A 53503-nucleotide genomic window follows, 5' to 3' on the forward strand; every position below is an offset into this window, starting at 1 on the left:
CCAGGCGACGGGCGAGGCTCTCCTTCGCGTTCTTCAGGGCGTGTTCGACCAGCATCCGCTTCTCGCCCCGCTGGGGGACCGAGACGCGCACGCCCTTGCCGCGGCGGGTGGTCAGCGCCTCCATCAGCAGCTCGGGGTCGTCCACGGGATCGGAGAGGAGCACGCGCTTGGGCGGCTCCTTGGTGGAGTAGAACTGGACGAGGAAGCTCTCCAGGATCTCGGCCGGCTCGGCGCCGGAGCCGGTGCGGGGGTAGTAGGCGCGGTTGCCCCAGTTCTGGTGGGCGCGGAAGAAGAACACCTGAACGCAGGCCTGGCCGCCCTCCATGTGGAGCGCCACCACGTCGGCCTCGTCGACGGTCTCGGGGTTGATGCCCTGGACGGCCTGCACCTGGGTCAGGGCGCGGATGCGGTCGCGGAGCGCCGCCGCGCGCTCGAACGCCATCTCGGCGCTGGCGGCGGCCATCTCGGCGGCGAGGGTCTTCTGCACGTCGGTGCTCTCGCCCTTCAGGAAGCGCGAGGCGTCGGCGACGGTCTGGGCGTAGTCCTCCTCCGAGATGCGGCCCACGCAGGGGGCCGAGCAGCGCTTGATCTGGAACAGGAGGCAGGGGCGGGTGCGGCCCTCGAACACCGAGTCCGTGCAGGTGCGCAGCTGGAAGGCCTTCTGCAGCTGGTTGAGCGTGCGGTTGACGGCGCCGGCGGAGGCGAAGGGGCCGAAATACTTGCCCGGCTCGCGCCGCGCGCCGCGGTGCTTGCCGATCCTGGGGAACGGGTGCGCGTCGCCGATCAGCACGTTGGGGAACGACTTGTCGTCGCGCAGCAGCACGTTGAAGCGGGGCTTGAGCTGCTTGATCAGGTTCTGCTCGAGCAGCAGCGCCTCGGTCTCGGAGCTCGTGGTCAGGAACATCATCGAGGCCGTGGCCTGGATCATCCTCGCGATCCGGGCGGTGTGGCCGGTTGGGCGGGCGTAGCTCGCCACCCGCTTCTTCAGGCTGCGCGCCTTGCCGACGTAGAGCACGTTCTGCGCGGCATCGAGCATCCGGTAGACCCCGGGCGCATCGGGCAGGTGGCGCAGTTCCGCGCGGATCACCTCGGCGCCGGTTCTGGGGGCGCCTGATTTCTGGGCGCCCGGGGTTCCGGCGGCAGGAGGGGACCCCTCCGCCGGGTCGATCCCGTCGGGTTCCGTGGCGTCCCGTCCGGATTCCGGAGACGGGGCGGCGTCAGAGGGCGGCTTGTTCATGAGTCGCGTCCGGGGCTAGTCCAGCCATCTGCGGGGTGCAAGGACGAATGAATTCACCGTTCCTGTGGATAAGTGTGTGGGCATCCCTGAATGACTCTTGCTTCCCGTTGGCCGCAAAGGGTTTTTCCCTCCTGAGCCAAATTTTGGGCACATTTTCAAAGCCCTGAAAACAAAGGAGAAAAAACTTCGCCCCGGCAAATTCATGATTTTGTTTACGAATTCGTGACGATGGGGAGAGCGGCCGGGCGCGGGGTGGACAACTGTTGCGTTGCGTCAGGTTCAGGTTGCGCCCCGCCCCGTCATGGCGCGGCGGAAACGCAACCGGGAGTTGCTCGGGGCGCGGCGTCATGGCATTTTCATTCACGACCGATGACGTCCGGGGTGCGCCAGCCCAGGTGCTGGCCCGCGTCCACGGCGATCATCTGCCCGGTCACCGCGTCGGCGGAGATCAGGTAGCGCAGGGCGGCGCAGATCTCGGCCGGCGAGCCGCCGCGCTGCAGGATCGTGCCGCGGCGCTGGGCGTCGAAATGCTCCTGCGTCTGGCGGTCGCCGCGCAGGGTGGGGCCGGGGCCGATGGCGTTGACCCGGATCGCGGGGGCCAGCGCCTGGGCGGCGCTGCGGGTCAGCGCCCACAGGCCGTGCTTGGCGAGCGAGTAGGTCATGAAGGCGGGCGTCGGCTTCCACACCCGCTGGTCGGCCATGTTGACCACCAGGGCGCGGGCGACCGGCCAGCCCTCGGGGTCGGTCCCGGCGGCGGGGGCCTGGGCGGCGAAGGCCTGGGTCAGGAACAGCGGCGCGCGCAGGTTGGAGCCGAGGTGACGCTCCCAGCTCTCCGCCGTCACCGAGCCGATGGCGTCCGGCTCGAAGATCGAGGCGTTGTTGATCAGCAGCGTCAGGGGGCGGCCCAGCGCCTCGGCCGCGCGGGGGACGAGGGCGTCGACCTGGGCTGCGTCGAGCAGGTCGGCGGGCAGCACCGCGGCGCGGCGGCCGGCGGCCTCGACCGCGGCGGCGGCCTCGTCGGCGCCCGCGCGCGAGGACATGCAGTGCAGGGCCACGTCCCAGCCCATCTCGCCCAGGCTCCGCGCCATGGCGGCGCCCAGCCGGCGGCCGGCGCCGGTGATCAGCGCGGCCCCGGGCGCGAGGCCTGCGGTCGTCTCCTGCGTCATCTCTTTCCCCCTGTCCGAAGGGGCGGCGCCGGACCCCATGGGGATCAGATCGCGACGGTCAGCGCCACCCATGCGTAGAGGACATAGAGCGCGGTCATCCCCGCGCCCATCCACCGCGCGATGGGAAACCATCCCGCGACGAAGGGGGCCAGCAGGGCGGCGGCGGCGATCATCACCCACAGGTCGATGGTCAGGATCGCCTGGGGCACTTCCAGCGGGCCGAAGAAGCTCGCCACGCCCATGATCGCGAGAATGTTGAAGATGTTCGAGCCGATCACGTTTCCGAGCGCGACGTCCGCCTGGCGGCGCAGCGCGGCCATGATCGTGGTGGCGAGCTCGGGCAGCGAGGTGCCCAGCGCCACCAGCGTCAGGCCGATCGCGGCCTCGGAGACGCCGGCGGCCAGCGCCACGCCCCGCGCGCCCTCGATCAGCAGGTGAGCGCCCAGCGGCAGGCCGGCGAGGCCCAGCGCCAGGAACAGGGCGATCTTCCAGACCGCCATGTGGGGGTCCGCCTCGGCGATCTCCTCGGGCAGGTCGTCCTCGACGATCTCGCCGGCGGCGGCGGCCTCGCGCCGGTGGTCGCGGGCGGTGCGCCAGGCGTCCCACAGCACCGCCGACAGCAGCGCCAGCAGCAGGATCCCCTGCGGCCAGTCCAGCGGCCCCATCCACAGCAGGGCGGCGAACAGCAGCGTGGCCGCGCCCATCATCATGTAGTTGCGCCGCGTGTCGCAGTCGCGCGCGTCGATGGGCTTGAGCATCGCCGGCAGGCCCAGCACCAGCATCACGTTGGCGATGTTGGACCCGACGACGTTGCCGAAGGCGATGCCCGGCGCGTCGTCCAGCGCCGCCTGGATCGAGATCAGCAGCTCGGGCGCCGAGGTCCCGAAGGCCACGATGGTCAGCGACACCAGCAGGGCCGGGATTCCCAGCCTCAGCGCCAGCGCCACCGCGCCCCGCACCAGCGCGTCGCCCGCCCCCAGGAGGATGGCGAGCCCGACGACCGCGATGACGAGGTCCATGAACTTCCTTTCGCGCTGGCTGCGGCTGGCGGCCCCTCCATATGGGGGCGGCCCGGGCGAATTGAACGGGGCGGGGGCTGGGTCGTGGCGGCAGGTCGCGGCCCGCGGGAGGGCGGGCGCCGCTCAGTCGCGCCGGTCCGGCGGCCGGGGCCGCCGCCCGAACAGCCGCCTGCGGCCCGCGCCGTCGCCCGCGCGCGGGCGGCCGAAGATCAGCACGATCGCGGCCATGATCACGAGGAAGAGAAGCGCGAGTTTCGCGAGCATCCGGCCTAGATCCCCAGCCGCGCCCACATGGCCTGGGTCTCGAGCTGGGCGGCCGCGGCGGCGGCGGCGTCGGCCGCCACGCCGTTGGGGCCGTTGACCAGTCCCAGGCGCTGGCCCAGCGCGCGGCGGGGCCCGTATTCCTTGAACTTCACCTTCTCGCCCAGCTTGTCGCGCATCACCGAGGGCAGGTGGCCGATGCCGTCGGCAAGGCCCAGCTCGGTGGCGCGCGCGCCGGTCCAGAACTCGCCCGTGAACAGGTCGATGTCGGCCAGCCGCGCGCCGCGACGCTCGCGCACATGGGTCTGGAACAGGGTGTGGATCTGGTCCTGCATCTCGCGCAGGGTCGCCACGTCCTCCTCCCGCTCCGGCTGGAACGGGTCGAGGATCGCCTTGCGGGCGCCGGCGGTGTGCACCCGCCGCTCGACCCCCACCTTGGCGATCGCCTGGTGGAAGCCGAAGCCGGCCGAGATCACCCCGATCGAGCCGATGATCGAGGCGCCGTCGACCCAGATCTCGTCCGCCGCGCAGGCCAGCCAGTAGCCGCCCGAGGCGGCCGCGTCCTCGCAGAAGGCGTAGACGGGAACCTTGGTCTCGTCCGCCAGGCGCCGGATGCGGCTGGCGATCAGCCCCGACTGCACCGCCGAGCCGCCGGGCGAGTTCACCGCCAGCGCCACCGCCGCGGGCTTGGTTCCGAAGGCGGATTCGAGCGCGGGGCCGATGAACTCGTCGCTCAGCGACGAGGCCATGCGCCCCGGCATTCCGATCGGGCCATAGAGGCGAACCACGGAAACGCGGGGCGGGCGGCGCATCAGGCGCGAGAGGTTGGTTCGCAGGGTCATTGCGATCTACTTAGATTGGCGCCGGTTCCCCGGCAACCACGCCGCGCGCGCCGTCGCGGGCGAAGTCGTCGCGGGCTGCAACCGACGCGGGTCCCGCAAGCGGCCCGATGCGCGGTCTTGTCGGCATTCCGGGGCCGCTCATATTCCGCTTCCCTTGTCTGGCGCGGCCGCATGGCTAGAATGCGCGGGTCCGCGGCGCGGCCTTCCCGCGCGCGCCGCCGGCTGCGGAGCGCCGATGACCCATCTGATGAGCCGCGAGGAGCTGCTGACCCACGAACTCGAGCGCCTGCGCGCCGAGCACGGGGATCTCGACGCCGCCATCGAGGCGATGCAGGGCAACCCCCTGTCAGACCAGCTCGCGATGCGGCGGCTGAAGAAGCGCAAGCTGGCGCTGAAGGACCAGATCACGCGGATCGAGGACGAACTGTTCCCCGACATCATCGCCTGACGCCCCGCGGGCGTCAGGCCCGCCGCCTGCCGGACCGCCTGGCCCCCGACGCTGCGCCCGCACCCTGTCACGCGGACGTCACGCCGCCTGTGCGAATCCCTGTCCTGCCGGCGGGGACGGGCCCCGGACGGCGGTACGGGAGACAGGGACATGGCCTTCGACGCCTCCGACTTCGACCGCTTCGACTTCGCCGCCGCCGAGACCGCGGACGAGCCCTTCGAGTCCTCCGAGCGTTTCGCGCCCCAGAGCGAGGCGCCCATCGAGTGGGACGCCGCCGGCGGCGTCTCGATCGCCTTCTGATCCCGCTTCTTCCGCTCGCCTGCGCCCCCGCGCCGGCGTGACAGACGCCGCCCCGTCCGCTATGCGGCCTCAAGGCGGCCCCGGCGCCGTCTCCGCCCCGCAAAGAGGTGACGCATGGCGCAGGACCCCGACCAGACCGATCTCGACCCCGACGTCGATACGGACGAGACCCTGGAGACCCTCGAGGAGGAGGCCACGCTGGCCGCCGAGGAGGTCCCGCCCCTGGTCGGCGTGGTGATGGGCTCGCAGAGCGACTGGCCCACGATGTCCGCGGCCCGCGACGTGCTGGTCGCCATGGGCGTGCCGCACGAGATCCGCATCGTCTCCGCCCACCGCACCCCCGACCGCCTGTTCGCCTATGCCGAGGCCGCGGCCGACCGCGGGTTGCGCGCGATCATCGCCGGCGCCGGCGGGGCCGCGCACCTGCCCGGCATGCTGGCCGCCAAGACCCGGGTGCCGGTGCTGGGCGTGCCGGTGCGCTCGAAGGCGCTGTCGGGCCTCGACAGCCTGCTCTCCATCGTCCAGATGCCCCGCGGCGTGCCGGTCGGCACGCTCGCCATCGGCGAGGCGGGGGCCGCCAACGCCGCCCTGCTGGCGGTGGCGATGCTGGCGACCACCGACCCCGAGCTCGCCGAGCGGCTGGAGATCCTGCGCGAGGCGCAGACCGAGGGCGTGGCCGAGGAACCCCATGACGACTGAGCCGACCGCCGAGCCCATCGCTCCGGGCGGCACCCTGGGCATTCTCGGCGGCGGCCAGCTCGCCCGGATGCTGTCGATGGCGGCCGCGCGCCTGGGCATCCGCTGCGTGATCCTCGCGCCCGAGGCCGAGCCCTGCGCCGGCGACGTCGCCCACCGGGTGATCCGCGCCGACTACGCCGACCCCGAGGCCCACAGGGAGCTCGCCGCCGCCTGCGCCGCGGTGACCTACGAATTCGAGAATGTCCCCGTCGACGCCGCCCGCGCCCTGCAGGCGCTGGTCCCCGTGCGCCCCGGGCCGAAGGCGCTGGAGATCGCCCAGGACCGCGTTCCGGAGAAGGATTTTCTCAACGGCATCGGGCTTTCGACGGCGCCCTATCGGGCGGTGGATTCAGAGGCGGAGCTGGCTGCGGCCTTCGCCGACCTCGGCGGCCCGGCGATCCTGAAGACCCGCCGACTGGGCTACGACGGCAAGGGCCAGGCCCGGCTGAACGGGCCCGCGGACGTCCCCGCCGCCTGGGCCGCCGTCGCCGGGGCGCCGAGCGTGCTGGAGGGCTTCGTCCCCTTCCGCCGCGAGGTCTCGGTGATCGCCGCCCGCAGCCTGACCGGCGAGGTGGTGGCCTTCGACCCGGCCGAGAACGTGCATGCCGAGGGCATCCTGCGCACCTCGATTGTCCCCTCGGGCCTGACCGCCATGCGCCGCACCGATGCGGTGCTGGCGGCCGGCAAGATCCTGCAGGCGCTCGATTACGTGGGCGTGATCGGGGTGGAGTTCTTCGAGACCGCCCAGGGCCTCGTGGTCAACGAGATCGCGCCGCGGGTGCACAACACCGGGCACTGGACTCTGGACGCCTGCCTCGTCGACCAGTTCGAGCAGCACGTGCGCGCCGTCTGCGGCTGGCCGCTGGGCGACGGCGCCCGGCACTCGGACGCGGTGATGAGCAACCTGATCGGCGACGACGCCTCCGACTGGAGGGCGCTCGCCGCCGATCCGGGGGGACGCCTGCATCTCTACGGCAAGGGCGAGGCCCGCCCCGGCCGCAAGATGGGGCACGTCACGCGGCTCACGCCCCGAAGCTGAGGCGCAGCAGGCGCCGGCCGAACGGCGACGCCGGGCGGCGGGCGCGCGCCGCGTCGTCCCGGTAGGCCGCCGCCTCCCGGGCGCGCGCCTTCAGCTCGGCCCGGGCGCGGGCCTTGGCCTGCCGACGCGCCTCCTCCTGCTCGAGCGCCCGCGCCGCGTGGGCCAGCGCGTCCGCCTGCCGGCGGGCCATCGCCGCCCGCTCGCTGGCGGAGGGGATGGATTCGTAGGCGTCCCGAAAGGTCGCGACGCGGATCGTCTCGTTCAGGATCTGAAACATCTGCTGCTCCATCGCGGGGGGGGCGTCGAGCGTCGGCGCCGGGTTTCGATACGTGACAGATGCGGCTGCGGGCGTGAGAATGCGACTCAGGAAAAAACGCGACCTGTAAGCTGGGGTTTCAGATGAGCCGGCCCGCCCCGCTCCCCTCCCTGACCGCGCTGCGCGCCTTCGAGGCGGCGGCGAGGACGCTGAGCTTCTCCGAGGCGGGGCGGGAGATGAACGTCTCCCACGCCGCGGTGGCGCAGAGCGTGCGCAAGCTGGAGGCGGAGCTGGGCCGGCCGCTGCTGCGCCGCGCCGGCCGCGGGCTGGCGCTGACCGCCGACGGGGCGCTGCTGGCGCGCGGGGTGACGGAGGGCTTCGACCGCATCCGCGCCACGCTGGAGGCCTTCGAGGAGGAGGACGCCGCCCGCCCGGTGCGCGTCACCCTGACCCCGAATTTCGCGGTGGGCTTCCTGATCCCCCGCCTCGGCGGCTTCCGCCGGGCGCATCCGGAGGTGCAGCTCGACATCGACCCCTCGGCCCGGGTGGTGGACCTGGCGGAGGAACGCATGGACCTCGCCATCCGCTACGGCGCCGGCGGCTGGCCGGGGGTGGAGAGCCGGCTGCTGGTGCCCAGCCCGCGGATCATCACCGCCGCGCCCTCGCTGATCGCGGGGCGCGAGGTGCGCCGCTACGAGGATCTGGCCGCCTTCCCCTGGCTGCAGGAGCAGGGGACGGAGGAGATGACCCGCTGGCTGGCCGAGAAGGGCGTGACCGGGCTTCACGGGGTCGGGGGGGCCTACCTGCCGGGCTACATGATCCACCCGGCGCTGCTCGACGGCCAGGGGGTGGCGCTCTCGGGCAAGGTCTTCGTGCAGGCGGATCTCGACGCCGGGCGGCTGGTGAAGCTGTTCGAGGACGAGGATCCCGACGGCCGCCTCGGCTACCACATCGTGCGTCGCCCGGGGCCGGAGCGGCCGGGCGTGCAGGCCTTCACCCGCTGGCTGCGGCGCGAGGCGGCCCGGCCCGGCGGCGCGGGGACCATGGCGCTGTCCGGGCGGACCTGAGCGCCGGGCCCATGGGCGCCCGGACGTGCGGACGCCCCAGAGCGGGGCCCGGGGCGTTCGGCAAGCGCGCGGCGGAGTTGCGCCCGGCCGGCGCCCGGCTCAGTTCCCGGCGCGGCGGCGCGGGGCGGCCTTCAGCCCGCGGGAGATCGCCTCGACGCCCGAGCTCGCCGCCCGGCCCAGCGGATTGGCGCGCATCCGGGCCTTGGCCTTCTCGATCTTCATCACGTCCGAGATGCGCCGGTCGAGGTAGCCCCAGGTGTCGGCATGATCCTCGGAGTCGTCGGCCAGCCAGTAGAGCACGGTCGAGGAGATCACCGCCGACAGGGTGGCGCGCTTGGAATACCAGTTGAAGTCGTCGCTCTCGTCGCCGAGCGCGGTCCAGATCGCGTCCGCCGTGCCCCAGACCAGGCGCGCCCCGCGGGCGGCGTTGGTGGGCAGCGCGAACAGCGAGGCGGCGCGGCGCACGGCCTCCTTCTCGGTGGGGCCGGAGACCGATTCCAGCCGCAGCCGGATCGCCAGCGTGATGCGCGCGGTCATGCCCATGGCGCTCAGCGGCTCGCGCGCCAGCGCCTCCAGCATCCGGCGGTCGCCGAGCTGGTGGAAGGCGGCGGCGGCGTCGACGCCCGCGGGAAAGGCCATGCGGGCCACGTCCTCGGGCACGTCGGCGTCCACCGCGGCCATGTCGATGGCGGCGCGGGACCAGCCGTCGAACTCCACGTGTTCGGGCAGTCTTTCCAGCAGCTTGGCGCGCACCGCGTCGAGGCCGGAGGGCTCCTGCGCGGGCGCGCTCGGGGCGCCCGCGGGGGCGGCGCCGGCGCCGGCGGGGGCGTCGTGTTCGGGCAGGGACATGGTCGCTCCTCTCTGTCGACGCCCCATCAGATACGCCGTCGGGCCGCCGCGGCAAGGGCTGTGGACAGGTCCGGGAGGCGTTGATATAAGGCGCGCTCCTGCGGCCAGACAGCTATGAAAGGTGGTGAGTACCCGTGCAGGTTATGGTCCGCGACAACAATGTCGACCAGGCGCTCCGCGCGCTGAAGAAGAAGATGCAGCGCGAAGGCGTGTTTCGTGAGATGAAGCTTCGTCAGCACTATGAGAAGCCGTCCGTGAAGCGTGCCCGCGAGCAGGCCGAAGCGATCCGTCGCGCCCGCAAGCTCGCGCGCAAGAAGGCGCAGCGCGAAGGACTGCTGTAAGGCTCACGCCTGAATTCGGAGAGCGTCGCGCCACAGGCGCGCGCCCCCGGGGGAGCTGCGCCGACGGCGCACGCCCCGCCTGAAAACTGGAACCCCCGGGCCCGGCCCGGGGGTTTTTCATTGCGCGCCCGCCAGGCGGCTTGCGTTTCCACGGGCCGGAGCTCTCTCTATCGTGAGCGGGCCCGCGCGGCGGAGAGCGCCCGCGCGGGCGTGGCAGGGCCGACGGCGCGCGGCTTCACGACCTCGCCTCCCGGGCGTCCAGTTTTCGCCCTTCCGCGACTGGAAGCTCCGCGCTGAAACGGACAGGAGGACCCCCATGAACGCCCCGCGCCTGATTCTCAGCGCCTTCGTGGCCTTCGGCCTCGCGTCCTGCGGAACCCCGCAGGGCGGCGGCGCCCCCGGGCCGCGGCCCGCCTCGGCCCAGCAGGCCGAGCGCCAGCAGTCGCAGCAGATCCTCGCCGAGCTGCAGCAGAAGAACATGCTGATCGGCGGCGACCGGGTGAACGGCTACGTCGACCAGATCACCGCGCGCATCGACGCCGCCCGGCCCCGCAACGCCAGCCGGCTGCGCACCTACATCATCAAGGACGCCGCGGCGAACGCCTTCACCTCGGGCGCGGGCTACGTGTTCATCCACGCCGGCCTGCTGGCCACGATGGAGAACGAGGCGCAGCTCGCCATGGTGCTCGCCCACGAGATCGCCCACGAGGACCTGGGCCATGTCTCCGCCGGCATGGCGCAGCGCCAGAACGTGGCCATCGGCCAGGCGCTGGCCGGCATCGGCGGCGCCCTGCTGGGCGTGCCGGGCGAGCTGACCAACCTGGTGGCGGGCGTCGGCGGCCAGGCCTACTACGCCGACTTCTCGCGCGAGCAGGAGCGCGCGGCCGACGAGCTCGGGATGAAGTACCTGGTCGCGGCCGGCTACGACGGCATCGCCGGCGCCAAGAGCTTCCAGGTCATGCGCCGGATGTACGGGGACAACACCAGCTTCCTGTCGACCCACCCCGGGACCACCGACCGCCAGCGCACGCTCGAGGCGGAGGCCCGCCAGCTCGGCGGCGCCAAGGGCCGCGTGGCGCAGGACGAATACCTCAGGAAGACCAACCCCGTGCGCAAGATGGCCATCAAGGTCTACGAGCAGAACAACCGCAACGCCGAGCTGCAGCAGGCCCGCAGCAACCTGCGCGCCGCCCGCTGAGCCGGCCCCCCTCCGGAAACCCGACCGCCGGCCGCCCCTCGCGGCCGGCGGTCCGCGTTCAGGCGCGGGGCGCGCCCGCCGGGTCGACCGGCGCGAACGGCCCCTGCGCCCGCTCCAGCGCCGCGCCGGCGGCGAGCAGCAGCGGCTCGCCGAAGCGGGCCGAGAGGAGCTGCACCCCGGTCGGCAGCCCCTCCTCGATCCCCATCGGCACCGAGAGGCCCGGCAGCCCGATGATCGGCGGCGCGGCGGCGGGGACCTGGCTGCGGAAGAACGCCTCGTAGTCCGTCTGCGGGTCGACGTCGGCGCCCGCGGGATGCGGCCGCGCCCAGGAGGTCGCGGTCAGCAGCAAGGGGGCCTTCTCGAAGAAGGCCTGCCACTCGCGCAGCAGGGTCGAGCGGCGGCCGAGCAGCGCGAGGAACCCGCCCGGATCGGTCGGCATGAGGTCGCGCAGCACGCCGTGGGCGCGCTCGGTCTGGATGCGGATGGCGGCGTCGCCGTGTGTCTCGACCACCGGCCAGAGGGTGGCGTAGAGCTCGGCCCCCAGCATCAGCCGCCAGTAGTCGCCCAGCTCCAGCAGGGAGGGCGGGGGGACGTCGACGATCTCGTATCCGGCCTCGGCGAGGATGCGCGCGGCGCGGCGGATGGCGTGGGTGACCGAGGGGTGGGTGGCGCAGCCCTCGCCCGATTCCAGCACCGCCACCCGGCAGGGCCGGCGGGCGTCGGAGCCGCGCAGCCGCGGCGCCGCCACCTGCCAGACGTCGCGCGCATCGGGCAGGCAGAGCGCGCGCAGCGCCAGGGCCGCGTCCTCGACCGAGCGGGTCAGCGGCCCCTGGACCGAGGCCATCTGGCTCACGATCGGCCGCTCCGCCGCCTGGGAGGGGTTGAAGGCGCCGGTCAGCCCCGAGGTCGGCCGCAGCCCCACCAGCCCGCAGCAATAGGCCGGGTAGCGGATCGAGCCGCCGAGGTCGTTGCCGTGCCCCACCGCCCCGATCCCCGCCGCCGTCGCCGCGGCCGCCCCGCCGGAGGAGCCGCCGGGCGTCAGCGCCGGGTCGTAGGGGTTGAGCGTGGCGCCGTGCAGGTCGTTGTCGGTGAACCAGCGCATCGAGAAGCAGGGCGTGTTGGTGCGCCCCACGATCACCGCCCCCGCCGCCTTCAGCGCCCGCACCACCGAGCCGTCTGCCGGGGCGGTCAGGTCCCGGAAGGCCACGACCCCGTTGGTCGTGGGCCGCCCGCCGTAGTCGACGTTGATCTTCACCGTCACCGGCACGCCGTGCAGCGGCCCCACGGCGTCGCCCCGGCGCAGGGCCTTCTCGGCGGCCTCGGCGGCGGCGAGGGCCTCCTCGTGCAGGGGATCGACCACGGCGTTGATCGCGGGGTTCGCGGCGTCGAGCCGGGCCAGCGCGCTGCGCGTCGCCTCCACCGCCCCGATGCGCCCGGCGGCGATCCCGCGCGCTAGGTCCCCCGCGGTCCAGGTCCAGAGGTCGTCGGTCATCGCGGGGCTCCTGTTCGGCGGGGGCTCCGCCATGGGTTCCACCCCGGGCGCGCGGTTTCAAGCGGGACGCGACGTCGGTCGCGGCGGCGCGGGGCGCCGGCCGGGCGTCCGAAACGAAAAGGACCGACGCCGGCGCCGTGGGGCGGCCCGCGTCGGTCCCTGTCGATGTCGCGCCGGGTCCCGCGAGGGGCCCGGGGGCGGCGTCAGCTGTTCACCAGCGCCATGAAGATCAGGATGATCGCCACCAGCACGGCGACGATGTTGATCGTCTTGAGGAACAGGCCGAAGGTCTTCTCCTGCTCGGTGATGTTCATCTTGCCGGGCTCGTAGTCGGCCATGTGGGTCGCTCCCCTTGGTCGGCGCCGGGCGGGCGCACGTCGATGGTCTCTCCCGCCTCCTATCCGCGCGGGCGCGCGGGGATCAAGGCGGAAATGGTCGCAATCGGCCGCGCAGGCGGCCGGCCGGCCGCGCTCAGCGCGCCAGGCGCCACAGCCAGGCGCCGTCCTCGCGCGCCTCGCGCACCGCCTCGCCCGAGCGGCGCATGTGGTTGAGGTGGCCCAGCGCCTCGTTCAGCGCCAGGCGGTAGACGGCGGGCGGGATCTCGCGCCCGAAGAGGGGCACGAAGCACTCGGAGGCGGTGCGCGGCTCCGCCAGGTGGGCGCGCAGGCGCTTGATGGCGCCGTGGTGGTTGGCGATCAGCTGGCGGAACCGCGTCGGCAGGCCGGTGTAGACGCCCTTGTGGCCCGGCAGCGCCAGGTGATCCTCGCGCGCGTGGGCCAGCAGCTTCTCGCAACTCTCCAGCCATTCGCCGACCGGGTCGGCGTCGGGCTCGGTCGGGTAGACGCCGAGGTTGGAGGAGATGCCGGGAATCGCCTGGTCGCCGACCACCACCAGATTGTCGTCCAGCGACCAGAAGGTGGCGTGCTCGGGCGCATGGCCGTCGCCCATGCGCACCGTCCAGCGACGGCCGCCCATGGCGATCTCCTCGCCCTCCACGATCCGGCGGTAGCCCAGCGGCAGCCGCCAGGTGGCGGCGGAGGTGTTGAAGGGCCCGTCGGCCACGAACTTCTCCACCAGCTCCGCCGGCACGCCGCCGCGGGTCCAGTGGGCCAGCATCTCGGGCGGGTGCGTCTCCTGGTGGTCGAGCTGCAGCATCCGCGCGTTCAGCCAGGCGGTGCGGGTGGTCCAGAACTCGGCCCCGTGCTCCTTGATGAACTTGCCCACCAGCCCGACGTGGTCGGAGTGGTGGTGCGTGGCGATCACGCGGGCCACGCCCTTCCCCCTCAGCGGCCCCTCTTCCAGCTTCGCCCAGGCCTCTAGGCAGAGCTTGTGGCGCAGGCCGGTGTCGACCACCGTCCAGGCGTCCCCCTCGTCGAAGAGGTAGACGTTGACGTGGTCGAGCCGGCTGGGCAGGCCGATGCGGGTCCACAGGACCCCCTCGGCGATCTCGACGGTCTCGCCGCGCTCGGGCTCGGGGAAGGGGTGACGGACGCCGGTGCGGGTCTCCTCCCCGCTCACGAGGCCAGCTCCTCCGCGCTCAGCGCATAGAGGGGGGCGGCGCCGTCCATCGCGGCCTCGCACAGCGCGTCGAGGGCCGGGAACTCCCGTCCGAAGAAGTAGCGGGCGAGCGCGGTGCGCCGGTCGGCGTCGGCGCCCGTGGCGGCCGCGGCGCCCTTGAGCAGGTAGGAGCCGCCCAGCGCCAGCGCCCAGGCGCGCAGATAGTCGACCGAGCCGGCGTTGCGGTCGTTGGGCTCGGCCGCCAGCATCCACTGGGTCGCGGCCTCCAGCGCGTCGGCGCCGACGGCGAGCTGGCCGCCCATCTCGGCGAGGTCCCCCGCGGCGGCGTGCGCGACGTCCCGGATCTCCCGGAGCAGCCCGTCGGCGGCGGTCCCGCCGTCGGCGAGCTTGCGGCCGACCAGGTCGGCGGCCTGCACGCCGTTGGTGCCCTCGTAGATCGCGGTGACGCGGACGTCGCGGTAGAACTGGGCGGCGCCCGTCTCCTCGATGAAGCCCATGCCGCCGTGGACCTGGATGCCGAGCTCGGCCACCTCCATGCCCGCGTCGGTGCCGAAGGCCTTGGCGATCGGGGTCAGGAAGGCGCCGCGGGCGAACCAGGCCTTGGCGTCGGCCTTTGGCGCCGCCTTGGCCATGTCGAGCGAGAGCGCGGTGTCGAGGCAGATGGCGCGCGCCACCTCGGTCAGCGCCTTCATGCGCATCAGCATCCGGCGCACGTCGGCGTGGCCGATGATGGTCTTGGAGCCGTCCGCGGTGCGGCCCTGGACGCGGTCGACGGCGTATTCCAGCGCCTTCTGGTAGGCGGCCTCGGCGATGCCCAGGCCCTCGACGCCCACGCCCAGGCGGGCGTTGTTCATCATGGTGAACATGCAGGCGATGCCGCCGCCCTCGGGGCCGACGACCCAGCCCTTCGCGCCCTCGTAGCTCATCACCGCGGTCGGCGAGCCGTGGATGCCCATCTTGTGCTCGAGGCTCACGACGCGCAGCGCGTTCGCCTCGCCGGGGTTTCCGTCCGCGTCGGGAATGTACTTGGGGACCAGGAACAGCGACAGGCCGCGGGTGCCGGCGGGGGCGTCGGGCAGGCGGGCGAGCACCAGGTGGCAGACGTTCTCGGCCACGTCATGGTCGCCCCAGGAGATGTAGATCTTCTGGCCGGTGATCGCATAGCTGCCGTCGTCGTTGCGCTCGGCCTTCGTGGTGGCGGCGCCTACGTCCGAGCCCGCCTGCGGCTCGGTCAGGTTCATCGTGCCGGTCCACTCGCCCGAGGTCAGCTTCGGCAGGTAGAGGGCCTGCATCTCGGGGGAGGCATGGGCCTCCAGCGCCTCGATCTGGCCCTGCGACAGCAGCGGGCAGAGGGAGAGCGCGAGGTTGGCGGAGGCGAACATCTCCCCCATCGCGGTGGCGAGCGTCAGGGGCAGGCCCATGCCGCCATGCTCGGGGTCGGCGGCGATGCCGACCCAGCCGCCCTCGGCGATCTGGCGGTAGGCGTCGGCGAAGCCCGGCGAGGTGCGCACCACCCCGTTCTCGAGCTTCGCGGGATGCAGGTCGCCGTTGCGGTTGATCGGGGCCAGCACCCCCGAGGCGAGCTTGCCGGCCTCGTCGAGGATGGCGCTCCGGGTCTCGGCGGTCGCCTCGGCGAAGCGCTCGGTGGCGGCGAGCTGGTCGGCGCCGACGACATGGTCGAGGCAGAAGGCCAGGTCGCGGATCGGGGCCTGGTAGGGCATGGGCGTCTCTCCCGTCGGGCCGGACGTCGCGCGTCGGAGGCGGGCCTCCGCGGCGCCGTCGCGGGCGGTTTTGCTTCGCGCCGGGGGGACGGCCGACGCCCGGGGAGGCCGAACGCCGCCGCGGACGCGCCACGCCCCGAGCGCGGTCGCGCGGACGCTACGCGCCGGGCGCGGGCCTGTCCAGCGCGCACGGCCGGGGAAGGGGCGCGCGGATTGACGCGAACGGCAGCCGCGCCCTGCCCCGCCCCCCGCGGCGCCCTCGCCCCCGCCCCGATCGCCGTTCGCGCCGCCCTCGCCCCTGCCTGGTCGCCCTTCGCGCAGCCTCCGCGGCGCCCTCCCGCTCCGCCTCCCGCCGCCCGGCGCCGATCTCCGTCGCAACCGGCGTAGCCCCCGCATCCCGTCTGGCCTCGCCCCCGCCCGGCGGACTATCGTGGCCGCCGACCGCAGCCCATCCGAACCTGTCGGAGCGTGCATGACCCTGCCCGTCCTCTTCCCGTCGCCCGCATGCTGAAGGGCCGTCCCGCGCGCCCCGGCCGCCCGGCGGCGCCGCCGGCGCTGCCGGCGTGGACCCGGCCCTCGCCGCGGCTCTCGCCCGCGGACCGCGAGCGCTATGCGCGGCTCTTCGCCGGGCTCGCCGCCCTGATCGCCCGCCCGCGGGAGAAGGTGGTCACCGCCCTGCTGCAGGAGGCCTCGGCCCGCGTGCTGGTGGACCTGACCGCCGAGGCGGTGCGCCAGGGCGTGCCGTGGAAGCGCTTCTCGACCGCGGTCATGGAGGGGGCGCCGGCCTCGGCCCTGGGGGAGGAGGACCTGCCGGCCCTGCTCGGCCGCCTCGCGGGGACCGCGCCCGCCCTGCCCGGCCCCCTGCAGGCGCTGGAGGGACGGGTGCAGGAGCGGCGCGACGCCTGGGCCTGCGGCGCCGGCTGCTGGATGTGCTGCGCGATCAACGCCCGCGTCACCGCCCTGCCCGCCGAGGTCCGCGCCGCCTGGGAGATCCTCAAGGACCTGCCGCAGGAGACCGCCCCCCACCCCCGCGCCTGCCCGGCGCTGGGGGCGGACGGCCTGTGCCGGGTCTACGCGGCGCGCCCCGCGGTCTGCGGCCGGCTCGGCTCCACCGACGTGGCGGCCTGCGAGGCGGCGCTCGCGCGATACGACGCCACCGGCGAGGTGGGGCCCTTCATGCAGTCGGCGGCCTCCGCCCTCGACCCCTGGGCCTTCGCGAGCCTGCTGGCCGAGCTCGCCGACGAGCCGCGCCGGCAGGTCGACCTCGTCACCTGCCTGCACCGCCTGCGGGCGGGCGCGAAGATGGCCGACGCGCTGGGCGCCGGCCGCGCCGCCCACCTCGCCGCCAACCCCGGCGAGCGCAACCGCCTCGACCCCGCCCCCCGCGGGCGCTGAGCGCGCGGGACCGGGCCGCGCGCCCCCTGCGACACGGCCCTGCGGCGAGGATTCCCCGCGGGCGCCCTCGTTTCCCGCCGCCAAACCGTCTAAGGAGGGGGCCGAGGGCAGATGGACGCGCAGGCCGGAACGGCCGCGCGCAAGAGGAGCGCGACGCGCAGGCATGGCGGGCGGCTTCGGACGCGGCGGATCGGCGGGCAGGACCGCGCTTTCCAGATATGCGCTCCTGGAATCCACGGGCGTCTATCGCGACGGCGTCTCCCAGCGCCCGCAGGAGGTGGTGGTCCGCTTCGGCGAGGCCTCGCTGATCCTGATGAGCTTCGACGACATGCCCGTGGCCCACTGGGCGCTGGCCAGCCTGCGCCGGGTGCGCGCGCCGGGCGCCGGCGGCGAGGCGCTGTCCCTGACGCCCGAGCCCGACGACGCCTGGGGCGACGCCGACGGCGACGAGAGCCTGCTGATCGCCGATCCCGAGATGATCCGCGCCATCGAGGAGGTCTGCGCCGACCTCGACCGGCGCCCCTCGCGCCTGCCGGGCCTTTTGCGCCTGTTCGGCTGGTTCGCCGCCGCCGTGGCGCTGGGCGCGGCGCTGGTGGTCTGGGGCCTGCCCTACGCCACCCAGCGGCTCGCCGACCTGGTGCCCCCCGCGCAGGAGCGCAAGCTGGGCGACGCGGTGATGGCCAGCCAGATCGAGGCGACCGGCGTGGGCGAGGACCCGATCTGCACCACCCCCGAGGGCGAGCAGGCGCTGCGCCGCCTCTCCGACCGGCTGCTGGCCGGGGTGCGCCTGCACGTGCCGGTGACGCTGGAGGTCGTGCGCTCGCCCCAGGTCAACGCCTTCGCGGCGCCCGGCGGGCGGGTCGCGATCCTCTCGGGCCTGCTCGAGACCGCCTCCGGCCCCGACGAGGTGGCCGCGGTGCTGGCGCACGAGCTGGGCCATGTCGCCCATCGCGACGGGCTGCGCGCGCTGCTGCGCCAGGCCGGGACGCAGGGGCTGATGACGCTGTTCCTGGGGGACCTCGCCGGCGGCTCGCTGGCCGGGCTGACGCAGATGGCGCTCGCCGCCTCCTACTCGCGCGAGATGGAGACCGAGGCCGACGCCTTCGCCCACCGGATGCTGGTCGACGCGGGGCTGCCGACGGGAGCGCTGGCCGACTTCTTCCGCGGCCTGCAGCAGATGTCGGGCGAGCGGAGCGAGGGCCTCGCGCGCCACTTCGCCTCCCACCCCGACCTCGACGCAAGGGTGGAGGCCGCCGAGGCCGCCGACCACCTGCAGGGCGGCGCCTGGCGCCCGGCGCTGGAAGACGCCGACTGGATCGCGCTGAAGGAGATCTGCGCGGGCTGAGCTCGCGGCAGGGCCCGGCCCGCGGGCGCCGGGGCGCCTCCCGCCTCCGCTTCCGCCTGCGCCGGTTCGTCAGGCGGCGGCTTCGGCCTCCTGCCGCTCGGCCCAGGCGGACAGGCGCTCGCGCAGGGCGGAGACCTCGGCGTTGAGCGCGACCAGGCGCTCGACCGGCAGGCCGGTCGCCTCGACCAGCGCCTCCTGCAGGCCCTCGGTCCTGGCGCGCAGGGCGCGGCCCTCGTCGGTCAGGGTCACGCGCACGGCCCGGGCGTCGCCCCGGTCGCGGCTGCGCGCGATCAGGCCCGTCGCCTCCAGCCGTTTCAGCACCGGGGTCAGGGTCGAGGTGGCCAGCCGCAGCTCGGCGCAGAGCTCCCCCACCAGCCGCCCGTCGCGCGCCCACAGCGCCGTCATCGCCAGGAACTGCGGATAGGTCAGGCCCATCCGGTCCAGCCAGGGACGGTAGACGCGGTGCATCGCGTGGCTCGCCGAATAGAGCGCGAAGCACAGCATCATGTCGGTGGGCCGCGTCTCGCGAGGGGCGGACGGGCCGGGGTCGGCGCCGGCGCGGGTCATGGAGCCTCCTGTAGCGCCCCGGGGACCGCGGCCCCCGGGGGATGTGGGCGGGGCGCATCGCCCCGGAAGACGTCCCCGGACCCGAGGCCCGGACGGACCGGGCCCGGACGGGGCCCGGGGTCATCCTACCAACAATATCGCGCCCGATATAGTCGTTCGCGATTGACTTCGGGAGGGCGGCGCCCCAGATAGGTCTCACGCGATAGATCGCGCACGACACATTCGGAACGACGCAAAGGAGACCCCCATGTCCGTCGACGTCAAGTACACCACCAAGGCCCGCGCCACCGGCGGCCGCGACGGCGCCGCCGAAACGCTGGACGGCTCGCTGAAGGTGAAGCTGGCGCCGCCGAAGGAGATGGGCGGCTCCGGCGACGGCAACAACCCCGAGCAGCTGTTCGCCGCCGGCTACGCGGCCTGCTTCCTGGGCGCGATGAAGGCGGTGGCCCGCGGCGAGGGCTTCCCCAAGGTGCCCAACGACGCGACGGTGACGGCGACCGTGGGCATCGGCCCGCGCTCGGAAGGCGGCTTCGGGATCACCGCGGCGCTGGAGATCTCGCTCCCCGGCGTCGACAAGGCCGAGGCGGAGAAGCTGGTCGAGGCCGCCCACCAGGTCTGCCCCTACTCCAACGCCACCCGCGGCAACGTGGACGTGGGCCTGACCGTCGCCTGATCGCGACGCGGCCGCCCGGGGGCGGCCTGACGACCCTGCGGCCGCCCCCGGGCGGCCGCGCCGCCGCGGGCGGGCCCGAGGGCCGCGCCCGCGGACGACGGCCCGCAGCGTCTTCCGCACGCCGGCGGGCCGATGCCCGCGCGGCCGGGCCCCGTGCGGGCCGACGGCGCGCATCCGGCCGGCCGGCGGTCTCATGACCCTCGGGGGGAACCCGCCCGGAGCCCGCCTCAGGCGCGGTGGTAGGGGGAGCCTGCGAGGATGGTGGCGGCGCGGTAGATCTGCTCGGCCGCCATGGCGCGGGCCAGCATGTGCGGCCAGACCATCTTTCCGAAGCTGAGCATCAGGTCGGCGCGCGCGCGCACGGCGTCGGAGTGGCCGTCGGCCCCGCCGATCGCCAGCACCGCGTCGCGGCGGCCCTGGTCGCGCCAGTCCGCCAGGCGGCCGGCGAAGTCGGGGGAGGTCAGGGTCCGGCCGCGCTCGTCCAGCACGATCAGGGCGGCGCCGTCGGGGAGGGCGGCGAGGATCAGCTCGCCCTCGGCCTCCGCGCCGCGGCCCTTCCTGTCCTCGACCTCCAGCAGGCGCGCAGGGCCGAGGCCCAGCGGCCGCGCCGTCCGGTCGAAGCGCGTCAGCCAGTCGTCGACGAGCGCCGCCTCGGGCCCGCCGCGGGCGCGGCCCACGGCGACCAGGTGCACTCTCACGCCGGACCCGGGGTGCGGGTCAGGCGTAGGAGGGCGAGGTCGAGGCGCGTTTCGCCGCGTCCTCGGCCGGAAGCCACATCTTCTCGAGCTGGTAGAACTCGCGCACCTCGGGCCGGAACACGTGGACGATCACGTCGCCCGCGTCGATCAGCACCCAGTCGCCCGCGTCCTTGCCCTCGGCCCGGGCGAGGACCCGGGCGTCGGCCTTGAGGCGTTCGATGAGCTTCTCCGAGATGGCGGCCACCTGGCGGGACGAACGGCCGGAGGCGATCACCATGAAGTCGGCGATGTCCGACTTGCCGCGCAGGTCCACCTGCACGATGTCCTCGGCCTTGTCGTCCTCGAGCGAGTTCAGAACGAGCCGGAGCAGGTCTTCGCCACCCATTCGCTCCGTGTTCTCCGACGGGGTCGCCCCCGTGCTTTCGAGTCCGGTCAGTTCGATTTCCTCCACGTCGCGCGCCGGAAATCCTCTTCGCGCCCCGGCGCCGGGCGGAGTCTCAACATAGTCCAAAGGGGGGCATCGCTCAACCAGTGGGCGCCCGGCGCCCGGAAAAACGGCGGATAGAGCGGCTTGGCCGCCGGTGCAAGCCGATTCGCACGGGACCGGGCGGCGGCGGCCCTCACCGCAGGTCGATCCGCCCGGTGGCGTAGCCCAGCGGCCAGGAGACCTGCAGGCGCACCGGGGTCGGCCGGCCGTCCATCTGCGCGATCCACAGCAGGCGCGAGAAGTCGGTCTCCTCGGTCTCGCGCTCGTCGTCGACGGGGAAGCCGCCGATGCGCTCGATCCCCAGGCGGCAGCGACGGGCGGGGCCGGCGTAGGTCCAGTCGCGGTCGGCCTCGATCTCGTCGAGCCCCTCGTCGCGCACGCTCAGCGCCATCATCCGCACGCCGTCGTAGATCGCCCATTCCCCGGCGCAGCCCTCGCCCGCCTCGATCTGGTCGAGCACCGCGAGCACCGCCGCCGCCGGGTCGACCGAGCGGGGCAGCAGGCCCTGCGGCACCGGCGTCAGCTCCTCCTCCGGGGCGCCGGCGCGGTGGGTGACCTCGGGCGCCTGGCCGGGATCCCAGTCGACCAGCCGGTCGTAATCCTCGTCGCCGAATTCGCCGGTGATGGTGAACAGGCGGCCGCCGTCGGCCTCGCGCCGGGTGGCCTCGGTCAGGGTGAAGTCGAAGAGCATCGAGGCGAGCCCCTTCGAGCGCGCCTCGATGGTCAGCGCGCCGGCCTCCCCGGGTTCGTGGCGCACCCGGAACTCGCCCAGCGCCACCGGGCCCCAGTCGAGGTGGTAGAGCAGGTCGCGCGCGTCCCCCTCCGCCCCGGCGGGCTGGGTCGAGGCGTGGGCGGGCCCCTGCGCGGACGCCGGAAGGGCGGGCAGCGCGAGGGCGAGGGCGAGGGCGGCGGATCGGCGCATCCCGGGACTCCATTCATCTCGGAAACGTCACCGAAGCGTTAAATGCGGCGCCGCAACGTGCAAGCGAAATTCGCGTGAGGCGGGCGTGGGCGGGCCGCGCCCGGCGCGGGGCTCAGTCCTGGAAGCCCAGGGGAAACCACAGCCCGGGCCGCTGGGGATCCCCCATCATCTCCTGCACGTCCTCGGGGTCCAGGGTCGAGACGTCCACATCCTCGACCATCCGGCTCACCGGCGGCAGAGCCCGGCCATGGAAGACGCGCGAGGCGATCAGGTCCAGCGCGGCGGCGGGATCCTCGGCGGTGACGCCGAAGCGGGCGAGGCCGAACATCCTCGCGCCGGCGCCGCGCTCGAACTCGATCCAGTAGCGTCTGGGCATGTCGTTCCCTTCGCAGCGGCGCGGCCGGTCGCACGATATTCGGATGCCCTTCCGCCACGTCGCGCGCAAGCCGTCCGGGCGCGCCTCCCGGCGCAGAGCTCGGCCTGCGACGGCATTCCGGTCGGGCGCGCGCCGACCGGCCCCCGCCCGAGCCCGCCCGCAGGGCGCTTCCGGCCCGGGCGGACCGAGCGCCGCAAATGCGAGGGGGCCGGAGGCTTGCGCCCCCGGCCCCGCGATCCTGCGCCGGCGCGGCGGTCAGCGGTTGCCGCGGACCAGGCGCTCGTACTCGTTGGCGATGCCGACGGCCATCGGGCCGACGTCGAAGCTGTAGTCGCCGATCTTGCCCACGGGCGTGACCTCGGCGGCGGTGCCGGTCAGCCAGCACTGCTCGAAGCTCTCCAGCTCGTCGGGCATGATGTGGCGCTCGATCACCTCGACGTCCTTCTGCTTCAGGAGGTCGATCACCGTCTGGCGGGTCAGGCCGTTCAGGAAGCAGTCGGGCGTCGGCGTGTGCACCTTGCCGTCCTTGGTGAAGAAGATGTTGGCGCCCGTCGCCTCGGCCACGTAGCCGCGGTAGTCGAACATCAGCGCGTCCGAGCAGCCCTTGGCCTGCGCCGCATGCTTGGACATGGTGCAGATCATGTAGAGACCGGCCGCCTTGGCGTGGCAGGGGATGGTCTCGGGGCTCGGCCGCTTCCACTTCGAGATGTCGAGCTTGGCTCCTTGCGTCTTGGCGTCGCCGTAGTAGGCGCCCCACTCCCAGACCGCGACCGCGAGGTGCACGGGGTTCAGCAGGGCCGCGACGCCCATGTCTTCGCCCGAGCCGCGCCACATGATCGGGCGCACGTAGCAGTCCTTCAGCCCGTTGGCGGCCATCGCGGTGGCCTTGGCCTGCTCGATGTCGTCGACCGTCCAGCGCGAGGGGATGTCCATCGCCTTGGCCGAGTCCAGCAGGCGCTGGGAGTGCTCGCGGCTCTTGAAGATCTGGCCGCCGTAGGCGCGCTCGCCCTCGAAGACCGAGGAGGCGTAGTGGAGCGCGTGGGTCAGTACGTGCACCTTGGCCTCGCGCCAGGGCACCAGCGCCCCGTCCATCCAGATGACGCCGTCGCGATCGTCGTAGGCTCCACCGGCCATGGCCACGTTCCCGTATCCTCGCCGGGGCTCCCCTTGCGGAGCCTCCGGCCCGTTTCGTCGGCGACCCTCCGGCGTTCCGGAAATGTCGCTGCTGCACCGCCGCGAGAAATAATGTTGCTTTCAGGGGCGTGGCGGCGATATAGCAACGCGAACTTGGACAGTCAACAAGGCTGACGTAAAATCCCGCCATGAGCTCAGCAGACACTCCCAGCCGCGCCCGCGGCGCCTCGCCCGGCCCCCAGGGCGCCCGGCCCCCCGCCGCCCGCATGCGCGGCTCGGGCCTGAATCGCGGCGATCAGCTCCTGTTCCTGACGGACGCCCAGCTCCGCCAGGGGGTGGAGCTGATGTTCTTCGCCTATCGCGACATGATCGCCGACGCGGATCGCGTGCTCGAGACAAGGGGCTACGGCCGCGCCCACCACCGCTGCCTGCATTTCGTGTGGCGGCGGCCGGGAATGTCGGTCTCCGAGCTGCTGGACACGCTGAAGGTGACCAAGCAGTCGCTGAACCGGGTGCTGCGGCAGCTGGTCGAGGACGGGATGATCGACTCGAAGGTCGGCCCCTCGGACCGCCGCCAGCGCCTGCTGACGGCGACGCCCGAGGGCGAGGCGCTTGTCCGCAGCCTGTCGGACGCGCAGAATGCCCGCATGCGGCGCGTCTTCATGGAGGCGGGCGCCGAGGCGGTGCAGGGATTCAAGACGGTGCTCGCGGACATGATCGACGAGGACAGCCGCGAATCGGTGCTGGCGCTGGTCAACGACCAGCCCGGCGCCTGAGCGGGGCCCCCATGAACGACGAGACGACGGGCCTTGCGGAGGCCGCCGCCGCGGCGACCGAGCCTCCCGACGCCCATATCCTGGTGATCGACGACGACGAGCGGATCCGGACGCTGCTCAAGCGCTACCTGGCGCGCTCGGGCTTCTACGTGACCGCGGCGCGGGACGCGGCCCATGCGCGGCGGCTGCTGGAGGGGCTGGAGTTCGACCTGCTGGTGGTCGACGTGATGATGCCGGGCGAGGACGGGATCAGCTTCGCGCGAGCCGTCCGCCCGACCCTGCGCGCCCCGATCCTGCTGCTGACCGCCCGCGGCGAGGCCGAGGACCGGATCGCGGGGCTGGAGGCCGGCGCCGACGACTACCTCGCGAAACCCTTCGAGCCGCGGGAGCTGCTGCTGCGCATCGGCGCGATCCTGCGCCGCACCCAGCCGGTGGGTCCGAAGCCCGAGGCCCCGCGCACGCTGCAGCTGGGCCCGGTGCGCTACGACGTGGCCCGCGGCGAGCTGTGGCGGGGCGAGGAGCAGGTGCGCCTGACCACGACCGAGAGCGCGCTGATGAAGATCTTCGCGCGCACCCCGCACGAGCCGGTGGACCGCCAGACGCTGCTCGCCGAGATGGACGACGCCCAGGAGCGCGCCGTCGACGTCCAGGTCACCCGCCTGCGCCGCAAGATCGAGGCCGACCCCAAGGCGCCGCGCTACCTGCAGACGGTCCGCGGCTCGGGCTACATGCTGGCGCCGGACTGAGGGCCGGGCTCCCCGGCCCATAGGCGCCCTGCGGGCGGGCTTGGGTCTGCGGCAGGCGGCGGGCGCGCGCTCGCCCGCGCCGCGCTCCGAGCCGCGCCGTCGGCAGAGGCCCCGGGTCAAGCCCGGGGCGCCCTGTGCACCGTCGGTTGCGCGGAGAGGCGAGTCGGGCCGCGGGTCAAGGCTCGCGCAGCGACCCGGCGAAGCCGGGCCTGGCCTTGAGGCGCGGCCCGACTCGTCGCACGCTCGCCGGAGGCCGGCCCTGCCGGCCGTCTCAGCAGATGGCGACGGCTCCGCCCCCAGCCGAACGCCGGTTGTTCCCCCCCGACGCCCGCCACAGGAAACGGCGCCCAAAGGCCCCGACGCCTGCAACGCGCCGCGAGCCGAACGCTCCCCCCGGAGCCCAGCAGCCGTCGCGGCGCCGCCCGGGCGGCCGTCAGGCCGCCCGCTCGATGGCTATGCGGCCGTCAGGCCGCCTGGGCCACCGCGGGGGGCGCCTCGGGCAGGCCCAGCTCGGGGGCCATGCGGCGGATGGCGGACCACATCCCGGCGCGGAACTGCTCGGGGCCGAAGGACTGGGCGTGGGCGGCGACCCGCTCGGGGTCGAGGCCGGGCTCCATCTCCGTCTCGAAGCGGCGCATGGCCTCGGCCAGGCTCTCGGCGGTCTGGGCGTCGAAGAGCAGGCCCGAGACGCCTTCCTTCACCGTGTCCAGCGCGCCCCCGCGGCCATAGGCCAGCACCGGGCGGCCGCAGGCCATGGCCTCCAGCGGGACAATTCCAAAGTCCTCGACGCCCGGGAACAGAAGGGCGCGGCAGGAGTGGTAGAGGGCCCGCATCTCGCCGTCCGGCACGCGGCCGAGGAACTCGACGCCCGGGCCGGCCAGCTTCTTCAGCCGCTCCATTTCCGAACCCGAGCCCACGATCTTCAGCCGTCGGCCCAGCAGCTTGCAGGCCTCGATGGCGAGGTCGGCGCGCTTGTAGGGGACCAGCTCCGACAGGAACAGGTAGGGCGCGTCGGGCCCGGGAGCAGGGGCCGGCCGGTAGGCCTCGAGGTCCACGGGCGGGTGCACCACGTCGGACTCGCGCCCCCAGCAGCGCATCACGCGGCGCGCGACGAAGGAGGAGTTCGCCACGTAGCGGTCCACCCGGTTCGCGGCCGCCACGTCCCAGATCCGCAGCTTGTGGCTGACCACGGTCCACAGCATCCGCATCGGCCAGTTCAGCCCCGCGCGGTAGGCGTGGTACTGGTCCCAGATATACCGCATGGGCGAATGCGTGTAGCACAGGTGCGGCGTGTCGGGGTTGCAGATCACGCCCTTGGCCGGGCCGCTCTCAGAACTCAGCACCAGGTCGTAAGAAGACAGATCCAACTGCTCGAGCGCGTAGGGCATCAGCGGCAGATATTTCTGGTAATGCTTCCTGGCGCCCGGCAGCCGCGCGATGAAGGTCTCGCGGATCGTGTGGCGCCGCAGCAAGGGGCTCAGCTTCTCGCGATCGCAGACATGGGTGTAGATGTCGGCGTCGGGGAACATCAGGCAGAGCTGCTCGAGCACGCGCTCCCCGCCCCGCATCCCGACCAGCCAGTAATGGATGATGGCGACGCGCATCCGCGGCCTTCCTCGGTCATGGAAATGAAAACGCCGGAGCCGATGGCTCCGGCGGACGGGCCTCGCCGCGGGGTCGCGGCTGCGCCGAGGGGCGATCAGCGGCCGGTGGGCCGCACGATCACGAGCGCGGTGCGCAGCATCACCCACAGGTCGAAGCCCGGGGCCATGCGGCGCAGGTACTCGATGTCCAGCGACACGCGCTGGGCGTAGCTGACGTCGTTGCGCCCCGAGACCTGCCACAGGCCGGTGATCCCCGGCTTCATGGCGCAGTAGACGGAGCGCGCGGGACCGTAGAGCTCGGTCAGCTCGTCGTCGGGCACCGGCCGCGGACCGACGAAGGACATGTCGCCCTTCAGCACGTTCCACAGCTGCGGCAGCTCGTCGAGCGAGGTCTTGCGCAGAAAGGCGCCGACCGCGGTGATCCGGGGATCCTCGGTCAGTTTGCGGGTCGCGGCCCATTCCGCCGCGGCCTCGGGGTTCTCGTCCAGGTGGCGGGCCAGCCGCTCCTGCGCGTCACGCACCATGGTGCGGATCTTCCAGCACCGGAACGGCTTGCCGTTCCGGCCGGTCCGGACATGCCCGAAGAACGGCGCCCCACCGTCCCGGGCCCAGACCATCGCCGCGAGCGCAAGCACCACCGGCGCCACGATCGGAACGAGAGCCAGGGCGATCACCACATCCAGCAGGCGCTTGCCGCCCGCCTCGTACGCGCCGCGGACGGACGCGAACGATCTGCGGGGCGACAACGCATCCGCAGCATAGAAGTGATCGTCCGCATTCACATGCTTCATCACATCCCCACTCATACCGGAATTCGAATACGAATTCCGCCGGCACTTCGCCCGGAGACTTGGATTCCGAGCCATCCCTCACACACGGCTTAGTATGGGCGTTCGCAGCGTGAACTCAATGGAAAATTTTCTGTTAACGCTGCCTTAACCGTGCGGCCGGATTGCCGCAGGACGCAGAAGCGCACGTTTTGACTTAGGATTACGCCTTAACGCCAAGCGGATGCGATGGTAACACCTGATCGCGGCCGAGGGGCGCCATGTGTTGCGGCGCAGCAAAAAGAAGAGGGCTCGCCCATGAGAGTTTCCGCCGTTCTCGCGGTTCTGGCGCTGGGAGGCTGCGGTCTCATCTACACCGCGCCGAACGTCTACGAAGAGGGGGACGGGCGCGGTTTCGCCTCCGATTCCACCTCGGACGTGCAGGTGATTCCGATGACCTTCGAGACGGCGCTGGAGGCGAATCTGACCGCCTACGTGCCGCAGCGTCTGCCGGAGGCCTTCCGTCCCCAGCCGAACCCCTCGCCGGGGCGGGTCGGGGCCGGCGACGTCAGCATGCCGAACCTGCCGGAGATCGACGCGGTCTCGACCGGCTCCGGCCCGGAGTTCGAGCTGCCGCCGACCGCCACCGCGCTGCAGCCCCCCGCGGGCGACGTGCCGGTGAACCTGCCCGACCCGATCGAGCAGACGCCCTACCGCATCGGCGTCTCGGACGTGGTGCTGCTGTCCACCAACACCTCGGGCGCCACGCTCGAGGACGTGCCCTCCCTCCTCAACGCCCAGTCCTCGCGGCAGGGCTACGTGGTGCAGGACGACGGCGCCATCGCCATCCCCGACGTGGGCCGCGTGCGCATCTCGGGCATGACCATCGAGGAGGCGGAGGCCGAGATCTTCCAGGCCCTCGTCGCCCAGCGCCTCGACCCGTCCTTCAGCCTCGAGATCGCCGAGTTCAACTCGCAGCGCGTCTCGGTGGGCGGCGCGGTGCGCTCGCCCCGGGTGCAGCCGATCTCGCTCAAGCCGCTGAGCCTGACCGAGGCGCTGCAGCTCGCCGGCGGCGTCGAGTCCGAAGATCTCGACTACGCCGTGGTGCGCCTGTTCCGCGACGGGCAGGTCTACCAGGCCCCGGTGCGCGCGCTCTACGGCACGGACGCGCTGACCGACGTGCAGCTCCAGGACGGCGACGCGATCTTCGTGGACGCCGACTACGACCTGAGCCAGGCCCGCGCCTACTTCGAGGAGCAGCTGCGCCTGCGGCAGTTCCAGCTGCAGGAGCGGGAGTTCGTGTTCCAGCAGCGCCGGGCCGAGATCGACGACGCCCAGTACGCGGTGACGCTCGCGGACTTCGAGCTGCGCAAGGCCCAGCTTCGCCAGCAGCTCAACCAGATGCGGGTGCAGATCGGCCAGTACGACCTGGCCCGCAACACCGACGCCCGCAGCGAGGCGCAGGCCCAGCGCCAGGCCTTCCAGGACCGGGTGTCGATGGGCGCGGTGCGTCGCGACTACGTCTACACCGCGGGCGAGCTGCGCAGCCTGACCCGCACGCCGCTGCCGTTCGAATCGCGCTCGAACCTGGCGGACATCCTGCTGGGCGTCGGCTCGCCGAACATCCAGTACGCGGACTACGAGGAGATTTACGTGATCCGCATGAACCTGACGCCGGCGGCGCCGGGTTCGGTGACGGCCTATCGCCTGGACGCCTCCAACGCCGCCAGCCTGTCGACGGCGACGGTGTTCGAGATGCGGCCCAACGACATCGTGTTCGTGGCCGAGCAGCCGATCACCTCCTGGGGCCGCACGATCAACCAGCTGGTTCCCAACCTGATCGGCCAGGCCGCCACGCTGGCCAACGCCACCAACTGACCCCGGCGCGGCCGAGCCCCGCTCGGCCCGCCCCCGAAACGCCGAAGGCCGCGCCCCCCGGGCGCGGCCTTCTTCATTCCGGCGCGTCCGATCCGGCCGCCGCCTCCCCCGGAAGCCCCGGTGCGCGCCCTTCGGCCCCGCGCCGCGCGCGCGTCCCCGGCCCCGGGCGCGAGGCCCCACGCGGCGCCTCCGACGCCTGCGCTGCGTGCCCTGCGATCCCGGCGGGCGCGACGCCGCCCCCGTCGCCCGCGGCCTCCCCCACGCGCCGCGCCCGCCGTGCGCCGCGGGCGGAACCCGGCGGCGGGCGCGACGCCGGACGCGGCGCTCCCGCCGTCCGCGCAACGGACGGCGGGCGCCTCAGCGCAGTTTCGGGGGGCGGGACGGGTCCATGCCGGGCGCGGCGCCGGGGACGGCGGGGGCCTCCGGCTCGGGGATCTCGAAGCCGAGGCCGGCGCGACGGGCCGCGGCCAGCGCCGGGCCCCCGGCGGGGGCGAAGAAGATCTCGACCGGGCAGTCGGGCGCGGCGAGGCGCGCGCTTTCCGAGATCGCGAGGACCACCGCGCGGCGGCGGGCCTCGGCGGCGGCCTCCAGGGCGCGGCCGGCCGCGGGGGCGCCGCTCTCGCGCTCGGCCAGCGCCAGGGCCAGGCGGTCGCCCTCGGGCGTCTGCGCCGAGACCAGCCAGGCCTCCGCCAGCCAGGCCCCCAGCGCCGCCAGCTTCGCGTCCAGCGCCGAGATCAGCGCCGGCTCCGCCCCGCGCGGCGCCGACAGGGCGCTGATCCGGCCCTCGGCGTCCCGCGCCTCGGCGGCGGAGACCTGCGCCATCCACTCCAGCGCCTCGGCCGCGTGGAACATCTCCGAGGGCGCGACGCCCGGGTTCACAGCCAGGTTCACCCCCCGCCCCGTCAGCATCCCGATCAGCGCCCGGCCGGGCGCCTCGGCATAGTCCTCGCCGCCCCCGAAGGCCGCCAGCCGCGTCTCGTCGTCGAAGGCCAGCGCCGTCGGCCCCGCCTCCAGCTCCAGCAGCAGGGGCGAGAGCGCCCCGTCCGGCCCCGGCGGCGCCTTCAGCAGCAGGCACAGGCGGGCGTTGAGCAGCGCGTCGATCACCCGACCGTCCGCGACGTCCCCCCCGGCGAGGCGCATGGCGCGGTCGAGCGGGGTCTCGGGGGCGTCGGTCATCGCGAAAGTCTCCGGGCAGCGGCGGTCGGCGTCCGTGTCGGCCCTGCGGGCGCGGCAGTCAATGGGTCGCACGGCGCCCCGCGGGCGCGCCGGCGGGGGTCTCTTCGCGCCGGGGGCCGCGAGGGGCCGCCGGCCCGCGGCGCCCGCCGGGCGCTCAGTCGGCCGGCGTCGCGGACGCCGTCGGGGGCAGGCCGCGCGCCAGGATCCAGTCGCCGACCAGACGGTGCACCGTCCTGGCCTCCAGGTCGCGCAGCAGCATGTGCCAGCCGGTGGAGACGTAGGCGAACTCCTTGGGCCCCGGCAGCCGCTCGAAGGCCGCGCGGACCGAGCGCTCGGGCACCACCTGGTCGTGGGCGCCGTGCACCACCAGCGTGTCGATGCGGTCCTGCGGCGCCGCCGCCCAGGCGCGGTCCATCAGCCGGATCAGGCCCAGGAACTCCCGCGACGAGGGGTTGGCATAGTGCAGCGGATCGGCCGAGAGGGCGCGCAGCATCTCGATGTTGTCCGAGGGGTAGATCGTCACCGGGCTCGCGCGGGCCGAGAATCGCTGGTCCGGCACGATCTGCGCCGCCGTCCAGGCCGAGGCGCGGAACAGCGGGTTCATCGTCTCGCCCCCCCAGACCGCCGGCGCCAACAGCACCACCCCGGCGACGCCGGGCAGGCGGCCCTCGCCGGCCGCCGCCAGCGCCACGCCGCCGCCCATCGAGTGGCCGGCCACGAACAGCGGCAGGTCCGGGTGGCGCGCCTGCACGTCGCGCGCGGCGGCCTCCAGGTCCTCGATCAGCGCCTCCGGCCCCGGCCAGCGGCGGTTGGAGGCGTTGCGCCCGAAGCCGCGCTGGTCGTAGGCGTAGACCTCGATCCCCCGCGCCGCCCATTCCGAGGCCGCCGCGCCGTAGGTCGAGGGGCCGTAGTCCCCGTAGCCGTGCAGCGCCAGCAGCACCGCGCGGGGCCGCTCGGCGGGCCAGCGCGACAGGGCCAGCGGCCCGCGGGGGGTGACGATCGCCTGCCCGTCCTCGGCCCCGGTCAGCAGGCCGTCGAGGACGCTCGGCGCGCCCGGCCCCGGCGCGCAGGCCGCGGCCAGCAGGGCGAGCGAGAGCGCCGCGGCGCTCAGAGCAGGTCGGAGACGCGGGCGCGCAGCCATGGGACCAGCTCCTCCTCGAACCAGGGGTTGCGACGCAGCCAGGCGGTATTGCGCCAGCTGGGATGGGGAAGGGGAATAGGACCGGGCAGGTGGTCGCGCCAGTCCCTGACCCGCTCCGTGAGATTGCGTTTCCCGCCCAGCGCCCAGGCCTGGGCATGGGCGCCGACCAGCAGGGTCAGCTCGACCTGCGGCATGGCCGCCAGCGCCCGCTCCCGCCACAGCTGCGCGCAGAGCGGCGGCGGCGGCAGGTCCGAGCCGCGGGCGTCGTAGCCCGGAAAGCAGAAGGCCATGGGCAGGATCGCGACGCGGGATCGGTCGTAGAACGTCTCCCGGTCCACCCCCAGCCAGTCCCGCAGCCGGTCGCCGGAGCGGTCGTCGAACGGCAGGCCCGAGGCATGCACCCGCGCCCCCGGCGCCTGCCCCGCGATCAGCAGCCGCGCGGTCGAAGAGATCCGCGTCACCGGCCGCGGCGCATGGGCGGTGCGGGTGGCCGCGAAGCGCCCGGCGCAGGCCCGGCAGGCCGCGATCTCCGCCTCCAGCGCCGCGATGCGCGCGGCCGCGGGGTCGGGCGTCGGCGCCGCGACGCGGCCGGGGGCGCGGGCGCTCATGGCAGCCGCCCCGCGGTGATCCGGCGCTTGACGCAGCGGCGTCGCCGCCGCTCGACCGTGAAGCCCGCGGGCGCCGGCGCGGCGGCGGAGAAGGCGGCGCAGGTCCCGCCCCTGCGGGTGCGCCGAGCCGCGGCGAGCCGCGCGGGCGTCCGCATCTCCGGGTTGCGCGCCGGCGCGAAGCCGTCGGCATGGCGGCGCGAGCGCGGCCGCGCCCCGCGCCGCTCGATGTCGCCCTCGCCCGGGGGATCCGGGACCGGCGGCGCCGCGATGCTGTCGAGTTCCATGAACGGAGAATGGCGACGACGCCGGGGCCTGCGCAAGCCCTCGCGACGGCGCCGCGCGCGCCGCGCCCGCCGCTCCGCCCGCCGCCCCTCGATCCCTGCCCGCGCCTCCCGCAGCAGCCGTGCCCGGGCGCGAGCCGCAATCGCGCTGCGCCGGCGGATCGGGCGGAGCGCAAGCCCCCTCTCCCCGAAGCCCCCGCCTCCCTCCCCACCCGGGCCCGGCCGTCGCGCCGCCCGCGCCGGCGCGCCGGGGTGGGCGGGCGGGAGGCGTGCCGGCGCGGGCGGCGCGGCGGTCGGGCGGGACGTCTGCGCGCCGGGCGCAGCGGCGCCCCTTGCCCCTCTCCGCCCCGCGTGGTCACGTCCGCGCCATGACGAGCGGGACAGGCATCGACGTGCTGGTGGCGGGGGGCGGCGCCTTCGGGCTGTGGACCGCGCTCGCCTGCCTGAAGCGCGGGATGCGCGTCGCCGTGGCCGACGCCGGGCGCATCGGGGCGGCGGGCGCCTCGGCGACCCCGACCGGCGCCCTCGCCCCCCACCAGCCGGGCCGCCCGACGCCCCTCAAGAGGCTCCAGGCCCAGGCGCTCGCGGGCCTGCCCGAGGCGCTGGCGGCGCTGGAGGCGGAGACCGGCCTCGGCGTCGGCTACGCCCGACCCGGACGGCTCTCGATCCTGCCCGACGCCGCCGCCCGCGAGCGGGCCGAGACCCGCTTGCCCGCCCTGCGCGAGGCCCAGGGCGAGGCCTGCGCGATCCGCGTCCCCGGCGCCTGGCCCGAGGGCTGGCTGGAGGCGGAGGCGGCGCTCTTCGATCCGGCCACGGCCCGGCTCGACGGCGCCCGCCTGCTCGCGGCCCTTCGCGCGGCCTGCGAGGCGCGGGGCGCCCGGATGCTGGACGGGGCGGTGCTGCTCGACCCCGCCCCGCGGGCGGAGGGCTTCGCGCTGTCCACCGGGCCGCTGCGGGCGGGCCGGCTGGCGCTCGCCACCGGCGCCGCCGCCTTCGCCGCCGCGGGCCTCGCCGGCGGGCCGGAGCACGGGCAGGCCGCGCGCCTGGGGCTGGCCGCGCCCGAGGGCGCGCCGGTGATCATGGGCCGCGGCCTGTGGATCGTGCCCCATGCCGACGGGACCGTCGGCGTCGGCGCCACGGCCGAGAAGGGGCGCGCCGACCTGCGGACGGACGCCCAGCTCGACGCCGTGGTGGCGCGGGCGCGCGCCCTCTGCCCGCTGCTGCGCGACGCCCCGGTGCTGGCGCGCTGGGCGGGGCTGCGGCCGCGGGCGACCTCGCGCGATCCGGTGGTCGGCCCCCTGCCCGACCGCCCGCAGGTGGTCGTCGCCGGCGGCGGCCAGCGCATCGGCCTCGCGCTCGCCCCGCTCTGCGCCGAGGCGGCCGCGGGGTTCCTCGCGGGCGACCCGCCCCCCGACTGGCCCGCCGGCTTCCTGCCCGCCGCCCATCTCCCCGCCTGAGCCCGGAGCCCCCATGCCGATCCTCGTCCCCACCGACTTCACCGCCGAGATCGTCTACCTCGGCATCGTCCCCGACCGGGAGGCCGGCCTGGTCTCGACCCCGCTCGAGACCGTCGCGGTCGACTGGACCGGCTTCGCGGGCGAGTGCCACGGCGGGCTGACCCGCCCCTCCTGCTCCCGCGTCACCTCGCAGTATCCGAAGAAGGGCGTCGAGATCCGCAACGTGCGCCAGCTCTCCGTCCTCTCGGCCGAGGAGCTCGAGGCGATCGCCGCGAAGATCGGGCTGGAGCGGCTGCCGCCGGAGTGGGTGGGCGCCAACCTGGTGCTGCGCGGGATCGAGGGGTTCACCGACGTGCCCCCCTCCTCCCGCCTGATCTCGGACGGCGGCGTGGCGCTGACCGTGGACATGGAGAACGCGCCCTGCCAGCTCCCCGCCCGGGTGATCGAGGACCTCGCCCCCGGCCACGGCAAGGCGTTCAAGTCCGCCGCGAAGGGCAAGCGCGGCGTCACCGCCTGGGTGGAGCGGCCGGGCGCCCTGAGCCTGGGCGAGCGGATGCGCCTGCACGTCCCGCCGCCGGTGAAGCGCCGCTGGATCTGAGGGCGGGGTCCGTCCTCGGCCCCCGCCCGTCTTCGCCCGCCCGTCTTCGCCCGCCCGTCGGCCGCCCCGCGGGGGGCCGGCGTAGAGGCCCCGGGTCAGGCCCGGGGCGCGGGCCGCGTCCGCGCGGCTGCGCCCGGAGGGTCCCCGACGCGGCGCCTCAGTCGCGCAGGGCGGCGAGCGTCGCGGGGCAGCGCTCGCCCCCGAAGAACCGCTCCAGGGCCGCGTCGAAGGGCGCGGGGTCGTCGGCGGCCGCGGCGAAGAGCGTGAGGCAGGAGCGCAGCTTCAGGTCGTCCGGCGCGCCGAAGAGGCGGCGCGGCGAGGGTTCGCCCGACTCCATCGCCGCCGCCACCCCTTCCAGCAGCCGGGGGCGGAGCACGGGGTGGGCGAGATAGGCCCGCGCCTCCGCCAGGCCCGAGATCGCGTAGCGCTGCGTCATGGCGCTGCGCCCGAGCCCCTCGAGCTGGGGGAACACGAACCACATCCAGTGGCTGCGCTTGGCCCCGGCGCGCAGCTCGGCGAAGGCGCGCGCGACCGCGCCCTCCTGCGCGGCGACGAAGCGGGCGAGGTCGAACAGGTCGGCCTCGCCGGAGGTCGCGCGCCCGCTCACGGGGTCAGCAGCACGCGGCCGATGGCGTCGCGGCCGGTGACCAGCTTCATGCCCTCGCGGAACTCGGCCAGCGGCATGGTCGCGTAGACCTCGGGCCGGATCTTGCCCGCCGCCCACCAGTCCATCAGCGCCTCGACCCCGCGGCGATAGTCGTTGGCCCAGCGCTCGCGCTCGTCCTTCACGCCCCAGCCGACGTGCTGGCCCATGTTGAAGCCGGCCACGTGAATGTTCTTCAGAAGCAGGATGTTGGCGGGGACCGAGGGGATGCCGCCCCCCACGAAGCCGATCACGATGTGCCGCCCGCCCACGTCGAGGCAGCGCAGCGAATCGTGGAACACCTTCTCGCCGACCGTGTCGTAGACGACGTTGACGCCGAGGCCCCCGGTCGCCTCCGCCACGTAGTCGCGGAAACCGGTCCGGGTGGAGTCGATCACGTGCTCCACGCCCCGCTCGCGCAGGAAGGCGGCCTTGGTCTCGCCGCGGACCACGGCGAAGGGCTCGGCCCCCATGGCCCGCGCGATGTCGACGGCCGGCAGGCCGACGCCGCCGCAGGCGCCGTGGACCAGCGCCTTCTCGCCCGGCTGCAGCTTCGCGCGCCAGACCAGCCCGCCGTAGGCCGTCATCCAGGAGATCGGCACGCCGGTCGCCGCGCCCGCGTCCAGCCCCTCGGGGATCTTGTAGACATGGCGCGAGTGCACCACGACCTGCCCCGCGTAGCCGCCCCAGTCGAGCGCCGCGCAGACCCGGTCGCCGACCTCGAAGGGCGCGTCGAGCGGGCCCTCGCCGACCTCTAGCACCGTGCCCGAGACCTCGGCGCCGGGCGAGAACGGCAGCGTCGGCTTGCGCTGGTACTTGCCCTCGACGACCAGGGTGGTGGCCCAGCTCACCGCGGCGTGGGAGACGCCGATGCGCACCTCGCCGGGGGCGAGGGGGCCGGGGACGGGAACCTCCTTCAGCTCCATCTCGTCGTAGGGCCGCCAGCTTTCGCAGATCACGGCGGGCATCGTCTCGCCCATTCGGCGTTCCTCCTGAGGGTCTTTCCGCGGGGCCGGCTCCCGGCCGGCCGGTCGGGAGGGACTGTCGCGGCGCCGCCCGGCAGGGTCAACGCCGGGGGCGCTGCGACGATGCCGCGGGGCGGGAGGGCGCCGCAGGGCGGGATGCGTCGGCGGATCGGACCGCGGCCCGGCCAGGCGGCGGAACGCGGCTGCGGGACGAGTCTGGGGGACGAGCCGGGGGGACGAGCGGGGGGACGAGCCGGGGGGACGAGACTGCGGGACGGGCCCAAGGGCGGGACAGGGCGGCCGAACGGCGTGCGGCCGGCGCGCGGCGGGGCGCAGGGCGGGCGCCGCTCCCCCTCCGTTCCGGGCGATCGCGCAGGCGGCCTGCGCGCCGCCCCCCGGGCGCGTCGGGGGTGGGCGGGCGGGCCGCGCGCCCGGGGGGCGGGGCGCAGGTCGCCGGGCCGCGCCGCGGGGTCGGATTCGGCCTCGCGCCCGCCGCCGGCCCGTCGCAGGCTCCCCCCGCCGTCCTCCGGCGCGTCCGCGGCTTTCCGCGGCGGCCCGACCGGCGTAGAAAGACGCCGCCCGCCGACGCCCGTTGCGACAGCCCCCGCGCCCCGGAGACCGCAGATGATCCGACGTCCCGCCTTCGCCGCCCCCGCCGCCGTCCTTCTCGCCGCCGCCCTCGTCGGCCTCTGCCCGGTCGCCTCGGCCGCCGCCGACTCGCAGGAGGGCTACTACTACCCGCCGGTCACCTCCGAGGAGGAGTTCGACCGCGAGATGATCGCCGGCCCCGCCTCGGACCCGCTGACGCGCGAGACCTTCGTGACCATGGTCACCACCGCCCAGCTCGCGGCGCCCGCCAACCCGCGCTTCGCGATCTTCGCCAAGGGCGAGGGCTCGCGCCGGCTGATCATGGTCGGGCTCGACGACGACGGCTTCAAGACGCTCTACCGCGCCCGGGCGATCCTGGCGCAGATGACCTACAGCTTGCGCAACTCGCCCTTCTTCAAGGACCAGGGGATCGAGGCGACGGCCACCCTCTTCGACGTCCTGCAGCTGATGGACTTCGAGTCGCTGACCATCACCGACGGCGAGACCTGGTCCCACCGCGTCTACTTCAAGTAAGCCCGCCGGAGGCCCCGGATGCCCGAGCTGAGCGAGATCACCACCCTGGGCCGCACGGTCGAGACCCCCGCCTCCCCCGAGGCGGCGGTGATCGACGTGGTGCCCAACCCCCAGCAGGGGACGCTGTTCGCCGCGCGCTTCGTCGCGCCCGAGTTCACCTCGCTGTGCCCGGTCACCGGCCAGCCGGACTTCGGCCACCTGGTGATCGACTACGCCCCGGACGCGAGCCTGATCGAGTCGAAGTCCCTGAAGCTGTTCCTGACCAGCTTCCGCAACCACGGCGCCTTCCACGAGGACTGCACCGTGGGCATCGGGCGGCGACTGGCCGAAGCGGCGAAGCCCCTCTGGCTTCGCATCGGCGGCTACTGGTATCCCCGCGGCGGCATCCCCATCGACGTGTTCTGGCAGACCGGCGCCCCGCCCGAGGGGCTGTGGCTGCCCGACCAGGGCGTGCCCCCCTACCGCGGCCGCGGCTGACCCGCCGGCCCGCGCCCTCCTTCCCGCTCCCGATCTCCCGAGGAGAGCTTCATGGACCAACCGACCTCCGTCCCCGCCTCGTCCACGGCCCGGATCATCGACGGCAAGGCCTTCGCCGCCGGCCTGCGCGCGCGCATCGCGGGCCACGTGACCGCGCTGAAGGCGCAGGGCGTGACCCCGGGCCTGGCGGTGGTGCTGGTGGGCGAGGACCCGGCCTCCGAGGTCTACGTGCGCAACAAGGGGATCGCCACGGCCGAGGCCGGGATGCAGGGCTTCGAGCACAAGCTGCCCGCCGACGCCTCGCAGGAGACGCTGCTGGAGCTGATCGCGCGCCTGAACGCGGACCCCGCGGTGCACGGGATCCTGGTGCAGCTGCCGCTGCCCGGGGGGCTGGACGCCGACAAGGTGATCGACGCGATCGCGCCGGAGAAGGACGTCGACGGCTTCCACGTGCAGAACGTCGGGCGGCTCGCGACGGGGATGGACGCGATGGTCTCCTGCACGCCGCTGGGCTGCCTGATGATGCTGCGCGACCAGCTCGGCGACCTGTCGGGCCTGGAGGCGGTGGTGGTCGGGCGCTCCAACATCGTCGGCAAGCCGATGGCCCAGCTGCTGCTGCGCGAGAACTGCACGGTGACCATCGCCCATTCGCGAACCAGGGACCTGGCCGGGGTCTGCCGGCGGGCCGACATCGTGGTGGCGGCGGTGGGCCGGCCGCGGATGGTGCAGGGCGACTGGATCAAGCCGGGCGCGACGGTGATCGACGTGGGCATCAACCGCATCCCCGCGCCCGAGCGCGGCGAGGGCCGGGTGCGCCTGGTCGGCGACGTCGACTTCGACTCCGCCGTGCAGGTCGCCGGCGCGATCACGCCCGTTCCCGGCGGCGTCGGGCCGATGACCATCGCCTGCCTGCTCGCCAACACCGTGATCGCGGCGAGCCGCCTGAACGGCATCGCCCCCCCCGCCGACCTCGCCTACTGAGGCGCGCGCAGGCGCCGCGCCGCGGTCCCGCCCCTCGCCGGCGCCGCGCCCGCGGCGCGGTCCCGGCGGGGCGCCCCGGGGCGCCCCCGGGCCGGGCGGCGCGCCCGACCGCGACCCGCGCCCGACCGCGACCCGCGCGACGACCGCCGGCCGCGGCGGGCGACCGCGCGGGGCGACCGCCCGCCGCCGGCGTCGCAACGCCCCCGGCCCGCCCCGGGCGCCCTCCGGCAGGCCCGCGCGCCTGCCCTCCGCCGCCGGGCCGGCCCGCCCCGCGGCGCCGCGCCCGCCCCAGCGCCGCGGGCGCGCGGCGAGCCACGCGCGGGCGCGGGACGCGGCGCCCCCGCTCGGCCCCACAGAATCCCGCGCCGGCGCATCGGCGTTCGGTCGGCGAGGGCAAGCGGGGCGCGGGGCAGGGGCGGCTCCGCCTCGGCGATGCGCGGCCGGGAGGGAGAGATGCGGCGCGGGCCGGCGGGAACGGGCGGCGTCCAGGGCCGCGGAGGGACCGTGCGGACGCGAAAAAGGCCGGTCGCTGGCGACCGGCCTTTTCGTTCACCGTCTCTTCCCGAAGGAGGAGAATTTGGAGCGGGCGATGAGATTCGAACTCACGACCCCAACCTTGGCAAGGTTGTGCTCTACCCCTGAGCTACGCCCGCGTCCGTCGGTGAGCGGTGATCTACAGAGATTCGCAGGGGGGTGCAAGAGGGGTCTGACGACGGCGTGGCGTCATCTTCGCGCCGCGGGTTGCGACAGGCGGGCGCAGGGGCCAGAACGCTGCAATGCAACGAAAAACGCCGCCGGGCGGAGCTCGGCGGCGTCGGAAAACCGGGGGCTTGGGGCGCGGTCAGCGGCCGGTGCGCTCCAGCACCACGCGGGCGGTGCGCAGCAGGATGCCCAGGTCCAGCCACAGCGAGACGCGGCGGGCGTAGGTGCTGTCGTGGATGGCGCGGGTGGCGAAGCTCGCGTCGTTGCGCGCGCCGACCTGCCAGGAGCCGGTGAGGCCCGGGCGCAGGGCGTAGTAGCTCATCCCGTTGTAGATGTCGGTCTGCACCGGGGTGAACGGGCGCGGGCCGACGAACGACATGTCGCCGACGAAGATGTTCCAAAGCTGCGGCAGCTCGTCGAGCGAGGTGGTGCGCAGGAAGGCCCCGAAGGTGGTGATGCGGGGGTCGTTGCGCAGCTTCTGGGCCACCTCCCACTCGCGCTTCGCCTCGGGGTTCGCGGCCAGGTAGGCGTCCAGCCGGTCGTCGGCGTCGACGACCATAGTGCGGACCTTCCAGCACTTGAACAGCTTGCCGCCGCGGCCGACGCGGGCCTGGCCGTAGAAGCCCGGGCCGCCGTCCAGCCGCGCCAGCAGCGCGAAGGCCAGGATCAGCGGACCGGCGACCGGCAGCGTCAGAAGACAGAGAAGAAGATCGAGCGCGCGCTTCCCGCGGCGCACGTAGAACCCTTCGCGGGTTCCGGCGGTCATCAGGTCACGTGCGGACACGGAGCCGGACTCGCCTGTCTGATGAAATGCGGCGTGATGCAACACCGATCGCTACCCCCAGATACCCCACACTCGTCGGCCAGCAATACCCTTGCATCGCCAGTCGCCCCAGATCGGAGCGACCGCCGCATCCCCATGCGCGACGACGTTAGATGAACGTATCCATAAAACGTCGGCGCGCACAACGACTATTCACCTCGTTAATGTTGGATTCACGACGAACCCGCCGGATTCCGGGTCCGATCGCCGCCATTGGCGCCCGGATGGCGACGCCTGCGCCGCCGCGTCGCGGATCGCGGCGGAACGGCGCCACGTCGATGAACGGACCCGGACTGCGGCGCCAGGACCACGCCGAAGCATCTGCGCGCCGTCTCCCACGCTTTCGCCTTAGTTTTGAATGGAATCCGAAGATGATTCGGGTCAGAACACGACGTTAAAGCACGACCGGAACAACGAGGGGCGACGTCTTGTTCAAGCAGGCTTTTCTTATGGCAGGGTTTCTCCTGCTCGCGGGCGCGGCCTCGGCGCAGGTCCCCGCTCCGCTCAGCGAGACCCCGACGGCCGCCACGCCGGCCGCCGATGCGGCGACCGTCCGCGCCAACATGGGCCTGCCCGAAAGCGAGGCCGGCATCGTCGAGGAAGGCGAGCCCTACAAGATCCGCGTCGGCGACCGGCTGCAGATCTCGGTGCTCGAGGACCCCAGCCTGAGCACCCAGGTGCTGGTGCTGCCCGACGGGCGCATCTCGCTGCCGATCGCGGGCTCGGTCTTCGTCTCCGGCCGCTCCACCGCCGACGTCGAGGCGCAGCTGACCCGGGCGCTCGCCTCGGGCTTCGCGGTGCAGCCCACGATCACCGTCTCGGTCGCGGGCCTCGCCCCGCTGGCGGCGAGCAGCGCGCTCGAGGCGCCGATCCGTTTCTACGTGATGGGCGCGATGAACCGGCCGGGCGCGGTCGAGTCGGACCGCGAGATCACCATGATCGAGGCGATCGCCCTCGCCGGCGGCCCCAGCCCCTTCGCCGCCACCGACCGGATCCAGCTCCGCCGGCGTGACGCCGACGGGGTCGAGACCGTGACGACCTTCGACTTCGAGCGCGTCGAGGAGGGCCTGCCGGTGACCAACAACGTGGTCATCGAGGAAGGCGACGTGATCTACGCGCCCGAGCGCGGCCTGTGGGACTGAGGCGCGCCTCTCCCGATCCGAAGCCCGAGCCGGAGACCCGCGACGTGCCACGCGCCCTGACGGGGTTCAGCCTTCCCGGGCCCGACCTTCCCGGGGCCGGCGCCGCCGCGCCGGCGCGGCGGGGCCGGCTGCGCCGCCTCGCCCAGGGCGGGGCGGCCGTCGGGGCGGCCGCGGCGGCGGCGCTGGCGGCGGCGCCCTCGGACGCGGGCGACCGCACGCTGACCGGGCGGCTGACCCAGACCTTCCTCGGCGACACCAACCTGCAGGTGGACCGCGGCGGAACCGTCGGCGGCGGGCGCAGCGAGGGCGAGGCCGCGGTCGGCTCGCGCTCGCGCCTGGCGCTCGACTACCGGGACGCCACGACCAGCTCGCTGTTCACCTTCGGCGGCGTGATCGATTACGACATCTACACCGGCTCCGAGAACGACGACATCAGCGGCCTGTTCCCGGACCTGCGCGCCGGCTACTCCCTGCGCGGCGCCCGCTCCAGCCTGCAGCTGACGGCCTTCGGCTCGGCCCAGCCGATCGACACGCTCGATTCCAGCGGCTTCTCTTTCTTCGACCCGGGCGTCGAGCCGACGCCGATCGACCCGACCGATCCCGACCCCGGCACGCCCAACGCCACGCTGAACCGGACCGACGCGATCCGCACCATCTACGGCTTCGGCGTCACGGCGAACGAGCGGATCAACTCCCGCGATTCGACCAACTTCAGCGTCTCGGTGCAGCGGCGCGACTTCATCGACGGCACCCGGGCGCTGACCCCCTCCAACCAGCTCTCGATGGGCATGGGCTGGCAGCGGCAGGTCTCCTCGCGCATCGGCGTGGGGCTGTCCTACAACAGCAGCGTGCTGAAGGCCGAGGGCGCGCAGGACACCGAGACCTACACCTTCAGCCTGTCGCCGACGCTGTCCTACGCGGCCACGCCGCAGAAGACCTTCAGCCTGTCGCTGGGCCCGCAGTACTCGATCTCCGACCGCAAGCAGCCGCTGCCGGGCGGCACGCTCGTGCCCGACGTCGGCTACACGATCGGCCTGCGCGCGGCGGCGGGGATGACCTACGCCTACGACAACGTGCGCACCGCCTTCTCGCTGAACCAGTCGGTGACGCCCAACGACGACGGCGACGCGGTGAACCGCACCACCATCTCCGGCTCGCTGACGCAGCGGATCTCGGCGGCGACCTCGCTCGCCTCGCGCGTCGGCGTCTCGATCGAGACGCCGCTCGACGAGGGCTCCGCCGGCGTGTCGGAGGAGACGCTCAGCTTCGACTACGCCGCCACGCTGCGCCATGACGTGAACCGCTTCACCGCGCTCGACTTCACCCTGGGCGCGCGGCTGCGCGACGACGGGCAGGACCGCGACGTGGTGCTCTCGACCGGGGCCGGCTACGGCTACCGGCTGACCGAGGACACCGGGCTGCGGCTCGGCTACGAGTTCCGCCTGCCGATGGGCGACATCGACGACCAGGACAGCTCGCACCGGGTGAGCCTGAGCCTGACCCACGACTTCACGCTGCTGCCCTGAGCGGCGCGGGCCGCGCGGCGCGGGCGCGGCGCGCCAAGGAGGTTTTCCGATGAAGGGCATCATTCTCGCCGGCGGTTCCGGCACCCGGCTGCACCCGATCACGCTGGGCGTCTCCAAGCAGCTGCTGCCGGTCTACGACAAGCCGATGATCTACTATCCGCTGTCGGTGCTGATGCTGGCGGGCATCCGCGACGTGCTGGTGATCACCACCCCCCACGACGCCGAGCAGTTCCAGCGCGCGCTGGGCGACGGGTCGCAATGGGGCCTGAACCTGCAGTACGCCGTGCAGCCCAGCCCCGACGGCCTGGCCCAGGCCTTCCTCATCGGGCGCGAGTTCGTCGGCGCCGACAACGTCTGCCTGGTGCTGGGCGACAACATCTTCTACGGCCACGGCCTGCCGGAGCTGCTGAAGGCCGCGCTCGCCCGCAAGACCGGCGGCACCATCTTCGGCTATCACGTGCAGGATCCGCAGCGCTACGGCGTGGTCGAGTTCGACAGGACCGGCAAGGCGCTCTCGATCGAGGAGAAGCCGGCCGAGCCGAAGAGCTCCTACGCGGTCACCGGCCTCTATTTCTACGACAACGACGTGCTGGAGATCGCGGCCAACGTGAAGCCCTCGGCCCGCGGGGAGCTGGAGATCACCGACGTCAACAACGCCTATCTGCGGCGCGGCGACATGTTCGTCGAGATCATGGGGCGCGGCTACGCCTGGCTCGACACCGGCACCCACGCCTCGATGCTCCAGGCCGGCCAGTTCGTGCAGGTGATCGAGGAGCGGCAGGGCCTGAAGGTCGCCTGCCCGGAGGAGATCGCCTGGGCCGCCGGCTGGATCTCCGACGCCCAGCTCGAGGCGCTGGCCGCCCCCCTGAAGAAGAGCGGCTACGGCGAATACCTCGCCCGCCTCCTGCGCCGCCCCCGCTGAGCCGCGCAGGGCGGGTCCCGCTCGCCTCCCCTCCCCCTGCCCCCTCCCCCTGCCCCCGCGTGCGGCCGACGCGGCGGCCCCGAGCGCCGCGGGGCGTTCCGCGCGCCCCCGGCTTCAGGGCCCGCCCCTGGCGCGCCCGGGCGGGGAGAGGCGCGACGCACCACCGCTTCCCCCCGCCCCGCCGCCCGGCTAAGGGGAGAGCCATGGAGTTCCGCGCCGAAACCCTCGCCTGCCGCCGCGCCGGCCGCCTCGTGTTCGAGGGGCTGTCCTTCGCGCTCGTCTCCGGCCAGGCGGCGGCGCTGCGCGGGCCGAACGGGTCGGGCAAATCCTCGCTGCTGCGCATCCTCGCGGGCCTCGCGCCGGCGGCGGCGGGGCGGGCGAGCCTGGACGGTCTGACCCTGCCCGGCGACGGCGAGGCCTGGCGGGAGCGGGTGGCGCTGGCCGGTCATCTCGACGCGGTGAAGCCCGCCTTCACGGTGCGCGGCAACCTCGCCGCCTGGGCCGCCTTCCACGGCGCCCCCGCCGCCCGCGTCGACGCGGCGCTGGAGCGCTTCGGGCTCGAGCGGCTGGCCGAGGATCCCGCGCACTGGTGCTCCGCCGGGCAGAAGCGCCGGCTGGGCCTCGCGCGCCTGCTGGTGGCCGCCCGCCCGGTGTGGCTGCTGGACGAGCCGACGGTCTCGCTCGACGCCGCCTCCACCGCCGTTTTCGCGCAGGTGGTGCGCGAGCATTGCGCGGCGGGGGGCATCGCGCTGGCGGCCACCCATGTCGACCTCGGCTTCGGCGACGCGGTGGTGACGATGCCCGGGCGGCCCCAGGGCACGGGGCCGGCCGAGCCGCCGGCGCAGCCGGCCGGCGAGGCCGCCGGCGCGTCGGGCGGAAAATCCCTCGACGACCCGTTCCTGACGGGGGACTGGCGATGAGCGCGTTCCTCGCGCTGGTGCGCCGCGACCTGGCGCTGGCCTTCCGGATCGGCGGCGGGGGGCTTCTGAGCCTCGGCTTCTTCCTGCTCGCCGCGCTGCTGATCCCGCTGGGCGTGGGGCCCGAGGGGCAGGCGCTGGCGCGGATCGCGGCCGGCGTCGTGTGGGTCTGCGCGCTGCTCGCCTGCCTGCTGTCGCTCGACCGGCTGTTCCAGGCGGATCTCGAGGACGGCTCGCTGGACCAGCTCGCGCTTGGGCCGCTGCCGATGGAGGCGATCGTGCTGGCCAAGGCGGCGGCGCACTGGATCTCGACCGGGCTGCCGCTGACGCTGGCCGCGCCGGCGATCGGGGTGATGCTGAACCTCGACCCGCAGGCCTTCGGCCCGCTGCTGCTGGCGCTGCTGATCGGCACGCCCGCGCTGAGCCTCGTGGGGGCGGTCGGCGCAGGACTGACGGCGGGCGTCAGGCGCGGAGGGCTGCTGCTGTCTGTGCTGGTGCTGCCGCTCTACGTGCCGACGCTGATCTTCGGGGCGCAGGCGGCGGACCGGGCCGCCACCGGGCTGGACCCGACCCCGGCGCTCGCCTTCCTCGGCGCGGTCACGGCGCTCGCCGCCGGCGTCGCCCCCTTCGCCGCCGCCGCGGCGCTGCGGGTCAACCTGCGCTGAGGGCGCGGCCCCTGCCGGTCGGGCGCAGGGCCTGCACCGAAGTGCAACCCCGCCAAGCCCGCCCGCAGGGCGCCTATGGGCCCGGGAGCCTCGCCCTCAGGCGCGTGCTTCGCGGCGCACGGCGGGGCCGGCGGGGGTGTAGGTCTCGTCCAGCGCGTAGCCGGCCGAGCGCACGGTGCGGATCGGGTCGCGGTCGCCGCGCCGGTTGATCGCCTTGCGCAGGCGGCCGACGTGGACGTCCACCGTCCGGATCTCGACATAGACGTCGCGGCCCCAGACCAGGTCCAGCAGCTGCTCGCGCGAGAACACGCGCCCCGGGCGCTGCATCAGGACGTCGAGCAGCTTGAACTCGGTCGGGCCCAGGTGCAGGTCCCGCTCGCCCCGGCGCACGCGATGCGCCTGGCGGTCGAGGATGATGTCCCCGAAGGTCGCCACGTCGCCCGCCAGCGTCGGGCGCGAGCGGCGCAGGACCGCGCGGATCCGGGCCAGCAGCTCGGAGGTCGAGAAGGGTTTCGTCAGGTAGTCGTCGGCGCCGGTCTCGAGACCGCGGATCCGGTCCTCCTCCTCGCCGCGGGCCGTCAGCATGATGACGGGCGTGTCCTTGATCTCGGCGCGGGCGCGGATCTGGCGGCAGATCTCGATCCCCGAGACATGGGGCAGCATCCAGTCCAGCACGATCAGGTCGGGGCGCTCCTCCTCGATCGCGATCAGGGCCTCCTCGCCGTCGGAGACCAGGCTGACCTTGTGGCCTTCCTTGACCAGATTGTATTCCAGCAGGGCGCTCAGCGCCTCGTCGTCCTCGATGACCATCACGCGGGCCGTCATGACGCGTCGTCTCCGTGTTGAGCGGCCATGCAGGGCCGCCGGCGGCGGAGGGCGGTGGGCGCCCTCCCCGGATCAAGGCATGAAATCGCGGCCGCTCAGGCCTGCTCGTCCGGGGCGTCGGAGGCCCTGGTCTCGTCCAGCGGCTCGTTGCCGTAGCCGCGCGGCGCGCGGGGACGATCGGCGGTCAGGGGCTCGCCCTCGACCACGTACCAGGTCATCTCGGCGAGATGCGTGGCATGGTCGCCGATCCGCTCCAGGTTCTTGGCCATGAACAGGCAGTGGGAGCCGAGCGTGATCGTCCGCGGGTCCTCCATCATGTAGGTGACCATTTCGCGGAACAGGGCGTTGTAGAGCTCGTCGATCTCCACGTCGCGCCGCCACACCGCCAGGGCCGCCTGGCTGTCGCGGGCGGAATAGGCGTTCAGCGCGTCCGAGAGCTGCCGCTGCACCGTGCGGCCCATGCGGACCAGCGAGCCCGCGATGCGCATCGGCCGCTCGCGCGTCAGGTCGATGGAGCGCCGCGCGGTGGATTTCGCGAGGTCGCCGATCCGCTCCAGCGTCGACGAGGCCTTCATCGCGGCGACCAGCAGGCGCAGGTCGGTGGCGACGGGGGCCCGCAGGGCGATGGTGCGGATCACCAGCTCCTCGGTCTCGTGCTCGAGCTTGTCGAGCCGGCGGTCGGAGGCGATCACCTGCTCGGCCGTCTCGACGTCGCGACGCTCGATGGCGTCGAGCGCCTCGTCCAGGAGCTTCTCGGCCAGGCCGCCCATCTCGGCGATCTTGGCGCGGACGCCCATCAGCTCCTCGTCGAACGCGGAGACGGTGTGGCGACCGGTTCCCATGGTGGACATGTCTTCGTTCCTGCCTTGCGGGGTCGGGTCAGCCGAAGCGGCCGGTGATGTAATCCTGCGTCCGCTGGTCGGACGGATTGGTGAAGATCTTGGTGGTCTCGTCGTATTCGACCATCACGCCCAGGTGGAAGAACGCGGTCTTCTGGGAGACGCGCGCCGCCTGCTGCATCGAGTGGGTGACGATCACGACCGAATAGCTCTCGCGCAGCTCGTCGATCAGCTCCTCGACCTGGGCGGTCGCGATGGGATCGAGGGCCGAGCACGGCTCGTCCATCAGCAGCACTTCCGGCGCGGTGGCGATGGCCCGCGCGATGCACAGGCGCTGCTGCTGGCCGCCCGACAGGCCGGTGCCCGGCGCGTGCAGGCGGTCCTTCACCTCGTTCCAGATCGCGGCCTTGCGCAGCGAGCTCTCGACCACCTCGTCGAGCTCCGCCTTGTTCTTGGTCAGGCCGTGGATGCGGGGGCCGTAGGCCACGTTGTCGTAGATCGACTTGGGGAACGGGTTGGGCTTCTGGAACACCATGCCCACCCGGGCGCGCAGCTGCACCGGGTCGACGCGGCTGTCGTAGATGTCCTCGCCGTCGAGGTCGATCTTCCCCTCGACCCGGCAGATGTCGATGGTGTCGTTCATCCGGTTCAGGCAGCGCAGGAAGGTCGACTTCCCGCAGCCCGAGGGGCCGATGAAGGCGGTGACGGTGTTGTCCAGCAGCTCGATGCTCACGTCTTTGATCGCGTGGCTCTCGCCGTAATAGACCTGCACGTCGGAGCAGTGGAACTTCACGTCGTTCTGCACGGCGGTCTTCGCCTCGTTCGTATCGTACATGTTCATGGTCTCCGGGCTCACCAACGGCGCTCGAAACGACGGCGCAGGATGATGGCGATCAGGTTCATGACCACCAGGAAGACCAGCAGGACGATGATGGCGCCGGACGCGCGTTCGACAAAGGCCGGATCGGCCCGCTGGGTGAAGTTGTAGACCTGGACCGGAAGACCGGTCGCAGGCTCGAACAGGCCGCCCGGAGGCGCGTCGGGATAGTCGCGCACGAAGGCGACCATGCCGATCAGCAGCAGCGGCGCGGTCTCGCCGAGCGCCTGGGCGAGGCCGATGATCGTGCCGGTCAGGATCCCGGGCGCGGCCAGCGGCAGCACGTGGTGGAACACCGCCTGCATCTTCGAGGCCCCGACCCCCAGCGCCGCGTCGCGGATCGAGGGCGGCACCGCCTTCAGGGAGGCGCGGGTCGCGATGATGATCGTGGGCAGCGTCATCAGCGTCAGCACCAGCCCGCCCACGATGGGGGCCGAGTTCGGCAGGTGCATCCAGTTGATGAAGATCGCGAGGCCGAGGATGCCGAAGACGATCGAGGGCACCGCGGCGAGGTTGGAGATGTTCACCTCGATGATGTCCGTCCAGACGTTCTTCTTGGCGAACTCCTCGAGGTAGATCGAGGCGGCGACGCCGATGGGCAGCGCCAGGAACAGCACGATCAGCATCATGTAGAGCGAGCCGAGCAGCGCCACGCCCAGGCCCGCGGCCTCGGGCCGGTTCTCGGAGGCGTCGGGGGCGGTGATGAAGTCCCAGTTGAAGCGGGTCTCCATCGCGCCGCCCTCGACCAGCGCGTCGGCGGCGTTGAGCTGCGCCACGTCGACCTTGCTGTCGAGCGCCGCGCTCTCGCGCGTGACCTTGCCCTTCATGTACTGGTCGATGCGGGCGTTGGTCAGGAACTCGAACTCGACCGTCTGGCCGATCTCCTCGGGGTTGGCGAGGACGTAGTCGCGAAGCTGCGCGTTGGCGGCGCCCGAGATCATGCCCGCCAGCATCGCCGGCGTCAGCTCGGAGGCCCCCTGCCCCTGCAGCCGCTCGGCGACCGAGGTCAGCGAGTCCTCGATCATCGGCTTGTAGCTGAAGGTCAGGACCTTGGAGATCTCTTCGGGGTCCCGGGTCCCGTTGGGGTCCAGGATCGCGGGGTCGAGGTAGATCTCGGCCTCGATATAGGTCTGCTGGAAGGCCGGCAGGCCCTGGGAGAGGATCGAGGTCAGCAGCACCACCAGCGCCACCAGGCCCGCCGAGACGGCGGCCATGCCGTAGAGGCGGAAACGGCGCTCGGCGGCGTTGCGCTTGCGGGTGCGGGCGTCGGGCTGGTGCAGCGACTTGGCCGGCGCCGGACCGGCGAGGGGCATGGCGGCGTCGGTCATTCGTACTGCTCCCGGTACTTGCGCACGATGTAGAGCGCCAGGACGTTCAGCCCGAGCGTCAGGACGAAAAGCGTGATGCCCAGCGCGAAGGCGACCAGCGTCTCGGGCGAGGCGAAGTCGGTGTCGCCGGTCAGCTGGCTGACGATCTTCACCGTCACGGTGGTCATCGCCTCGAACGGGTTCATCGAGAGGGTGGCGGCGGCGCCTGCGCCGAGCACCACGATCATCGTCTCGCCGATGGCCCGCGAGGCCGCCAGCAGGATCGCGCCCACGATCCCCGGCAGGGCGGCGGGAATGATCACCGAGCGGATGGTCTCGGACGGCGTCGCGCCCAGCCCCAGCGAGCCGTCGCGCATCGCCTGGGGCACCGCGTTGATGATGTCGTCCGACAGGGACGAGACGAACGGGATCAGCATGATCCCCATCACCAGCCCCGCGGTCATCACCGAGGACGAGCTGTCGCCCAGCCCCAGCGGCTGGGCGAAGTAGTCGCGCAGCATCGGGCCGACGGTGATCAGGGCGAACAGACCGTAGACGATGGTCGGGATGCCGGCCAGCACCTCGATCAGGGGCTTGGCCACGCTGCGCACCCGGCGCGAGGCGTATTCGGAGAGGTAGATCGCCGCGAACAGGCCGATGGGAACGGCCACCGCCAGCGCGATCAGCGAGATGTAGAGCGTGCCCCACAGCAGCGGCAGGATCCCGAGATCGGAGTCGCCGCGGAAGTTCGGGGACCAGGTGGTCCCGAAGAAGAACTCGGTCCACTCGTACTGGGCGAAGAAGCGCCCGGTCTCGAGCAGCATCGACATCACGATGCCGACGGTGGTCAGGATCGCGATCGAGGAGGCCACGATCAGCAGGCCCATCACCATCGACTCGACCGCGTTGCGGGCGCGGAAATCGCGGGAGATGCGCTGGAAGGACAGGAAGAAGGCCGCGGCGGCGGCCAGCGCCGCGACGGCGTAGACGACCTCGGGCGGCAGGCCGATGAAGCTCGACGCGAAGCTGCCGATCAGCAGCACGCCCAGGCCCGTCATCCCGGTCGCCAGCGCGACGTTCCAGCCGTGGTAGTTCAGAAGCGAATGCAGGGCGCGGATGTCGCCCCCGGCGGAGGCGGCGGCCCTGCGCCGGCCCAGGAAATACCCGCCCATGACCGCGACGGCCAGCAGGACGAAGAAAAGCGTGGCGATCATGACCCAGTCGACCCCTCGGGAGAGACATGCCTTGGAGACATGGGGGAGGCGGCCCTGAGGGCCGCCTCCGGGTTTTCGTCAGGTCGCTGTGGACCCGGGCGATCTTACATCGACTTCTCGTCGGCGATCATCGCCTGGGTGTCGGCCAGCTCGGGGTCGGAGACCAGGCCGTAGTTGGCGAGCGGCCCGTTCGGGCCGGCGACCGCGTCGGAGACGAAGAAGGAGGCGAACTCCTTCAGGCCGGGAACCTCGGCCAGGTGCGCCTTCTTCACGTAGAAGAACAGCGGACGCGACACCGGGTATTCGCCCGAGGCGATGGTCTCGGTCGAGGGGGCGACGCCGCCCATGGTGGCGACCTTCAGCTTGTCGGTGTTGTTCTCGTAGAACGCGAGGCCGAACACGCCCACGCCGTTGGGGTTGGCGTCGATGCGGGCCAGCGTCTCGGTGTAGTCGCCGTCGATGTCGACCGAGGCGCCGTCGGTGCGCACCGCCATGCAGGCCTTCTCGGCGGCCTTCTCGTCGAGGCCGGTCGCCTGGATCGCCTCGAGCGCGCCGGACTCCTCGCAGCCGGCCAGCAGGACCTTCTCCTCGAACACTTCACGGGTGCCGTGCTTGGTGCCAGGGATGAAGGCCTGGATCTCGACCGCGGGCAGCGAGGCGTCGACGTCGGCCCAGGTCTTGGCGGGGTTCGCGACCATCTTGCCGTCCACCGGAACCTCGGCCGCCATGGCCTTGTACCACTGGTCGGGGGTGAACTCAGTGAACGCGGGGCCGTCGATCTGGGAGGCGAAGACGATGCCGTCGTAGCCGATGCGGACCTCGATGATCTCGGTCACGCCGTTCTCGGCGCAGGCGGCGACCTCTTTCTCGCGGATCTTGCGCGAGGCGTTGGCGATGTCGATCGTGTTCAGGCCCACGCCCTCGCAGAACTTCTTCAGGCCGGCCGAGGAGCCGCCCGACTCGACCACGGGGGTCGGGAAGTCGAAGTTCTCGCCGAAGGCCTCGGCGACGATCGAGGCGTAGGGCAGCACGGTCGAGGAACCGGCGACCTGGATCTGGTCGCGGGACTGGGCGGCGGCCGCGCCGGCGGCCAGAATGCCGGCCACGGCCAGCGAGATCAGGTTGGTGGCTTTCACGGGTGTCCTCCGTAATCCGTCATCGACCCGTCTGCGGCTGCGATGAACGCCGGGTCGTCGAGGCGCTGGGTAGCACCTGCCCGCGCGATGTTTATTCGCAAAACGGCCAAGCTTTTATGACAGCCCAAGATACTGTCGCAAAAGGGCTTTTCCGGACGCCTGGAGGATATCCCCGAATCCCACCGTCACAAAAGGATTTCGGGCGGGCGGCGCCGCGGGTCCTGCCCCGCGGCGCCGCCAAGTTCATGCAATCTTAGACAAATCCGAGACCAGTCGATCCCAGACCGGCTTGGTCTTCTCCAGATTCGCCTGCTTCACGGGGCCGAATCCCTTGATCGCGAGGGGCTGCATCAGCGCCTCGCGGCACAGGGTTTCGGTGGCCGGAGACAGCTTCGCGGCGACCAGATCGACGAGCTGTTCGGTCTCGCCGACCAGCGCCCGCTCCATTTTCCGCTCCTCGGAGCGTCCGAAGGGATCGAGCGCAGTGCCGCGCAGCGACTTCATGCCGGCCAGGACGGCGAAGCCCTTCTCCATCCAGGGCCCGAACTTCTGCTTGCGCGGGCGGCCGGACACCGGGTCGATCTTCGCGGTGACCGGGGGCGCGAGATGGTAGTTGACCTTCGCGTCCGGGGCGAAGTCGCGGGCGAGCTGGGCCTTCCAGTCGGGGTGGCGATGCAGGCGGGCGACCTCGTATTCGTCCTTGATCGCCATCGACTTGTGCAACGCCCGGGCCGCGAGCCGCGACAGGTCCCGACGGCCGGGCCAGTGCGCCTCCTCGGCCGCCTCCACACCCGCGAGATGCTCGCGGAAGCGGCGGGCGTAGCGGGCGGACTGGTAGTCGGTCAGGAACCGCTCGAACCGGGCGACGAGGGCGTCGTAGTCCTCGGTCTGCCAGGCCGGCAGGGTCTTCTCGCCGGCCTTCTCCTTCGCCAGACCGGGCTGGGCGACCAGCCAGCGGCCCCAGCGGAAGGCGGCGAGGTTCATGTCCACCGCAGCGCCATTCAGACGGATCGCCCGCTCGATGGCCTCGGCGGTCACGGGCAGCGCGCCGGCCTGGCAGGCGACGCCCACCAGCATCAGGTTCGCGCCCATGCCGTCGCCGACGAGCTGCGTCGCCAGATAGGCCACGTCCTTCACCAGCACCCGGTCGTCGCCGAGCTGCCCCTTCAGGCGGCCCTCCAGCGCGCCCTCGTCGGCGCGGGCCTCGGGGTTGCGGGCGAAGGCGGGCAGCGGCTCGACCTGGCCGTTGGCGATGGCCTGGCCCTGGGCGGGGTCGATCAGGCCCATGGCCTCGTCCCCCGCGCCCACCAGCATGTCGCAGGCGAGCAGCAGCCGGCCCTTGCCGCGAGCCACCCGCGCGGGGCGGTCGTCGATCGGATGCGGGCCGATCTGCAGATGCGACTGCACCGCGCCGTTCTTCTGGCTGAGGCCGGTCTGGTCCAGCGTCAGCGCATGCAGGCCCTCCAGCCGCGCCGCCATCGACAGCACCGCGGCCACGGTCACCACGCCGGTCCCGCCGATGCCGGTGATGACGGCGGCGTAGTCCAGCGCAGGCGTGGTGGCGGCTTCCGGCAGCCCCTCGGGCGGGTCGTGGCGGATGCCCTTCTTGCCGAGCAGGGGGTCGGACTCGACGCCCTCGACGGTGACGAAGGACGGGCAGAAGCCCTCGAGGCAGGAGTAGTCCTTGTTGCACGCCGTCTGGTCGATGCGCCGCTTGGTGCCGAAGGGGGTGTCCAGCGGCTTGATGGCCACGCAGTTCGACTGGATGCCGCAATCCCCGCAGCCCTCGCAGACCAGCGGGTTGATCACGGCGCGCTTGGCGGGATCGGGGAACTTGCCGCGCTTGCGGCGGCGGCGCTTCTCGGCGGCGCAGGTCTGCACGTAGAGGAGCACCGTGGTCCCCTCGACCTCGCGCAGCTCGGTCTGCACCAGCAGGTTCTCGGCGCGGTCGCGGAACGAGACGTTCCCCGTGGGCCAGGTCCCCGTCTCCTTCGTCGCCTCGATGTCGTCGGAGACGACGACCACCTGCTTCGCGCCGATGGACAGCACCTGGGCGGCGATCTCGGCCGGCAGGGGCTGGCCCTCGATCGGCTGGCCGCCGGTCATCGCCACCGCGTCGTTGTAGAGGATCTTGTAGGTGATGTTCACGCCCGGCGCGGCCGCCGCGGCCTTGATCGCCAGCATGCCGGAGTGCGTGTACGTCCCGTCGCCCAGGTTCTGGAACATGTGCTTGCGGCCGGCGAAGTTCGCCCGGCCGACCCAGTGCATGCCCTCGCCGCCCATCTGGGTGAAGAGCTGC

57 protein-coding genes and 1 tRNA gene (2 of these 58 only partly in view) are annotated in these 53503 nt (G+C 73.4%); 23 read left to right on the forward strand and 35 right to left on the reverse strand.

All coding sequences use genetic code 11. The annotated features are described in order from the left end of the window. The 6 genes from uvrC to BM064_RS08605 all read right to left on the reverse strand — a co-directional run. Positions 1 to 1237 carry the 5' portion of an excinuclease ABC subunit UvrC gene (gene uvrC, locus BM064_RS08590; RefSeq protein WP_092859361.1) on the reverse strand. 737 nt of this gene lie to the left of the window's left edge, so the window shows 1237 of its 1974 coding nt (coding positions 1-1237); it begins with the start codon at positions 1235 to 1237; its stop codon lies off the left edge, out of view. After that, positions 1218 to 1586: a hypothetical protein gene (locus tag BM064_RS26820; protein ID WP_143103288.1), complete on the reverse strand. Its 369-nt coding sequence runs from the start codon at positions 1584 to 1586 to the stop codon at positions 1218 to 1220. The genes uvrC and BM064_RS26820 overlap by 20 nt, the downstream gene beginning before the upstream one ends. Positions 1587 to 1593: 7 nt before the next feature. Continuing rightward, positions 1594 to 2403, reverse strand: a complete 810-nt coding sequence (locus tag BM064_RS08595; protein ID WP_092859362.1) for an SDR family oxidoreductase — start codon at positions 2401 to 2403, stop codon at positions 1594 to 1596. Positions 2404 to 2447: 44 nt separating this feature from the next. After that, positions 2448 to 3422 (reverse strand): calcium/sodium antiporter, encoded by a 975-nt coding sequence (locus BM064_RS08600; RefSeq protein ID WP_092859363.1) that lies wholly within the window; start codon positions 3420 to 3422, stop codon positions 2448 to 2450. Positions 3423 to 3545: 123 nt separating this feature from the next. After that, positions 3546 to 3686: a hypothetical protein gene (locus BM064_RS27400; RefSeq protein WP_177236191.1), complete on the reverse strand. Its 141-nt coding sequence runs from the start codon at positions 3684 to 3686 to the stop codon at positions 3546 to 3548. Between the two features lie 5 nt (positions 3687 to 3691). Beyond that, positions 3692 to 4525 carry a S49 family peptidase gene (locus BM064_RS08605; RefSeq protein ID WP_092859364.1) on the reverse strand — a complete coding sequence of 278 codons (834 nt, stop codon included), beginning with the start codon at positions 4523 to 4525 and terminating at the stop codon, positions 3692 to 3694. Positions 4526 to 4760: 235 nt separating this feature from the next. Between BM064_RS08605 and BM064_RS08610 the strand changes: the two genes are divergently transcribed. From BM064_RS08610 to BM064_RS08620, 4 genes are all read left to right on the forward strand, one after another. Beyond that, complete coding sequence (locus tag BM064_RS08610; RefSeq protein WP_177236192.1) at positions 4761 to 4973, forward strand: YdcH family protein; 213 nt, start codon at positions 4761 to 4763, stop codon at positions 4971 to 4973. Between the two features lie 150 nt (positions 4974 to 5123). After that, positions 5124 to 5273: a hypothetical protein gene (locus tag BM064_RS27405; protein ID WP_177236193.1), complete on the forward strand. Its 150-nt coding sequence runs from the start codon at positions 5124 to 5126 to the stop codon at positions 5271 to 5273. Positions 5274 to 5510: 237 nt separating this feature from the next. Then, a complete protein-coding gene (purE, locus tag BM064_RS08615) occupies positions 5511 to 5972 on the forward strand; it encodes a 5-(carboxyamino)imidazole ribonucleotide mutase (RefSeq protein WP_092859823.1) in 462 nt (153 codons plus the stop codon). Beyond that, entirely contained in the window at positions 5962 to 7050 is a 1089-nt protein-coding gene (locus BM064_RS08620) for a 5-(carboxyamino)imidazole ribonucleotide synthase (protein WP_092859365.1), read from the forward strand. The genes purE and BM064_RS08620 overlap by 11 nt, the downstream gene beginning before the upstream one ends. Here BM064_RS08620 and BM064_RS08625 read toward each other — a convergent pair. After that, positions 7034 to 7327, reverse strand: coding sequence for a hypothetical protein (locus BM064_RS08625; RefSeq protein ID WP_092859366.1), 294 nt, complete (start codon positions 7325 to 7327; stop codon positions 7034 to 7036). The two genes, BM064_RS08620 and BM064_RS08625, sit on opposite strands and share 17 nt — an antisense overlap. A 122-nt stretch (positions 7328 to 7449) precedes the next feature. Here BM064_RS08625 and BM064_RS08630 point away from each other — a divergent pair, with 122 nt between their 5' ends. Beyond that, the gene (locus BM064_RS08630) at positions 7450 to 8373 is read left to right on the forward strand and encodes a LysR substrate-binding domain-containing protein (RefSeq protein ID WP_092859367.1); all 924 of its coding nucleotides are present in this window, start codon (positions 7450 to 7452) and stop codon (positions 8371 to 8373) included. 99 nt (positions 8374 to 8472) lie between these two features. Here the strand turns inward: BM064_RS08630 and BM064_RS08635 are convergent, their stop codons facing one another. Continuing rightward, positions 8473 to 9222: a COQ9 family protein gene (locus BM064_RS08635; protein ID WP_092859368.1), complete on the reverse strand. Its 750-nt coding sequence runs from the start codon at positions 9220 to 9222 to the stop codon at positions 8473 to 8475. Positions 9223 to 9356: 134 nt separating this feature from the next. On the opposite strand from BM064_RS08635, the gene rpsU reads away from it, so the two are divergent. Continuing rightward, on the forward strand, positions 9357 to 9563 hold the full coding sequence (gene rpsU, locus BM064_RS08640; RefSeq protein WP_092859369.1) for a 30S ribosomal protein S21: 207 nt from the start codon (positions 9357 to 9359) through the stop codon (positions 9561 to 9563). A gap of 316 nt (positions 9564 to 9879) precedes the next feature. Beyond that, on the forward strand, positions 9880 to 10761 hold the full coding sequence (locus tag BM064_RS08645; RefSeq protein WP_092859370.1) for a M48 family metalloprotease: 882 nt from the start codon (positions 9880 to 9882) through the stop codon (positions 10759 to 10761). 58 nt (positions 10762 to 10819) lie between these two features. Here BM064_RS08645 and BM064_RS08650 read toward each other — a convergent pair whose 3' ends face one another. The 4 genes from BM064_RS08650 to BM064_RS08665 all read right to left on the reverse strand — a co-directional run bounded on the left by BM064_RS08650 (position 10820) and on the right by BM064_RS08665 (position 15492). Continuing rightward, positions 10820 to 12253, reverse strand: coding sequence for an amidase (locus BM064_RS08650; RefSeq protein ID WP_092859371.1), 1434 nt, complete (start codon positions 12251 to 12253; stop codon positions 10820 to 10822). A 203-nt stretch (positions 12254 to 12456) separates the two neighbouring features. Next, the gene (locus tag BM064_RS08655; protein WP_092859372.1) at positions 12457 to 12591 is read right to left on the reverse strand and encodes an aa3-type cytochrome c oxidase subunit IV; all 135 of its coding nucleotides are present in this window, start codon (positions 12589 to 12591) and stop codon (positions 12457 to 12459) included. 133 nt (positions 12592 to 12724) lie between these two features. Further along, the gene (locus BM064_RS08660) at positions 12725 to 13771 is read right to left on the reverse strand and encodes an MBL fold metallo-hydrolase (protein ID WP_092859373.1); all 1047 of its coding nucleotides are present in this window, start codon (positions 13769 to 13771) and stop codon (positions 12725 to 12727) included. Further along, positions 13768 to 15492 (reverse strand): acyl-CoA dehydrogenase, encoded by a 1725-nt coding sequence (locus BM064_RS08665; protein ID WP_092859374.1) that lies wholly within the window; start codon positions 15490 to 15492, stop codon positions 13768 to 13770. The genes BM064_RS08660 and BM064_RS08665 overlap by 4 nt, the downstream gene beginning before the upstream one ends. Before the next feature lie 504 nt (positions 15493 to 15996). Here BM064_RS08665 and BM064_RS08670 point away from each other — a divergent pair. Together BM064_RS08670 and BM064_RS08675 are read left to right on the forward strand one after the other, a co-directional pair. Continuing rightward, the gene (locus BM064_RS08670; RefSeq protein WP_092859375.1) at positions 15997 to 16887 is read left to right on the forward strand and encodes a YkgJ family cysteine cluster protein; all 891 of its coding nucleotides are present in this window, start codon (positions 15997 to 15999) and stop codon (positions 16885 to 16887) included. A 163-nt stretch (positions 16888 to 17050) separates the two neighbouring features. Then, positions 17051 to 18232, forward strand: a complete 1182-nt coding sequence (locus tag BM064_RS08675) for a M48 family metallopeptidase (protein WP_092859376.1) — start codon at positions 17051 to 17053, stop codon at positions 18230 to 18232. A 69-nt stretch (positions 18233 to 18301) separates the two neighbouring features. Here the strand turns inward: BM064_RS08675 and BM064_RS08680 are convergent, their stop codons facing one another. Next, the gene (locus BM064_RS08680) at positions 18302 to 18799 is read right to left on the reverse strand and encodes a MarR family winged helix-turn-helix transcriptional regulator (protein ID WP_092859377.1); all 498 of its coding nucleotides are present in this window, start codon (positions 18797 to 18799) and stop codon (positions 18302 to 18304) included. 247 nt (positions 18800 to 19046) lie between these two features. Between BM064_RS08680 and BM064_RS08685 the strand changes: the two genes are divergently transcribed. Then, entirely contained in the window at positions 19047 to 19472 is a 426-nt protein-coding gene (locus BM064_RS08685) for an organic hydroperoxide resistance protein (protein WP_092859378.1), read from the forward strand. Between the two features lie 227 nt (positions 19473 to 19699). On the opposite strand, the gene rlmH is transcribed toward BM064_RS08685, so the two are convergent. From rlmH to BM064_RS08710, 5 genes are all read right to left on the reverse strand, one after another. Next, the gene (rlmH, locus tag BM064_RS08690; RefSeq protein ID WP_092859379.1) at positions 19700 to 20170 is read right to left on the reverse strand and encodes a 23S rRNA (pseudouridine(1915)-N(3))-methyltransferase RlmH; all 471 of its coding nucleotides are present in this window, start codon (positions 20168 to 20170) and stop codon (positions 19700 to 19702) included. Between the two features lie 19 nt (positions 20171 to 20189). Further along, a complete protein-coding gene (gene rsfS, locus BM064_RS08695) occupies positions 20190 to 20555 on the reverse strand; it encodes a ribosome silencing factor (RefSeq protein ID WP_092859380.1) in 366 nt (121 codons plus the stop codon). Positions 20556 to 20790: 235 nt separating this feature from the next. Further along, entirely contained in the window at positions 20791 to 21579 is a 789-nt protein-coding gene (locus BM064_RS08700) for a DUF3108 domain-containing protein (protein WP_092859381.1), read from the reverse strand. Between the two features lie 112 nt (positions 21580 to 21691). Beyond that, a complete protein-coding gene (locus tag BM064_RS08705; RefSeq protein ID WP_092859382.1) occupies positions 21692 to 21955 on the reverse strand; it encodes a hypothetical protein in 264 nt (87 codons plus the stop codon). A gap of 255 nt (positions 21956 to 22210) precedes the next feature. Further along, on the reverse strand, positions 22211 to 23089 hold the full coding sequence (locus tag BM064_RS08710; protein WP_092859383.1) for a branched-chain amino acid aminotransferase: 879 nt from the start codon (positions 23087 to 23089) through the stop codon (positions 22211 to 22213). 266 nt (positions 23090 to 23355) lie between these two features. Here BM064_RS08710 and BM064_RS08715 point away from each other — a divergent pair, with 266 nt between their 5' ends. Together BM064_RS08715 and BM064_RS08720 are read left to right on the forward strand one after the other, a co-directional pair. After that, a complete protein-coding gene (locus tag BM064_RS08715; RefSeq protein WP_092859384.1) occupies positions 23356 to 23865 on the forward strand; it encodes a MarR family winged helix-turn-helix transcriptional regulator in 510 nt (169 codons plus the stop codon). Between the two features lie 11 nt (positions 23866 to 23876). Next, positions 23877 to 24611 (forward strand): response regulator, encoded by a 735-nt coding sequence (locus BM064_RS08720; protein WP_092859385.1) that lies wholly within the window; start codon positions 23877 to 23879, stop codon positions 24609 to 24611. A gap of 464 nt (positions 24612 to 25075) precedes the next feature. On the opposite strand, the gene BM064_RS08725 is transcribed toward BM064_RS08720, so the two are convergent. Further along, complete coding sequence (locus tag BM064_RS08725) at positions 25076 to 26215, reverse strand: glycosyltransferase (protein WP_092859386.1); 1140 nt, start codon at positions 26213 to 26215, stop codon at positions 25076 to 25078. A gap of 95 nt (positions 26216 to 26310) precedes the next feature. Further along, complete coding sequence (locus BM064_RS08730; protein WP_092859387.1) at positions 26311 to 27006, reverse strand: sugar transferase; 696 nt, start codon at positions 27004 to 27006, stop codon at positions 26311 to 26313. A 294-nt stretch (positions 27007 to 27300) separates the two neighbouring features. Between BM064_RS08730 and BM064_RS08735 the strand changes: the two genes are divergently transcribed. Further along, positions 27301 to 28860 carry a polysaccharide biosynthesis/export family protein gene (locus BM064_RS08735; RefSeq protein WP_177236194.1) on the forward strand — a complete coding sequence of 520 codons (1560 nt, stop codon included), beginning with the start codon at positions 27301 to 27303 and terminating at the stop codon, positions 28858 to 28860. 357 nt (positions 28861 to 29217) lie between these two features. Here the strand turns inward: BM064_RS08735 and BM064_RS08740 are convergent, their stop codons facing one another. The 4 genes from BM064_RS08740 to BM064_RS28315 form a co-directional block, all read right to left on the reverse strand. Then, the gene (locus tag BM064_RS08740) at positions 29218 to 30036 is read right to left on the reverse strand and encodes an SseB family protein (RefSeq protein WP_092859389.1); all 819 of its coding nucleotides are present in this window, start codon (positions 30034 to 30036) and stop codon (positions 29218 to 29220) included. 154 nt (positions 30037 to 30190) lie between these two features. Then, on the reverse strand, positions 30191 to 31177 hold the full coding sequence (locus BM064_RS08745; protein ID WP_092859390.1) for an alpha/beta fold hydrolase: 987 nt from the start codon (positions 31175 to 31177) through the stop codon (positions 30191 to 30193). Further along, complete coding sequence (locus BM064_RS08750) at positions 31144 to 31785, reverse strand: uracil-DNA glycosylase family protein (protein WP_092859391.1); 642 nt, start codon at positions 31783 to 31785, stop codon at positions 31144 to 31146. Before BM064_RS08750 ends, BM064_RS08745 begins: the two co-directional genes overlap by 34 nt. Then, positions 31782 to 32069, reverse strand: a complete 288-nt coding sequence (locus BM064_RS28315) for an MnmC family methyltransferase (protein ID WP_092859392.1) — start codon at positions 32067 to 32069, stop codon at positions 31782 to 31784. Before BM064_RS28315 ends, BM064_RS08750 begins: the two co-directional genes overlap by 4 nt. Before the next feature lie 365 nt (positions 32070 to 32434). Between BM064_RS28315 and BM064_RS08760 the strand changes: the two genes are divergently transcribed. Both BM064_RS08760 and BM064_RS08765 read left to right on the forward strand, forming a co-directional pair. Continuing rightward, positions 32435 to 33523: an NAD(P)/FAD-dependent oxidoreductase gene (locus tag BM064_RS08760; protein ID WP_092859393.1), complete on the forward strand. Its 1089-nt coding sequence runs from the start codon at positions 32435 to 32437 to the stop codon at positions 33521 to 33523. A gap of 13 nt (positions 33524 to 33536) precedes the next feature. After that, complete coding sequence (locus tag BM064_RS08765; RefSeq protein ID WP_092859394.1) at positions 33537 to 34121, forward strand: MOSC domain-containing protein; 585 nt, start codon at positions 33537 to 33539, stop codon at positions 34119 to 34121. A gap of 157 nt (positions 34122 to 34278) precedes the next feature. Here the strand turns inward: BM064_RS08765 and BM064_RS08770 are convergent, their stop codons facing one another. Both BM064_RS08770 and BM064_RS08775 read right to left on the reverse strand, forming a co-directional pair. After that, positions 34279 to 34728 (reverse strand): DUF1810 domain-containing protein, encoded by a 450-nt coding sequence (locus BM064_RS08770; RefSeq protein ID WP_245779102.1) that lies wholly within the window; start codon positions 34726 to 34728, stop codon positions 34279 to 34281. Continuing rightward, a complete protein-coding gene (locus BM064_RS08775) occupies positions 34725 to 35744 on the reverse strand; it encodes an NADPH:quinone oxidoreductase family protein (protein ID WP_092859395.1) in 1020 nt (339 codons plus the stop codon). Before BM064_RS08775 ends, BM064_RS08770 begins: the two co-directional genes overlap by 4 nt. Before the next feature lie 609 nt (positions 35745 to 36353). Between BM064_RS08775 and BM064_RS08780 the strand changes: the two genes are divergently transcribed. The 3 genes from BM064_RS08780 to folD are packed head-to-tail and all read left to right on the forward strand — an operon-like array spanning position 36354 to position 38309. Next, positions 36354 to 36851, forward strand: a complete 498-nt coding sequence (locus tag BM064_RS08780; RefSeq protein ID WP_092859396.1) for a hypothetical protein — start codon at positions 36354 to 36356, stop codon at positions 36849 to 36851. A gap of 18 nt (positions 36852 to 36869) precedes the next feature. Next, positions 36870 to 37328 carry a preQ(1) synthase gene (queF, locus tag BM064_RS08785; protein ID WP_092859397.1) on the forward strand — a complete coding sequence of 153 codons (459 nt, stop codon included), beginning with the start codon at positions 36870 to 36872 and terminating at the stop codon, positions 37326 to 37328. Between the two features lie 51 nt (positions 37329 to 37379). Beyond that, a complete protein-coding gene (gene folD, locus BM064_RS08790) occupies positions 37380 to 38309 on the forward strand; it encodes a bifunctional methylenetetrahydrofolate dehydrogenase/methenyltetrahydrofolate cyclohydrolase FolD (protein WP_092859398.1) in 930 nt (309 codons plus the stop codon). Positions 38310 to 38887: 578 nt separating this feature from the next. Here folD and BM064_RS08795 read toward each other — a convergent pair. Next, positions 38888 to 38962, reverse strand: a tRNA-Gly gene (locus BM064_RS08795). A 188-nt stretch (positions 38963 to 39150) separates the two neighbouring features. Beyond that, positions 39151 to 39795: a sugar transferase gene (locus BM064_RS08800; RefSeq protein ID WP_245779103.1), complete on the reverse strand. Its 645-nt coding sequence runs from the start codon at positions 39793 to 39795 to the stop codon at positions 39151 to 39153. 488 nt (positions 39796 to 40283) lie between these two features. Between BM064_RS08800 and BM064_RS08805 the strand changes: the two genes are divergently transcribed. The 5 genes from BM064_RS08805 to ccmB all read left to right on the forward strand — a co-directional run bounded on the left by BM064_RS08805 (position 40284) and on the right by ccmB (position 45006). Then, on the forward strand, positions 40284 to 40976 hold the full coding sequence (locus BM064_RS08805; protein ID WP_092859400.1) for a polysaccharide biosynthesis/export family protein: 693 nt from the start codon (positions 40284 to 40286) through the stop codon (positions 40974 to 40976). Between the two features lie 44 nt (positions 40977 to 41020). Next, entirely contained in the window at positions 41021 to 42502 is a 1482-nt protein-coding gene (locus tag BM064_RS08810) for a hypothetical protein (RefSeq protein WP_092859401.1), read from the forward strand. A gap of 49 nt (positions 42503 to 42551) precedes the next feature. Continuing rightward, the gene (rfbA, locus tag BM064_RS08815) at positions 42552 to 43424 is read left to right on the forward strand and encodes a glucose-1-phosphate thymidylyltransferase RfbA (RefSeq protein ID WP_092859402.1); all 873 of its coding nucleotides are present in this window, start codon (positions 42552 to 42554) and stop codon (positions 43422 to 43424) included. A gap of 203 nt (positions 43425 to 43627) precedes the next feature. Continuing rightward, positions 43628 to 44344 carry a heme ABC exporter ATP-binding protein CcmA gene (gene ccmA, locus BM064_RS08820; protein ID WP_092859403.1) on the forward strand — a complete coding sequence of 239 codons (717 nt, stop codon included), beginning with the start codon at positions 43628 to 43630 and terminating at the stop codon, positions 44342 to 44344. Next, the gene (ccmB, locus tag BM064_RS08825) at positions 44341 to 45006 is read left to right on the forward strand and encodes a heme exporter protein CcmB (RefSeq protein WP_092859404.1); all 666 of its coding nucleotides are present in this window, start codon (positions 44341 to 44343) and stop codon (positions 45004 to 45006) included. Before ccmA ends, ccmB begins: the two co-directional genes overlap by 4 nt. A gap of 96 nt (positions 45007 to 45102) precedes the next feature. On the opposite strand, the gene phoB is transcribed toward ccmB, so the two are convergent. From phoB to BM064_RS08860, 7 genes are all read right to left on the reverse strand, one after another. Then, positions 45103 to 45831: a phosphate regulon transcriptional regulator PhoB gene (gene phoB / locus BM064_RS08830; RefSeq protein ID WP_092859405.1), complete on the reverse strand. Its 729-nt coding sequence runs from the start codon at positions 45829 to 45831 to the stop codon at positions 45103 to 45105. A gap of 95 nt (positions 45832 to 45926) precedes the next feature. Continuing rightward, the gene (phoU, locus tag BM064_RS08835) at positions 45927 to 46682 is read right to left on the reverse strand and encodes a phosphate signaling complex protein PhoU (protein WP_245779104.1); all 756 of its coding nucleotides are present in this window, start codon (positions 46680 to 46682) and stop codon (positions 45927 to 45929) included. A gap of 28 nt (positions 46683 to 46710) precedes the next feature. Beyond that, positions 46711 to 47505, reverse strand: coding sequence for a phosphate ABC transporter ATP-binding protein PstB (gene pstB / locus BM064_RS08840; RefSeq protein WP_092859406.1), 795 nt, complete (start codon positions 47503 to 47505; stop codon positions 46711 to 46713). Between the two features lie 17 nt (positions 47506 to 47522). Continuing rightward, positions 47523 to 48875 (reverse strand): phosphate ABC transporter permease PstA, encoded by a 1353-nt coding sequence (gene pstA, locus BM064_RS08845; protein WP_092859407.1) that lies wholly within the window; start codon positions 48873 to 48875, stop codon positions 47523 to 47525. Next, the gene (pstC, locus tag BM064_RS08850) at positions 48872 to 50068 is read right to left on the reverse strand and encodes a phosphate ABC transporter permease subunit PstC (protein ID WP_092859408.1); all 1197 of its coding nucleotides are present in this window, start codon (positions 50066 to 50068) and stop codon (positions 48872 to 48874) included. Before pstC ends, pstA begins: the two co-directional genes overlap by 4 nt. Positions 50069 to 50172: 104 nt before the next feature. Further along, positions 50173 to 51189, reverse strand: coding sequence for a substrate-binding domain-containing protein (locus BM064_RS08855; protein ID WP_425426159.1), 1017 nt, complete (start codon positions 51187 to 51189; stop codon positions 50173 to 50175). A gap of 258 nt (positions 51190 to 51447) precedes the next feature. Next, on the reverse strand, positions 51448 to 53503 hold the 3' portion of the coding sequence (locus tag BM064_RS08860; RefSeq protein WP_177236195.1) for an indolepyruvate ferredoxin oxidoreductase family protein. 1382 nt of this gene lie beyond the right edge of the window; 2056 of the gene's 3438 nt are visible here — the last part of the coding sequence; the start codon falls outside the window, past its right edge — the gene reads right to left on this strand; the stop codon is at positions 51448 to 51450.

Source organism: Albimonas pacifica, from assembly GCF_900113695.1.
GTDB lineage: Bacteria > Pseudomonadota > Alphaproteobacteria > Rhodobacterales > Rhodobacteraceae > Albimonas > Albimonas pacifica.

What these genes read in the sequence shown, in the direction of transcription:
- BM064_RS26820 (WP_143103288.1), bottom strand. Translation starts at nt 1,586, where the DNA reads ATGACGCCGCGCCCCGAGCAACTCCCGGTTGCGTTTCCGCCGCGCCAT.
- BM064_RS08595 (WP_092859362.1), bottom strand. Translation starts at nt 2,403, where the DNA reads ATGACGCAGGAGACGACCGCAGGCCTCGCGCCCGGGGCCGCGCTGATC.
- BM064_RS08600 (WP_092859363.1), bottom strand. Translation starts at nt 3,422, where the DNA reads ATGGACCTCGTCATCGCGGTCGTCGGGCTCGCCATCCTCCTGGGGGCG.
- BM064_RS27400 (WP_177236191.1), bottom strand. Translation starts at nt 3,686, where the DNA reads ATGCTCGCGAAACTCGCGCTTCTCTTCCTCGTGATCATGGCCGCGATC.
- BM064_RS08605 (WP_092859364.1), bottom strand. Translation starts at nt 4,525, where the DNA reads ATGACCCTGCGAACCAACCTCTCGCGCCTGATGCGCCGCCCGCCCCGC.
- BM064_RS08610 (WP_177236192.1), top strand. Translation starts at nt 4,761, where the DNA reads ATGACCCATCTGATGAGCCGCGAGGAGCTGCTGACCCACGAACTCGAG.
- BM064_RS27405 (WP_177236193.1), top strand. Translation starts at nt 5,124, where the DNA reads ATGGCCTTCGACGCCTCCGACTTCGACCGCTTCGACTTCGCCGCCGCC.
- purE (WP_092859823.1), top strand. Translation starts at nt 5,511, where the DNA reads ATGGGCTCGCAGAGCGACTGGCCCACGATGTCCGCGGCCCGCGACGTG.
- BM064_RS08620 (WP_092859365.1), top strand. Translation starts at nt 5,962, where the DNA reads ATGACGACTGAGCCGACCGCCGAGCCCATCGCTCCGGGCGGCACCCTG.
- BM064_RS08625 (WP_092859366.1), bottom strand. Translation starts at nt 7,327, where the DNA reads ATGTTTCAGATCCTGAACGAGACGATCCGCGTCGCGACCTTTCGGGAC.
- BM064_RS08630 (WP_092859367.1), top strand. Translation starts at nt 7,450, where the DNA reads ATGAGCCGGCCCGCCCCGCTCCCCTCCCTGACCGCGCTGCGCGCCTTC.
- BM064_RS08635 (WP_092859368.1), bottom strand. Translation starts at nt 9,222, where the DNA reads ATGTCCCTGCCCGAACACGACGCCCCCGCCGGCGCCGGCGCCGCCCCC.
- BM064_RS08645 (WP_092859370.1), top strand. Translation starts at nt 9,880, where the DNA reads ATGAACGCCCCGCGCCTGATTCTCAGCGCCTTCGTGGCCTTCGGCCTC.
- BM064_RS08650 (WP_092859371.1), bottom strand. Translation starts at nt 12,253, where the DNA reads ATGACCGACGACCTCTGGACCTGGACCGCGGGGGACCTAGCGCGCGGG.
- BM064_RS08655 (WP_092859372.1), bottom strand. Translation starts at nt 12,591, where the DNA reads ATGGCCGACTACGAGCCCGGCAAGATGAACATCACCGAGCAGGAGAAG.
- BM064_RS08665 (WP_092859374.1), bottom strand. Translation starts at nt 15,492, where the DNA reads ATGCCCTACCAGGCCCCGATCCGCGACCTGGCCTTCTGCCTCGACCAT.
- BM064_RS08670 (WP_092859375.1), top strand. Translation starts at nt 15,997, where the DNA reads ATGCTGAAGGGCCGTCCCGCGCGCCCCGGCCGCCCGGCGGCGCCGCCG.
- BM064_RS08675 (WP_092859376.1), top strand. Translation starts at nt 17,051, where the DNA reads ATGGCGGGCGGCTTCGGACGCGGCGGATCGGCGGGCAGGACCGCGCTT.
- BM064_RS08680 (WP_092859377.1), bottom strand. Translation starts at nt 18,799, where the DNA reads ATGACCCGCGCCGGCGCCGACCCCGGCCCGTCCGCCCCTCGCGAGACG.
- BM064_RS08685 (WP_092859378.1), top strand. Translation starts at nt 19,047, where the DNA reads ATGTCCGTCGACGTCAAGTACACCACCAAGGCCCGCGCCACCGGCGGC.
- rsfS (WP_092859380.1), bottom strand. Translation starts at nt 20,555, where the DNA reads ATGGGTGGCGAAGACCTGCTCCGGCTCGTTCTGAACTCGCTCGAGGAC.
- BM064_RS08700 (WP_092859381.1), bottom strand. Translation starts at nt 21,579, where the DNA reads ATGCGCCGATCCGCCGCCCTCGCCCTCGCCCTCGCGCTGCCCGCCCTT.
- BM064_RS08705 (WP_092859382.1), bottom strand. Translation starts at nt 21,955, where the DNA reads ATGCCCAGACGCTACTGGATCGAGTTCGAGCGCGGCGCCGGCGCGAGG.
- BM064_RS08710 (WP_092859383.1), bottom strand. Translation starts at nt 23,089, where the DNA reads ATGGCCGGTGGAGCCTACGACGATCGCGACGGCGTCATCTGGATGGAC.
- BM064_RS08715 (WP_092859384.1), top strand. Translation starts at nt 23,356, where the DNA reads ATGCGCGGCTCGGGCCTGAATCGCGGCGATCAGCTCCTGTTCCTGACG.
- BM064_RS08720 (WP_092859385.1), top strand. Translation starts at nt 23,877, where the DNA reads ATGAACGACGAGACGACGGGCCTTGCGGAGGCCGCCGCCGCGGCGACC.
- BM064_RS08725 (WP_092859386.1), bottom strand. Translation starts at nt 26,215, where the DNA reads ATGCGCGTCGCCATCATCCATTACTGGCTGGTCGGGATGCGGGGCGGG.
- BM064_RS08730 (WP_092859387.1), bottom strand. Translation starts at nt 27,006, where the DNA reads ATGAAGCATGTGAATGCGGACGATCACTTCTATGCTGCGGATGCGTTG.
- BM064_RS08735 (WP_177236194.1), top strand. Translation starts at nt 27,301, where the DNA reads ATGAGAGTTTCCGCCGTTCTCGCGGTTCTGGCGCTGGGAGGCTGCGGT.
- BM064_RS08740 (WP_092859389.1), bottom strand. Translation starts at nt 30,036, where the DNA reads ATGACCGACGCCCCCGAGACCCCGCTCGACCGCGCCATGCGCCTCGCC.
- BM064_RS08745 (WP_092859390.1), bottom strand. Translation starts at nt 31,177, where the DNA reads ATGGCTGCGCGCCCGCGTCTCCGACCTGCTCTGAGCGCCGCGGCGCTC.
- BM064_RS08750 (WP_092859391.1), bottom strand. Translation starts at nt 31,785, where the DNA reads ATGAGCGCCCGCGCCCCCGGCCGCGTCGCGGCGCCGACGCCCGACCCC.
- BM064_RS28315 (WP_092859392.1), bottom strand. Translation starts at nt 32,069, where the DNA reads ATGGAACTCGACAGCATCGCGGCGCCGCCGGTCCCGGATCCCCCGGGC.
- BM064_RS08760 (WP_092859393.1), top strand. Translation starts at nt 32,435, where the DNA reads ATGACGAGCGGGACAGGCATCGACGTGCTGGTGGCGGGGGGCGGCGCC.
- BM064_RS08765 (WP_092859394.1), top strand. Translation starts at nt 33,537, where the DNA reads ATGCCGATCCTCGTCCCCACCGACTTCACCGCCGAGATCGTCTACCTC.
- BM064_RS08775 (WP_092859395.1), bottom strand. Translation starts at nt 35,744, where the DNA reads ATGGGCGAGACGATGCCCGCCGTGATCTGCGAAAGCTGGCGGCCCTAC.
- BM064_RS08780 (WP_092859396.1), top strand. Translation starts at nt 36,354, where the DNA reads ATGATCCGACGTCCCGCCTTCGCCGCCCCCGCCGCCGTCCTTCTCGCC.
- queF (WP_092859397.1), top strand. Translation starts at nt 36,870, where the DNA reads ATGCCCGAGCTGAGCGAGATCACCACCCTGGGCCGCACGGTCGAGACC.
- folD (WP_092859398.1), top strand. Translation starts at nt 37,380, where the DNA reads ATGGACCAACCGACCTCCGTCCCCGCCTCGTCCACGGCCCGGATCATC.
- BM064_RS08805 (WP_092859400.1), top strand. Translation starts at nt 40,284, where the DNA reads ATGGCAGGGTTTCTCCTGCTCGCGGGCGCGGCCTCGGCGCAGGTCCCC.
- rfbA (WP_092859402.1), top strand. Translation starts at nt 42,552, where the DNA reads ATGAAGGGCATCATTCTCGCCGGCGGTTCCGGCACCCGGCTGCACCCG.
- ccmA (WP_092859403.1), top strand. Translation starts at nt 43,628, where the DNA reads ATGGAGTTCCGCGCCGAAACCCTCGCCTGCCGCCGCGCCGGCCGCCTC.
- ccmB (WP_092859404.1), top strand. Translation starts at nt 44,341, where the DNA reads ATGAGCGCGTTCCTCGCGCTGGTGCGCCGCGACCTGGCGCTGGCCTTC.
- phoB (WP_092859405.1), bottom strand. Translation starts at nt 45,831, where the DNA reads ATGACGGCCCGCGTGATGGTCATCGAGGACGACGAGGCGCTGAGCGCC.
- phoU (WP_245779104.1), bottom strand. Translation starts at nt 46,682, where the DNA reads ATGTCCACCATGGGAACCGGTCGCCACACCGTCTCCGCGTTCGACGAG.
- pstB (WP_092859406.1), bottom strand. Translation starts at nt 47,505, where the DNA reads ATGTACGATACGAACGAGGCGAAGACCGCCGTGCAGAACGACGTGAAG.
- pstA (WP_092859407.1), bottom strand. Translation starts at nt 48,875, where the DNA reads ATGACCGACGCCGCCATGCCCCTCGCCGGTCCGGCGCCGGCCAAGTCG.
- pstC (WP_092859408.1), bottom strand. Translation starts at nt 50,068, where the DNA reads ATGATCGCCACGCTTTTCTTCGTCCTGCTGGCCGTCGCGGTCATGGGC.